42 protein-coding genes and 1 other RNA gene (2 of these 43 cut by a window edge) are annotated in these 57,671 nt (G+C 71.9%); 14 read left to right on the top strand and 29 right to left on the bottom strand.

Features of this window, described 5'->3' with window-relative positions; all coding sequences use genetic code 11:
- Positions 1–114: the end of a lamin tail domain-containing protein gene (locus OG440_RS22860; RefSeq protein ID WP_406011428.1), read on the top strand. It extends 2,277 nt beyond the left edge of the window; 114 of the gene's 2,391 nt are visible here — the last part of the coding sequence; its start codon lies off the left edge, out of view; its stop codon occupies positions 112–114.
- Positions 115–147: 33 nt separating this feature from the next.
- On the opposite strand, the gene OG440_RS22855 is transcribed toward OG440_RS22860, so the two are convergent.
- The 8 genes from OG440_RS22855 to OG440_RS22820 all read right to left on the bottom strand — a co-directional run bounded on the left by OG440_RS22855 (position 148) and on the right by OG440_RS22820 (position 10,459).
- On the bottom strand, positions 148–1,368 hold the full coding sequence (locus tag OG440_RS22855; protein WP_406008648.1) for an SUKH-4 family immunity protein: 1,221 nt from the start codon (positions 1,366–1,368) through the stop codon (positions 148–150).
- Between the two features lie 180 nt (positions 1,369–1,548).
- Complete coding sequence (locus tag OG440_RS22850) at positions 1,549–1,761, bottom strand: hypothetical protein (RefSeq protein WP_406008647.1); 213 nt, start codon at positions 1,759–1,761, stop codon at positions 1,549–1,551.
- Positions 1,758–4,067 carry a xanthine dehydrogenase family protein molybdopterin-binding subunit gene (locus OG440_RS22845; protein WP_406008646.1) on the bottom strand — a complete coding sequence of 770 codons (2,310 nt, stop codon included), beginning with the start codon at positions 4,065–4,067 and terminating at the stop codon, positions 1,758–1,760. Before OG440_RS22845 ends, OG440_RS22850 begins: the two co-directional genes overlap by 4 nt.
- Positions 4,064–5,860, bottom strand: coding sequence for a 2Fe-2S iron-sulfur cluster-binding protein (locus tag OG440_RS22840; RefSeq protein ID WP_406008645.1), 1,797 nt, complete (start codon positions 5,858–5,860; stop codon positions 4,064–4,066). The genes OG440_RS22845 and OG440_RS22840 overlap by 4 nt, the downstream gene beginning before the upstream one ends.
- Positions 5,857–6,750: an FAD binding domain-containing protein gene (locus OG440_RS22835; RefSeq protein ID WP_406008644.1), complete on the bottom strand. Its 894-nt coding sequence runs from the start codon at positions 6,748–6,750 to the stop codon at positions 5,857–5,859. The genes OG440_RS22840 and OG440_RS22835 overlap by 4 nt, the downstream gene beginning before the upstream one ends.
- 237 nt (positions 6,751–6,987) lie before the next feature.
- A complete protein-coding gene (locus OG440_RS22830) occupies positions 6,988–8,655 on the bottom strand; it encodes a beta-N-acetylhexosaminidase (protein WP_406008643.1) in 1,668 nt (555 codons plus the stop codon).
- An 889-nt stretch (positions 8,656–9,544) separates the two neighbouring features.
- Positions 9,545–9,844: a DUF3039 domain-containing protein gene (locus tag OG440_RS22825; RefSeq protein ID WP_078616040.1), complete on the bottom strand. Its 300-nt coding sequence runs from the start codon at positions 9,842–9,844 to the stop codon at positions 9,545–9,547.
- Between the two features lie 42 nt (positions 9,845–9,886).
- Complete coding sequence (locus OG440_RS22820) at positions 9,887–10,459, bottom strand: YqgE/AlgH family protein (RefSeq protein WP_057600444.1); 573 nt, start codon at positions 10,457–10,459, stop codon at positions 9,887–9,889.
- 278 nt (positions 10,460–10,737) lie between these two features.
- On the opposite strand from OG440_RS22820, the gene murA reads away from it, so the two are divergent.
- A complete protein-coding gene (murA, locus tag OG440_RS22815) occupies positions 10,738–12,084 on the top strand; it encodes a UDP-N-acetylglucosamine 1-carboxyvinyltransferase (protein ID WP_406008642.1) in 1,347 nt (448 codons plus the stop codon).
- 175 nt (positions 12,085–12,259) lie between these two features.
- On the opposite strand, the gene OG440_RS22810 is transcribed toward murA, so the two are convergent.
- The 11 genes from OG440_RS22810 to OG440_RS22760 form a co-directional block, all read right to left on the bottom strand.
- Positions 12,260–12,541: an HU family DNA-binding protein gene (locus tag OG440_RS22810; protein WP_004000874.1), complete on the bottom strand. Its 282-nt coding sequence runs from the start codon at positions 12,539–12,541 to the stop codon at positions 12,260–12,262.
- A 315-nt stretch (positions 12,542–12,856) separates the two neighbouring features.
- Positions 12,857–14,275, bottom strand: coding sequence for an NAD-dependent malic enzyme (locus OG440_RS22805; protein WP_355701662.1), 1,419 nt, complete (start codon positions 14,273–14,275; stop codon positions 12,857–12,859).
- Positions 14,276–14,616: 341 nt separating this feature from the next.
- On the bottom strand, positions 14,617–16,983 hold the full coding sequence (locus OG440_RS22800) for a HelD family protein (protein WP_406008641.1): 2,367 nt from the start codon (positions 16,981–16,983) through the stop codon (positions 14,617–14,619).
- 64 nt (positions 16,984–17,047) lie between these two features.
- The gene (locus tag OG440_RS22795; RefSeq protein ID WP_406008640.1) at positions 17,048–17,842 is read right to left on the bottom strand and encodes an anti-sigma factor family protein; all 795 of its coding nucleotides are present in this window, start codon (positions 17,840–17,842) and stop codon (positions 17,048–17,050) included.
- Positions 17,843–17,880: 38 nt separating this feature from the next.
- Complete coding sequence (locus OG440_RS22790; RefSeq protein ID WP_010039908.1) at positions 17,881–18,402, bottom strand: sigma-70 family RNA polymerase sigma factor; 522 nt, start codon at positions 18,400–18,402, stop codon at positions 17,881–17,883.
- A gap of 375 nt (positions 18,403–18,777) precedes the next feature.
- Positions 18,778–19,353: a CGNR zinc finger domain-containing protein gene (locus tag OG440_RS22785; RefSeq protein ID WP_406008639.1), complete on the bottom strand. Its 576-nt coding sequence runs from the start codon at positions 19,351–19,353 to the stop codon at positions 18,778–18,780.
- Between the two features lie 235 nt (positions 19,354–19,588).
- Positions 19,589–20,764, bottom strand: coding sequence for a uroporphyrinogen-III synthase (locus tag OG440_RS22780; protein WP_406008638.1), 1,176 nt, complete (start codon positions 20,762–20,764; stop codon positions 19,589–19,591).
- Between the two features lie 99 nt (positions 20,765–20,863).
- Complete coding sequence (locus OG440_RS22775; protein WP_406008637.1) at positions 20,864–22,258, bottom strand: nitrate/nitrite transporter; 1,395 nt, start codon at positions 22,256–22,258, stop codon at positions 20,864–20,866.
- A gap of 330 nt (positions 22,259–22,588) precedes the next feature.
- Positions 22,589–23,893, bottom strand: a complete 1,305-nt coding sequence (locus OG440_RS22770) for an acyltransferase (RefSeq protein WP_406008636.1) — start codon at positions 23,891–23,893, stop codon at positions 22,589–22,591.
- Complete coding sequence (locus OG440_RS22765) at positions 23,893–25,971, bottom strand: bifunctional polysaccharide deacetylase/glycosyltransferase family 2 protein (protein ID WP_406011427.1); 2,079 nt, start codon at positions 25,969–25,971, stop codon at positions 23,893–23,895. Before OG440_RS22765 ends, OG440_RS22770 begins: the two co-directional genes overlap by 1 nt.
- Positions 25,972–26,899: 928 nt before the next feature.
- Entirely contained in the window at positions 26,900–27,718 is an 819-nt protein-coding gene (locus OG440_RS22760) for a hypothetical protein (RefSeq protein WP_406008635.1), read from the bottom strand.
- Positions 27,719–28,420: 702 nt separating this feature from the next.
- Here OG440_RS22760 and OG440_RS22755 point away from each other — a divergent pair.
- Genes OG440_RS22755 through OG440_RS22735 form a run of 5 tightly spaced genes read left to right on the top strand, consistent with a single transcriptional unit; the run spans position 28,421 to position 34,843 of the window.
- A complete protein-coding gene (locus tag OG440_RS22755) occupies positions 28,421–29,734 on the top strand; it encodes an ABC transporter substrate-binding protein (RefSeq protein ID WP_406008634.1) in 1,314 nt (437 codons plus the stop codon).
- Positions 29,731–30,696 carry a carbohydrate ABC transporter permease gene (locus tag OG440_RS22750; protein WP_406008633.1) on the top strand — a complete coding sequence of 322 codons (966 nt, stop codon included), beginning with the start codon at positions 29,731–29,733 and terminating at the stop codon, positions 30,694–30,696. Before OG440_RS22755 ends, OG440_RS22750 begins: the two co-directional genes overlap by 4 nt.
- Entirely contained in the window at positions 30,693–31,523 is an 831-nt protein-coding gene (locus tag OG440_RS22745; RefSeq protein WP_406008632.1) for a carbohydrate ABC transporter permease, read from the top strand. Before OG440_RS22750 ends, OG440_RS22745 begins: the two co-directional genes overlap by 4 nt.
- Before the next feature lie 30 nt (positions 31,524–31,553).
- The gene (gene yicI / locus OG440_RS22740; RefSeq protein WP_406008631.1) at positions 31,554–33,830 is read left to right on the top strand and encodes an alpha-xylosidase; all 2,277 of its coding nucleotides are present in this window, start codon (positions 31,554–31,556) and stop codon (positions 33,828–33,830) included.
- A complete protein-coding gene (locus tag OG440_RS22735) occupies positions 33,824–34,843 on the top strand; it encodes a LacI family DNA-binding transcriptional regulator (protein WP_406008630.1) in 1,020 nt (339 codons plus the stop codon). The genes yicI and OG440_RS22735 overlap by 7 nt, the downstream gene beginning before the upstream one ends.
- On the opposite strand, the gene OG440_RS22730 is transcribed toward OG440_RS22735, so the two are convergent.
- The 6 genes from OG440_RS22730 to ftsE form a co-directional block, all read right to left on the bottom strand.
- Positions 34,830–35,192 carry a hypothetical protein gene (locus OG440_RS22730; RefSeq protein ID WP_406008629.1) on the bottom strand — a complete coding sequence of 121 codons (363 nt, stop codon included), beginning with the start codon at positions 35,190–35,192 and terminating at the stop codon, positions 34,830–34,832. The genes OG440_RS22735 and OG440_RS22730 overlap by 14 nt on opposite strands.
- 87 nt (positions 35,193–35,279) lie before the next feature.
- Positions 35,280–35,665, bottom strand: a transfer-messenger RNA (tmRNA) gene (ssrA, locus tag OG440_RS22725).
- A 105-nt stretch (positions 35,666–35,770) separates the two neighbouring features.
- On the bottom strand, positions 35,771–36,307 hold the full coding sequence (smpB, locus tag OG440_RS22720; RefSeq protein ID WP_406011426.1) for an SsrA-binding protein SmpB: 537 nt from the start codon (positions 36,305–36,307) through the stop codon (positions 35,771–35,773).
- Between the two features lie 94 nt (positions 36,308–36,401).
- Entirely contained in the window at positions 36,402–37,580 is a 1,179-nt protein-coding gene (locus OG440_RS22715) for a S41 family peptidase (RefSeq protein ID WP_406008628.1), read from the bottom strand.
- A 67-nt stretch (positions 37,581–37,647) separates the two neighbouring features.
- On the bottom strand, positions 37,648–38,565 hold the full coding sequence (gene ftsX, locus OG440_RS22710; RefSeq protein ID WP_406008627.1) for a permease-like cell division protein FtsX: 918 nt from the start codon (positions 38,563–38,565) through the stop codon (positions 37,648–37,650).
- 60 nt (positions 38,566–38,625) lie between these two features.
- Positions 38,626–39,315: a cell division ATP-binding protein FtsE gene (gene ftsE, locus OG440_RS22705; protein ID WP_020132390.1), complete on the bottom strand. Its 690-nt coding sequence runs from the start codon at positions 39,313–39,315 to the stop codon at positions 38,626–38,628.
- Between the two features lie 236 nt (positions 39,316–39,551).
- Between ftsE and OG440_RS22700 the strand changes: the two genes are divergently transcribed.
- A complete protein-coding gene (locus tag OG440_RS22700) occupies positions 39,552–39,746 on the top strand; it encodes a hypothetical protein (RefSeq protein WP_062647958.1) in 195 nt (64 codons plus the stop codon).
- A gap of 87 nt (positions 39,747–39,833) precedes the next feature.
- Here OG440_RS22700 and OG440_RS22695 read toward each other — a convergent pair whose 3' ends face one another.
- The 4 genes from OG440_RS22695 to OG440_RS22680 form a co-directional block, all read right to left on the bottom strand.
- Positions 39,834–40,679 carry a hypothetical protein gene (locus tag OG440_RS22695; RefSeq protein ID WP_406008626.1) on the bottom strand — a complete coding sequence of 282 codons (846 nt, stop codon included), beginning with the start codon at positions 40,677–40,679 and terminating at the stop codon, positions 39,834–39,836.
- 271 nt (positions 40,680–40,950) lie between these two features.
- Positions 40,951–42,057, bottom strand: coding sequence for a peptide chain release factor 2 (gene prfB, locus OG440_RS22690; RefSeq protein ID WP_406008625.1), 1,107 nt, complete (start codon positions 42,055–42,057; stop codon positions 40,951–40,953).
- Between the two features lie 57 nt (positions 42,058–42,114).
- The gene (locus OG440_RS22685; RefSeq protein WP_406008624.1) at positions 42,115–43,368 is read right to left on the bottom strand and encodes a serine/threonine-protein kinase; all 1,254 of its coding nucleotides are present in this window, start codon (positions 43,366–43,368) and stop codon (positions 42,115–42,117) included.
- Between the two features lie 134 nt (positions 43,369–43,502).
- Entirely contained in the window at positions 43,503–45,206 is a 1,704-nt protein-coding gene (locus OG440_RS22680; protein ID WP_406008623.1) for a serine/threonine-protein kinase, read from the bottom strand.
- A 335-nt stretch (positions 45,207–45,541) separates the two neighbouring features.
- Between OG440_RS22680 and OG440_RS22675 the strand changes: the two genes are divergently transcribed.
- From OG440_RS22675 to OG440_RS22650, 6 genes are all read left to right on the top strand, one after another.
- Positions 45,542–49,207 carry an FHA domain-containing protein gene (locus OG440_RS22675; RefSeq protein ID WP_406011425.1) on the top strand — a complete coding sequence of 1,222 codons (3,666 nt, stop codon included), beginning with the start codon at positions 45,542–45,544 and terminating at the stop codon, positions 49,205–49,207.
- 264 nt (positions 49,208–49,471) lie between these two features.
- Positions 49,472–50,851, top strand: a complete 1,380-nt coding sequence (locus OG440_RS22670; protein ID WP_406008622.1) for an ABC transporter substrate-binding protein — start codon at positions 49,472–49,474, stop codon at positions 50,849–50,851.
- Between the two features lie 7 nt (positions 50,852–50,858).
- Positions 50,859–52,202: a carbohydrate ABC transporter permease gene (locus OG440_RS22665; RefSeq protein ID WP_406008621.1), complete on the top strand. Its 1,344-nt coding sequence runs from the start codon at positions 50,859–50,861 to the stop codon at positions 52,200–52,202.
- Positions 52,199–53,050: a carbohydrate ABC transporter permease gene (locus tag OG440_RS22660; protein WP_406008620.1), complete on the top strand. Its 852-nt coding sequence runs from the start codon at positions 52,199–52,201 to the stop codon at positions 53,048–53,050. Before OG440_RS22665 ends, OG440_RS22660 begins: the two co-directional genes overlap by 4 nt.
- A gap of 163 nt (positions 53,051–53,213) precedes the next feature.
- Positions 53,214–55,490, top strand: a complete 2,277-nt coding sequence (locus OG440_RS22655; protein ID WP_406008619.1) for a CDP-glycerol glycerophosphotransferase family protein — start codon at positions 53,214–53,216, stop codon at positions 55,488–55,490.
- Between the two features lie 154 nt (positions 55,491–55,644).
- On the top strand, positions 55,645–57,671 hold the 5' portion of the coding sequence (locus OG440_RS22650) for a CDP-glycerol glycerophosphotransferase family protein (RefSeq protein ID WP_406008618.1). It continues 178 nt past the right edge of the window; only the first 2,027 of its 2,205 coding nucleotides appear in the window; the start codon lies at positions 55,645–55,647; the stop codon falls past the right edge of the window.

Here is a 57,671-nt window from a genome sequence, read left to right as displayed (position 1 = left end):
GTCACGCACTACGACTACGACGTGGTGCACATCAACGCCGAGTTCGCCGACCAGGCCAGCGACCACGACCCGCAGATCGTACGGATCGACGTCGGCCGCTGCCGCAGGAGCTGACCGCGGAGCGGGACGACCGCCGCGGGCGCGGGGCTACGCGTACAGGCCCCCGCCCGCCTCGTCCTCGAAGACGCCGGGCCAGTACCGTCGGCCGTCGTCCGTGGGGACGGCCGCGACCGGGGTCGGGTCGCAGGCGACCGGGTCGACCGCGGCCAGGGTGCGGGACATCGTCTCGGCGAGCTGGTCGTAGGCCTCGGTCAGCTGGTGCACCGCGTCCAGGGCCCGCTCACGGCGTATCAGCCAGAAGGTGAACGCCAGCGTGGAGATGTCGGCGTTGAGCGGGCGCAGGCCGAGGTCCGGCTCGCTCCAGCTCAGCACCGCGCCCGTGGCGCCGTCGACGACCAGGCTGGTGTCCTCCAGGAGGTTGCCCAGACGGATCAGGCGGTCGGCGTTCGCGGGGAGCCGCTCCTCGGTGAGGGCACCGCCGCGGTCGTCCGCGTAGTACTCGGCGAGGGTCTGGAGCGGCATGTCCGTCTCCAGCGAGAACCAGACGACCTCCTCCGGCAGACCCACCTCGCGCAGGAAGCGGCGGGTCGGGGCGTGCGTGAGCGCTCTCGGGCAGTCGACGTCCTCGAAGCGGACGACCTCGCCGGAGCCGAACTCCTCGTCCAGGAGACGGACCGGCAGATCCAGGGCCAGGCCCGACACCGTGCCGGGGCCCGCCACCAGGGCCAGCGGGCGGATCACCGCGGCCAGTTTCCAGAAGGGGCCCGACGCGCCGCCCGTGTCCTCGGCGCCCGCCTCGAAGAGCGCCAGCAGCTGCTGTGACGCCTCCGCCACCGCCTTCGGCCCGAGCCGGCTCGCGTAGCAGGCGAACTGGCCGCGCAGGGCCGCCAGTTCGTCCACCGCCGTCGCGAAGCGCACCAGCTTTTCCAGGGAGGGCGCGAGCGGGCGGGGGTCCATCAGGTCGGGGCGGTCGTGCAGGAAGTACGTGGTGGAGATCTCACCCGTGATGCCGTCGAGCAGGACGGACTCCGTCTCGCGGCCGTCGGCGCCCAGGAGCCCGCCGATCACCAGCCGGTCGCGCAGCTCCGCCGCCAGCCGACCGTCGGGGTCGCCCGTGGAGTCCCCGACCGTGCGCAGGCCGTCCGTGCGCAGCGCGTCGAACGTCAGCAGGCCGCCGTCGCCCGCGGTCGCGGGCAGACCGGGGCCGGTGAGCCAGCGCCGGGTCGGCGCGTGCGTGACGTACGGGTAGAGCTCGTCCTCGGTGAAGATGATCGTCGTCGTGGCCGTGGTGGTCCTGGTCGTGCCCATCGGGTCCCCCGTGCGGAAAGTTGCGTGCGCCGTCCCACTGCTCCGCAGCCTATGCGGCACCACTGACAACGGCCGGGAACGGCGACCGCGCCCAACACACACCCAGCGCACCCGTCACCGGTCCCGCACTGACAGACGTCGGCGCGGCCTCGCGAGTTCCCTCTCGGGCCCGCTCACCTCTCAGGTGAGGTACACGCCGCCGAGCACCACGACCACCGCGGCCACCACGAACAGCAGGATCCAGCCCAGCAGCTTGCCCACGCTCGGCGGAGGTTCGTACCGCTGGGGGTCCGGGCCCCCGCCCGATACCGGGTCGGAGTCCGAGACCCGGACCGAGTCCGGGTCCGGGGGTGTGTCCGCAGGTGTGTCCGGCGTCGGGTGCCGGTCGTTCACCGGTCCGTCACCACGGCCGCCTGGGGCCTTATCGGCAGCCGGTTCACGGGGCGGCCCGTCGCGGCCCGCACGGCGGAGGCGATCGCCGCGGGCGAGGTCACCACCGGGACCGCGCTGGCGGCCTTCGCGCCGAACGGGGCGACCACATCGCGTTCCTCGACCAGCTTGACGATCCGGATGTCCGGGGCGTCCAGGGCCGTGGGCAGCGCGTAGCCGGTGAGGTCCGGGTGGCGGAGCAGACCCCTCGGCGTGCGGAGGTTCTCGGTGAGCGCGATGCCGACGCCCTGGGTCACCCCGGCCTCGATGCGCGCGGTGAGCTGCGCCGGGTTGAGGATCCGGCCGACGTCCTGGGCGACCGCCAGTTCGACGACCCGGACCGAGCCGAGCTCGATGTCGACGTCCACGACCGCGCGGATCGCGCAGAAGGCGAGACCGACGAAGGCGTCGCCCTGGCCGGCGGCGTCCAGCGGTTCGGTCGGGTGCGGGCGGCACTGGGCCGTGGCCCACAGCTCCTTGCCGTGCATCTCCTCCGTGACGGTCGTCGACAGGACGCCGTCGTACGAGGTGATCTTGCCGTCCGTGATCTGGAGCAGTTCCGTGGACATGCCGAACTTGTGCGCCAGCGGCTGGAGCAACTGCGTGCGGACCATCTTCGCCGCGCGCTCCACCGCGCCGCCCGACACCCAGGTGTGGCGGCCGCGGCAGCCGGGGCCGGCGGGCGGCTGGTCGGTGTCGACGGGGGCCACGTGGACCTCGTCCACGCCCAGCGTCTCCTGGACGATCTGGCGGGCCAGCGTCGTGAAGCCCTGGCCCGTCTCCACCGCCGCGCACAGGACCGTCGCGATGCCGTCCTGGACCTTCACGGTCGCCGTGGAGACCTCGTCGGCGCCCTCGGCTCCCAGCATGTGCACCATGCCCAGGCCGTAGCCGACGCCCCGGCGCACCGCGCCCGGTTCGCCCGCGCCCTCGGGGCCGCCGGGCAGCAGCCAGTCCTCCTCGGGCGTGTCCTTGGGGAGTGCCGGGAGGGGGAACTCCTGGACGGCCTGGAGGAGTTCGGCCACGGGTGCCGGGCAGGTCACCGTCTGGCCGGTGGGCAGGACGTCCCCGGTCGCCATGGCGTTGCGCAGCCGCAGGTCGGCCGGGTCGATGCCGAGCTTCTTGGCCAGCTTGTCCATCTGCGCCTCGTAGGCGGCGCAGACCTGCATCGCGCCCTCGCCGCGCACATGGCCGGAGGGCGGGTTGTTCGTGCGGACCGCCCAGCCCTCGATGAAGGCGTTCGGGACGACGTAGGGGCCGCAGGCGAAGGAGACCGCGGCGGCCAGTGCCTCGGCGGAGGTGTCGGCGTAGGCGCCCGCGTCCAGCAGGATCTGCGCCTCGACCTTCACCAGCCGGCCGTCGGCGTCGGCGTGGTGGCGGTAGCGCAGCAGCGTCGGATGTCTGTGGGCGTGGCCGAGGAAGGACTCCTCGCGCGTGGCCGTGAGTTTCACCGGGCAGCCGGTCTTCAGCGCGAGCAGGCCGAGCGGGAGCTGGAAGCCCTGGTCCTCCCGGTCGGCGGTGGCGCCGGGCACCCCGGTGACGACGATCTTCACGCGCTCGGGTTCGAGGGCGTAGCAGGCGGCGGCGGTGTCCCGGTCGGTGTGCGGGTCGGTGGAGGCGAGGTAGAGCTCCACGCCGCCGTCGGGGCGGGGCACGGCGAGGCCGGCCTCGGCGCCGATCGGGGCGGGGTCGGCGCGGCCGATGCGGTACTGGCCCTCGACCACGATCTCGCCGGCCGCGGCGGGGTCGCCGTGATGCAGCGGGATGTGCCGGATCAGGTTGCCGTCGGGGTGCAGCGCCTCCGCCTCGAAGGCCTGCTCGGGGTCGATCACCGGGTCGAGCACCTCGTACTCGACGATGACGGCCGCGGCGGCCATCCGCGCGGTGTCCGGGTGGTCGGCGGCGACGGCCGCGATGGGCTCGCCGTGGTGGCGTACGACGTCGGAGGCGAACACCGGACGGTCGGCCTTGCCGCGGCCGTGCAGCGCGCGGCCGGGGACGTCCTCGTGGGTGACGACGGCCCGGACTCCGGGCATCTCACGCGCGTGTGACGTGTCGATGGACACGATGCGCGCGTGCGGGTGCGGCGAGCGCAGCACGGCCGCCCACAGCAGTCCCTCGGCCCACAGGTCGGCCGCGTACGGGAAGGTGCCCTCCGTCTTGGCGCGCGCGTCGGCGGGCTGCAGGGAGGCGCCGAGGCCGTGCGGGATCGGCTCGGGGGCCGGGGCGGGGTCCACGGGGGTCGTCGTGGTGACCGTCTCGTTGCTCACGCCTGGCCTCCGTCCTGGCCCTGTCCGTATGCCGGGTCATGCGGATGGGGCTGTGCAGGGTTCTCGAACGCCGACGGGTGGACGCCTCCGGCGCCCGGTCCCGCCTGGTGCGGAATACGTGCCTCGTCGCCGTCCGTCTCGGCTTCGGCGGCGGCGACGGCCTCGCGTTCGGCGACGACGTCCTGGACGGCCCGCAGGACGCCCCGGTAGCCGGAGCAGCGGCACAGGTTGCCGCACAGGGCCTGGCGGGCCTCGAGTTCGGTGGGGGCCGGGTTGCCCTCCAGCAGGTCGTGCACGGTCATCGCCATGCCGGGCACGCAGAAGCCGCACTGCACGGCACCGCACTTGGCGAGCGCACGCTGCACGTCCGAGGGACGGCCGTCGACGGCCAGGCCTTCGACGGTGCGGATCTCGCTGCCGGCGGTGGTGACGGCCGGGACCAGGCAGGAGGCGACGAGCCGCCCGTCGACCTGGACGTTGCAGGCTCCGCACTCGCCCTGCGAGCAGCCGTCCTTGGCGCCCGCGAGACCGAGTCGCTCGCGCAGGACGTAGAGCAGCGACTCGCCGATCCAGGCGTCGGTGACGGGCCGGTCGGAGCCGTTGACGCGCAGCACGTAGGCGGCGAGGGGGTGTTCCTCGTGGAACGGCGCCGGGGCGTCGTCCTCGTCCGTCTCCTCGGCGGACCCGTCGGGTTCGGCCGGTCCGGCGGCCTCGGCGGGCCGCGGGGAGGCGGTGCCGGGCGCCGCGTCCGCCTCGGGCTCGTGCGGGGCGTCCGTGCCGGCGGACCGGTCCTCGGGTGCCTCGGCCGGGCCGCGCGCGGTTCCGTGCGGGGCGGCGGGTTCGGCGGGCGGCTCCGCGGGGCCGTGGGCGGCCTCGGCGGGCTCGTGGGCGGCCTCGTGGGCGTGCTCGGCGCTCCCGGGCGCCTCGGCGTCCTCCTCGGCCTCAGCGGCCCGCTGAGCGTCTCGCCCGGCGGTCTCCGGGGGGCCGCTCGGGGCCACCGTGTACGCCTCGGCGGAGATCTCCGGGGCGAACGTCCCGGCCGGATGCCGGTGCTGCCCGGTGTGGTCGGCGGCGGGGTGGTGCCGGCCGGGGTCCACGGCCGCCGGGCCGTGCTCCGGGCCGTGCTCCGGCGCGTGCCCGAATCCGGGCAGGTCGGCCGCCGGCCGCGCGGTCGTGTCGGTGTGCCGCGCCCACGCCTGGTCCTGCACCCCGTGGTCCGGGCCCGCCGGTTCCGTCGCCCAGGGCGCGGACGCGCCGCCGGGCAGGGTGGCCGGGGGCGTGCCGCCCCACTGCTCGACCAGGGACGAAGTGGTGAACTCGCCCGACTCGTCGGGCAGGTCGCCGCCCGCGACGGGGATCGACCACTGGCCCGTCACGTCGTGGCCGGGCGCGGACGGCGGTCCGGCCGACGTCCCGGAGGTGTCCTCGAAGGCCCACTGGCCGGTCGCGCCGGGGTGGTACGTGAACCGGTCGTCGCCCACCGTCTGGGGGGTGTCCTGCGGGACGGGCCAGTCGGAGCCGCCGGCCGGGGCCGCCCAGGCCCCGTCCGTGGGGGGTGCCACCGCTATCTGCGGCGGCACGTACCCGTGGCCGGGCGCGGCGAGCGGGCTGTCGCCGCGGGCGGCCAGGAAGGCGTCGATGCCGCCCTCGGGGAGCTTCACGAAGGCGGTCGCGCCGTCGTCGTAGTCCCCTTGGGGCAGCGGGTCCCAGCGGCCGCCGCCCTGCGGCGCGCCCTGGCCCTGCCCGTCTTCCTGTCCGTGTCCGTGTCCGGGTGCGTGCCGGTCGTCGCTCACGACAGCGCCCTCCCCAGTGCTCGTCGGGCCAGTGCGGCGACGGTGCGCCGCAGGTGCAGTACGGCGGGCGGAAGTTCCGGTACGGAGCCGTCCACGTCCGGCACCGGGTCGGGGATGCAGGCGGCGGCGACGTACTCCCCGAAGGCGGTCAGCGCCTCGGGGACGATGGTGCGGCCGTTGTCCCAGTCGATGAGCCGGGCGACCCACTGCTCGGCCTCCAGCGGCCGCAGCGGCATCGGCGCTATGGCCCCGACGGCGCACCTGACGCCCCGCCGGGCGGGGTCGAGGACCAGCGCCACGGAGGCCACCGCGCGGCCAGGGCCGGTGCGGCCGGTCGCCTTCAGGAAGATCTGCGGGGCGTGCAGCAGCGGCACGCGCACGTACCCGATGAGTTCGCCGCCGCGCAGCATCTCCATGCCGGCCAGCAGGTGCGACACCGGCATCTCACGGCGGGCCCCGCCCGGGCCCGCGATGATCAGGGTCGCCTCCAGGGCGGCCAGCACGGGCAGCGCGTCGCCCGTGGGAGCGGCCGAGGCGATGTTGCCGCCGAGGGTGCCCGCGTTGCGGATCTGCGGCGGGCCCGCGGCGCGCGCGGCCGCGGCGAGCGCCGGGATCAGGGCGGCGAAGTCGGGGCGGCCCATCCGCGCGTGGGTGAGTCCGGCGCCGAGCAGCGCGTGGCCGTCCTGGTACTGCCAGCCGCGGATCTCGCTGATGCGGCCGAGGCCGACCAGCGCGGTGGGCCTGAGCTGCCCCGAGTTGACGGCGGCCATGAGGTCGGTGCCGCCGGCGACGGGCACGGCGGCGGGCATGGCGGCAAGCGCCGCCACGGCTTCGTCCAGCGTCGTGGGCAGCGTGACGGCCTGCCCCGCCTGCGGTGCGTGCGTGGTCAAAACCGGCTACCCCTTCCCGCTGCCCCACCTGGTCCCACCTGTGCTGCCGTACGGTACGTGCTGACAGGGCGGACGTGGCAACTCTGGCACATCTTCGCAACACCCGAACGCGGGGGTCCGCTAGGAGGCATTCGCCCACCTCATCGGGTAGATGGTCCGTTTTCGTACGACATGACCGGCGCACACCGATTGCCACTCTTCGGTGGCTGTGCCGGGGTTTATCCGGGTCGTGCGGTATCACCGTTTCGGCGGCGGGCCGTCGATCGGGCGCCCCAGGACACCCGGCCGCCGCTGCCACGGCCTCGGACCGCCCGGCGGGCGGTAGCCGACACCCAGCGCGTCGAGCCGCTCGTAGTGGGCCCGCATCCGTCGTTCGAAGCCGGCGAAGTCCCGCTCCTCGGGGGCGGGCAGGCCGCTCCAGGCGACCTCGGCGAAGGCGGCGAGCCGGGGGAAGGCCTGGTAGTCCACGCGCGTGTGGTCCTCCATCACCTCGGTCCACAGGTTGGCCTGCGTGCCGAGCACGTGGTCCGCCTCCTCGGGTGTCAGCTCCGAGGGAACGGGTTCGAACCGGTAGACGTCCTCCAGGGTGCGTACGAACCCGATCGGCACGGGCTCGTCCGCGCCGTCGTCCTGCCGGTGGTCCAGGTACACCTGCTGCTCGGGGCACATCACGACGTCGTGCCCGGCCCGCGCGGCGGCGATCCCGCCCGCGTAGCCACGCCAGGACGACACGGTCGCGCCGTCCGCGAGCCCGCCCTCGAGGATCTCGTCCCAGCCGACGAGCCGGCGCCCGCGCGCGGAGAGCCAGGTGTCGAAGTGCCGGATGAACCAGGACTGGAGCTGGTCCTCGTCGGCGAGTCCGAGTTCCCGGATGCGGGCCTGGGCGGCCGGCGAGCGCCGCCATTCGTCCTTGGGGCATTCGTCTCCCCCGACGTGGATGAACTCCGAGGGAAACAGCTCCAGTACCTCCTCGAAGACCCCCTCGTAGAAGCGCAGGGTGTGGTCGGTGGGGGCGAGTACGTGGGGGCTGATCCCCCAGCTGTCCCACACGGAGAGGGCGGTACGGGTGCTACCCCCGTCGCCGGACGCGGAGTTGTCGCCCGACGCGGTGTCGACGTCGGTGTTGCCGAGTTCCGGATACGCGGCGATCGCGGCCTGCGAGTGGCCGGGGACGTCGATTTCGGGGACCACGGTGATATGCCGCTCGGCGGCGTAGGCGACGATCTCCCGGATGTCGTCCCGCGTGTAGTAGCCGCCGTGCGGCTTCTCGTCCCACAGCGGGGATGCCCGGTGACCGAATTTCGTGCGGGCCCGCCAGGAACCGACCTCGGTCAGCCGGGGGTACCGCTCGATCTCGATCCGCCAGCCCTGGTCGTCCGTCAGATGGAGGTGGAAGACGTTGAGTTTGTGCGCCGCCATCAGGTCCAGGTAGCGCAGGACACCGTCCTTGGGCATGAAGTGCCGGGCGACGTCGAGCATGAGGCCGCGCCAGCGGAATCGGGGGCCGTCCTCGATCGTGACGTGCGGCACGGTCCAGACGCGGTTGCGGTCGAGCGGGGCCTTGCGGTACGCGTCCGGGCCGAGGAGTTGCCGCAGGGTCTGGGCGCCGTGGAAGACCCCGGCCGCGCCGCCGCCCTCGACGAGGACCCCGGTCCCGTCGCTGACGAGGCGGTACTCCTCGCAGCCGAGCCCGGGGTCCAGCCGGAGCCCGATGCCGTCGGCGTCGGTGTCGTCGGGCTCCCGCCCCTCGTGCAGCGGCAGGCCGGTCGCCTGCCACAGGACGGCACGCAGCCACCGGCCGACGCCCTCCGTGCCGGTCCCCGCGTGGAGCCGGGAGCGCCCGGTCAGCCGTACCTCGCCGGAGCCCGCGACGACACGGCGCGGCACGGGGATCAGTGAAGTCATGAAGGTCCTTTACCGCTTCGCCCGGCCCGGAGACCGGGCGTCGCTGTACGAGTACGGGGAACACCGGATCCGGGGCCGCCGCCGATGAAGGACTTCGCGAAGAGGAAACCGTTCGCACGGAGACGGGGGAAATCCCGCTCGGGGCCACCGGACCCGGCGGGACGAGCGGGAAAGGGGTCCGCCGCGGAAAGCGCGTACGGCTCGCCCCGTCGAGGTACGCGGCTTCCCTCCGGCGCCTCCGGAAACGCTTTCCCGAACCCTCTCCTCATCCGGATCGCGAAGTCCCGCACGGGAAGGAACAAGAGGCTCGCGAGTGCCTCCCGAGGCACCATCCGGGCCCTCGGGAACATGGTCGGCAGGGTGGTGCGGAAGGGAAGCCGGAATCGGGTCACGGCGGTCCCGGCGGGAAACGCGATCACCGCGGAGGCGACGACTGCGGAGGCGATGGCTGCGGAGGCGATCGCCACCGCGCCCGCCACGACAAGGCCGTCGAGGAAGTGGCGGCCGAATTCCGGCTGCCCGAGGGCGCGCCGGAAGGAATCCGCGGATGTCACGCGCACCCCTCCCACCGCTCGTCGCCCCGCCGGCGCGGCAGCCGCGGACACGGCGGCGCCGCCGCGGACAGGATCAGCCGCAGGGCGCGACCCTCCGAGTCTCGTTGCATCATCCGCAATGACCGTTTCGCTCCGCACAACACGCCGGGGGCCGAGGGTAGGGACCACCTCGACGCGCCGACAAGAGGTCTCCACCACTTCGTGACCACCGGACGCACCCCGTGCAACGACAATCGCGACACGACAGGGCGGGACGCCCTCGGACGGCCGGAGACGCGCAGAGGCCCCCGGGGCGCGTCACAACGCGCCCCGGGGGCCTCGGAAAGTCCCTGCGGCTACTTCTTGTCGCCGCCCTTGCCCTTGTCGTCGCCGCCGCCGGCCATGGACTCGAAGATCTCCTTGCACATGGGGCAGACGGGGTACTTCTTCGGGTCGCGGCCGGGCACCCAGACCTTGCCGCACAGCGCCACGACGGGCGTCCCGTCGAGGGCGCTCGCCATGATCTTGTCCTTCTGGACGTAGTGGGCGTAGCGCTCGTGGTCCCCGTCGCCGTGCGACACCTGCGGCGTCGGCTCTACGAGGGTTCCCGTCCCAGTGCCTCGCTGGGGCTGGGTCTCAGGCTCAAGAGTGCTCATGGCGCCAAGGGTACTGAAGCCGGGTCCCGAAGCTCACACCCGTCAGTTGAGCGAAGCGTCGTCCGGATAGGTCGCCACCATCGCGAGTTCGCTGCGCTGCCGGCGCAGCACCTCGCGCCAGAGCCTCTCGGGGGACGGCGAGGAGACATCGCCGGGTTCGGACTCCACGACGTACCAGGCGCCCTCGCCCAGCTCGTCCTCCAGCTGGCCCGGGCCCCAGCCGGCGTATCCGGCGAAGATCCTGAGGGAGCCGAGGGCCGAGGCCAGGAGTTCCGGCGGGGCCTCCAGGTCGACGAGGCCGATCGCGCCGTGCACCCGGCGCCAGCCGAGCGGGGTGCCGTCGACGGCCGCGCCACCCGGGATGACGGCGATCCCGAGGGCCGAGTCGAGGGAGACCGGGCCTCCCTGGAAGACGACGCCGGGTTCCCCGGTGAGATCCGCCCAGCCCTCCAGGATGTCGCTCACGCCCACCGGTGTGGGCCGGTTGAGGACGACGCCGAGGGAGCCCTCCTCGTCGTGGTCGAGAAGGAGCACCACCGCGCGGTCGAAGTTCGGGTCCGCCAGGGCGGGCGTTGCCACGAGCAGCCGCCCCGTGAGCGAGGACACCTCGGTCATGCCAGACATGATCCCGCATCTTCCCGTGAAGTGGGGAGGCAATGCGGGCACACGGGACGCGCACGGGCGCGGGGCGGGCGCGCGGGGCCGCGGGGCGGGCGGCGGTGACCCCATGTGCCCGGCGGGGAACGGTTCGTGTTGTGACACAGCTATGACGTACCTGGGTGGTCCCTGGGCTTACGGGACAGGGGCGTGCGGCGATTACTCTGTCTCATCTGGCCCTGCCCCCGACACCAACGGCCCTTGCCCCAATCCACCATCCATGGAACGCGAGATACATGACCGTCAACGGCTCTGACGACGTACTGCTTGTCCACGGCGGCACCCCGCTCGAGGGCGAGATCCGTGTCCGCGGTGCGAAGAACCTCGTACCCAAGGCCATGGTCGCCGCCCTGCTGGGCAGTGAGCCGAGTCGGCTGCGCAATGTTCCGGACATCCGTGACGTGCGGGTCGTACGCGGCCTGCTGCAGCTGCACGGTGTGACGGTCCGACCGGGTGAGGAGCCGGGTGAGCTCGTGCTCGACCCGACCTACGTGGAGAGCGCCAACGTCGCCGACATCGACGCCCACGCGGGTTCGAGCCGGATCCCGATCCTGTTCTGCGGCCCGCTCCTGCACCGCCTCGGCCACGCGTTCATCCCGGGCCTGGGCGGCTGCGACATCGGCGGCCGGCCCATCGACTTCCACTTCGACGTGCTGCGCCAGTTCGGCGCGAAGATCGAGAAGCGGGAGGACGGCCAGTACCTGGAGGCCCCGCAGCGGCTGCGCGGCACGAAGATCCGGCTGCCGTACCCGTCCGTCGGCGCGACCGAGCAGGTGCTGCTGACGGCCGTCCTGGCCGAGGGCACCACCGAGCTCTCGAACGCGGCCGTGGAGCCGGAGATCGAGGATCTCATCTGCGTGCTCCAGAAGATGGGCGCCATCATCGCGATGGACACCGACCGCACGATCCGCATCACCGGTGTCGACAAGCTCGGCGGCTACAACCACGCCGCCCTGTCGGACCGGCTGGAGGCCGCCTCCTGGGCGTCCGCGGCACTGGCGACCGAGGGCAACATCTACGTGCGCGGCGCCCAGCAGCGCTCGATGATGACGTTCCTGAACACCTACCGCAAGGTGGGCGGTGCCTTCGAGATCGACGACGAGGGCATCCGCTTCTGGCACCCGGGCGGCCAGCTGAAGTCCATCGCGCTGGAGACGGACGTCCACCCCGGTTTCCAGACCGACTGGCAGCAGCCGCTGGTCGTCGCCCTGACGCAGGCCACGGGCCTGTCGATCATCCACGAGACGGTCTACGAGTCCCGCCTGGGCTTCACCTCCGCGCTCAACCAGATGGGCGCCCACATCCAGCTGTACCGCGAGTGCCTCGGCGGCTCCGACTGCCGCTTCGGGCAGCGCAACTTCCTGCACTCCGCGGTCGTGTCGGGCCCCACGAAGCTCCAGGGCGCCGACCTGGTCATCCCCGACCTGCGCGGCGGCTTCTCGTACCTGATCGCCGCCCTCGCGGCCCAGGGCACCTCCCGGGTCCACGGCATCGACCTCATCAACCGCGGCTACGAGAACTTCATGGAGAAGCTCGTGGAGCTGGGCGCGAAGGTCGAGCTGCCGGGCAAGGCGCTCGGCTAGCACCCCTCGACGCCGGCCGGGAGAACCTGCTCCGGCCGGCGATCGAGTCCCCGCGGACGGGGACGACCACGGGCACGACGACGGCACAACGATGGGGCGGCACCCGGAATCCGGGTGCCGCCCCATCACGTTGCCTACGCCCCGTACACCGTCGGGTGCGGCGTAGACGGCAAGGTCACTTGCCCTTGGCCGCTTCCTTGAGCTTCGAGCCCGCGGAGACCTTGACGCTGTAGCCGGCCGGGATCTGGATCGGGTCGCCGGTCTGCGGGTTGCGGGCGGTGCGAGCGGCACGGTGGGTGCGCTCGAAGGTCAGGAAGCCGGGGATCGTGACCTTCTCGTCGCCCTTGGAGACGATGTCGCCGACGACCTCGGCGAACGCGGCCAGCACTGCGTCGGCGTCCTTGCGGGTCACCTCGGCGCGGTCGGCCAGCGCGGCCACCAGCTCACTGCGGTTCATGTTGTTACTCCCGTGTTCTTCTTGCCGTTGCGGCGTGCCACGCGGCGGAGCCGCATGTTGGGCACAGCGAAGTCGTTGTGCACGCGCCCAGAGACGCATCCTGCCCCTACCAGCGGCGCGAAAGCCAATCCGGCACCCGCCTGGAGCCGTGAGACAACCCTTGGGAGTCACACGAAGGGCGGTTGGGTCGGGCGCAACCCTAGAGGGCCGTCCACGGCGCGAGGTTCCACGACGCGCCGTCGTGAGGGCCGCCGTGGCGATCCTCACAGCCCCGCATACCCGGTACCGCGGAAACCATGGGGGCCGATGCGGAGCCTACGAGGCCGAAGCGCCCGCCGCCTTCGCGGCCTCCCGCACCGCACCCGCCACCGCGCCGGCGACCTTGTCGTTGAAGACGCTCGGGATGATGTAGTTCGGGTTGAGCTCGTCGTCGCTCACGACGTCCGCGAGGGCCTTCGCGGCCGCGAGCATCATCTCGGTGTTGACGGTGCGGGACTGGGCGTCCAGCAGGCCGCGGAAGACGCCCGGGAAGACCAGCACGTTGTTGATCTGGTTGGGGAAGTCGGAGCGGCCGGTGGCCACCACGGCGGCCGTCTGACGGGCGATCGCCGGGTCGACCTCGGGGTCCGGATTCGCGAGCGCGAACACAATCGCGTCGTCGGCCATGGCGGCCACGTCGTCGCCGTCGAGGACGTTCGGGGCGGAGACGCCGATGAAGACGTCCGCTCCGCGCACGGCCTCCTTGAGGGTGCCGGTGAGGCCCTCGGGATTGGTGTTGTCGGCGATCCAGCACAGGGCCGAGTCCGGGGCCGCGTCGACCAGGTCGGCGCGGTCCGCGTGGACGACACCGTGGATGTCGGCGACGACCGCGTTCTTCACGCCGGCCGCGAGCAGCAGCTTGAGGATGGCGGTCCCGGCCGCGCCGGCGCCGGACATGACGACCCGCACGTCACCGATGCCCTTGTTCACGACACGCAGGGCGTTCGTGAGGGAGGCGAGGACGACGATCGCGGTGCCGTGCTGGTCGTCGTGGAAGACGGGGATGTCGAGGGCCTCGCGCAGCCGGGCCTCGATCTCGAAGCAGCGGGGGGCGGAGATGTCCTCGAGGTTGATGCCCGCGAAGCCGGGGGCGATGGCCTTCACGATCTCGACGATCGCGTCGGTGTCCTGGGTGTCCAGGCACAGCGGCCAGGCGTCGATGCCGGCGAACCGCTTGAAGAGGGCGGCCTTGCCCTCCATGACGGGCAGCGCGGCCTTCGGGCCGATGTTGCCGAGGCCCAGCACGGCGGAGCCGTCCGTCACGACCGCAACGGAGTTGCGCTTGATGGTGAGGCGACGCGCGTCCTCGGGGTTCTCGGCGATCGCCATGCACACGCGGGCCACGCCCGGCGTGTAGATCATCGAGAGGTCGTCGCGGTTGCGGATGGGGTGCTTGGACGCCATCTCGATCTTGCCGCCGAGGTGCATCAGGAACGTACGGTCGGAGACCTTGCCGAGGGTGACGCCCTCGATGCCGCGCAGCTGCACGACGATCTCGTCGGCGTGGGCGGTGGAGGTGGCGGCGATGGTGACGTCGATGCGGAGCTTCTCGTGGCCGGACGCGGTGACGTCGAGGCCGGTCACCGAGCCTCCGTGGGACTCCACGGCCGTGGTGATCTGGGAGACCGCCGTTCCGCTCGCGGGCACCTCCAGACGGACCGTGATCGAGTAGGAGACGCTGGGCGCCGTTGCCATGGCCGACTTCCTCTGCACTGCTGGGTCGCGGGTTTGCCGTCCGATCGTCGCACCTACCGACGAGTACATGAAAGCCGCCCCGGATTGCGATCGTTTTGTTCTCAATCAAGTCGGCGAGGGTGCCAGGAGCAGACGACGAGAGAGGCCCACGTCACGTGTGACGTGGGCCTCTCTCGCGTTCATGACACCGACCCGCCATGCTCGCCTCGCGGCAAGTGGTCGCTCGTAGCGACGAAGGTTGGGCCCGGGGGCTTGGATCGAGCCGGTGTCACGACCAGGCTAACAAACGGATGCCCGAAGACCATTCCCGTCCGGCGACTTCACAGGAAACCGTCAGCTGTTCAGTCCCTCAGAAGGTCCGGGACGCCGTTCGCGTCCGGCTCGTCGCGGTCCCCGGAGACGACCGTGAGCTGCTGCGTCGCCCGGGTGAGGGCCACGTAGAGCACCCGCAGACCGGCCGGGCTCTCGTCCGCGATCTCCGCCGGCGAGACGACGACCGTGGCGTCGTACTCCAGGCCCTTGGCCTCGAGGCTGCCCAGGGCCACCACGCGGTCCCCGAGCCCGGCGAGCCAGCGTCTCGCCTCCTCGCGGCGGTTCATCGCGACCACGACGCCGACGGTCCCGTCGACCCGGTCCAGCAGCCGCCCGGCCTCCGCGCGGACGGTGGCGCCCAGGCTGTCGGTGACGGCCTCGAAGCGGGGCACGACCCCCGTCGACCTGACCGCCGACGGGGATTCGGCGCCGGGCATGGCCAGCGCCAGCACCTTCGCGGCCAGCTCGGCGATCTCGGCCGGGTTGCGGTAGTTGACGGTCAGCTGGAAGCGGCGGCGCGGGCGGGTGCCGAGGGCCTCGTCACGGGCCTCGGCGGCCTCGTCGGGGTCGGACCAGGAGGACTGGGCCGGGTCGCCGACGACCGTCCAGGTGGCGTGCCGGCCCCGGCGGCCGACCATGCGCCACTGCATCGGGGTGAGGTCCTGCGCCTCGTCCACGATGACGTGCGCGTACTCGACGCGCTCCTGGGCGAGCCGCTCGGCCCGCTCGCGCTGGGTCTCCTCGCGCACCGGCATCAGCTCGTCCAGCCCGGTGAGCTGGTCCAGCGGGTCGTACTCGCGCCGCTTCTTCGGGCGGAGGGGGGCGCCGAGGATCGCCTGGAGCTCGTCGAGCATGGCGATGTCGTGCACCGAGCGGCCGTCCCGCTTGAGTGCCCGGGCGACCTTGCGGACCTCGCCCGGGTTGAGGATCCGCCGGGCCCAGCGGCCGAGCCGCCGTTCGTCGGCCATGGCGGTGAGGACCGCCTCCGGGGTCAGCTCCGGCCACCAGGCGTCGAGGAACGCGATGAAGGAGTCCTCGGTGGTCACGTCCTCGTCGAAGGAGGAGCGCAGCTCGGCGGCGAGCTCGGGGTCGCTGTGCCGGCCGGCCGCGCCGGAGCGCTCCCACAGGGCGTCCAGGAGCAGCTTGCGGGCGCGAGGGCGCAGCAGGTTCACCGGGGCGGTGCCGCTGAGGGCGCTCTGCCGGACGCGGTCCAGGTCGGCGGCCTCCAGTTCCAGCCGACGGCCGAAGGCGACGACCCGCAGCCGGGTCGGGGTCTGCGTGGGCGCGGCTGCCTCGTCGGGCTCGCCGAGGGTCGGCTGCGCCGCGACCCGGCCGCCGCTCTCCAGCGCGCCGCGCGCCGCCTTCCGCAGCACCCTCAGCATCCGGTGGGACCCCTTGGCCCGGGCCACCGCCGGGGAGTCGTACAGGGTGGCCTCGGCGCCGTCCACGAGGGAGCCGATGGCGCGGATGGCGACCTGGCCCTCCTCGCCGAGCGAGGGCAGCACGCCCTCGGTGTACGCCACGAGCAGCGGCGTGGGCGAGACGATCAGGATGCCGCCCGCGTACCGGCGGCGGTCCTGGTAGAGCAGGTAGGCGGCCCGGTGCAGCGCGACGGCGGTCTTGCCGGTGCCCGGCCCGCCCTCGACGTAGGTCACGGAGGCGGCGGGGGCGCGGATGACCAGGTCCTGCTCGGCCTGGATGGAGGCGACGATGTCGCGCATGGTGTGGCTGCGGGCCTGTCCGAGGGCGGCCATGAGGGCGCCGTCGCCGATGACGGGCAGCTCCTCGCCGTCCAGGGTCGCCGTCAGCTCGGGACGCATCAGATCGTCCTCGACACCGAGGACGCGGCGCCCCTTGGAGCGGATCACCCGGCGCCGTACCACGCGCCCCGGGTCGACCGGGGTGGACCGGTAGAACGGCGCCGCGGCCGGTGCCCGCCAGTCGATGACCAGCGGGGCGTAGTCGGAGTCGAGGACGCCGATACGCCCGATGTGCAGCGTCTCGGCGATGTCGGCCGTGTTGTCGGGGCGGACGGCCCCCTCGGCGGGTTCCACGGCGGTGTACGCGCCGTCCGGACCCTTCTTGCCGTCCTTCCCGGCGAGCAGATCGATCCGCCCGAACAGGAAGTCCTCGAACTCGTTGTTGAGCCGGTTGAGGTGGACGCCCGCGCGGAACACCTGGGCGTCCCGCTCCGCGAGGGCGCCGGGCGTGCCGACCTGCCCCCGCTTGGCCGCGTCGTGCATCAGGAACTCCGCCTCGTGGATCTTCTCCTCGAGGCGCCGGTACACCCGGTCGAGGTGTTCCTGTTCGATGCCGATCTCTCGGTCCCGCACCGAATCCGGCGCGGTGTGCCGAACCGATCCGACCGCGGTTTCCTGCTGTGCCTGAACGGCCACCGGGCCCCCTTCTGACGTGCTGGGCAGCCGTCAACCGTACGCGAAGGGGACCCCGTGTAGGAAGTTACGCGTCGATCTGGACGAGCTTCTTGCCGTCGAAGGTCATGACCTCGAAGTGGTCGATCTCGTTGGTCTTGAAGGCGGCGCCGCCCACGACGTAGAGCGGGTTCTTGGCCTGCTCGGTCTTGGCGTTCGCGATGCCGTAGCCCCACTCGGGGACCGACCAGGAGGAGACCGTCTCGCGCTCGCCGTTCTTGCCGACGGCGATGAGCGAGCACTTCTCCGGGCCCGTCACGTTCTTCAGCTCGACGCCGATCTCGGTGCCCCACGCCTTCTCGCCCATGGCGACGGTCGCGGAGACCTTGCTGGCGGAGTCGGTCGCGGAGACGCGGTCGGTGAGCGTCGAGAAGGTGTCCTTGGCGGCGTTGGCCGACTTGGTGGAGCTCGCCTCCGTGCCCTTGGTCCCGCTGTCGCCGCCGGTCGCCGCCAGCACGGTGAGCGGGCCGCCGATGATCAGCGCGGCCGCGGCCGCCACCAGGAAGAACGAGCGGCGGCGCTTGACCGCGCGGCGCTCGGACACCTCGTCGACCAGCCGTTCCGCGAGCCGCGGGCTGGGACGGGCGGACAGGGACTCGCCGATCGCGGGGGTGCCGGTGCCCGGCAGGTCCGCGAGGGCGGCCAGCATGGGTTCCATGCCGGCGAGTTCGTCGAGCTGCTGGGCGCACCACTCGCAGCCGGCGAGATGCATCTCGAAAGCGGTTGCTTCGGCGTCGTCGAGAATCCCGAGGGCGTAGGCGCCGACGGTCTCGTGTTCGCTCGGGCTCGGAGATCCCGTAGATCCCTGCATGGGTCCAGACATACCCGAACCACCTGCTCCGAATCCCCCGTAAACGCTCATCACGCCGTCACCCCCCGCTCCTCCAGAGCCAGCTTCATCGACCGCAGGGCATAGAAGACCCGTGAGCGCACGGTGCCGCTGGGTATACCCAGCGTCTCGGCCGCCTCGTTGACGGTACGCCCCTTGAAGTACGTCTCGACGAGCACCTCCCGGTGGGCCGGGGTCAGGTCGTCGAGCGCGTCGGACAGCGTCATCAGCCACAGCGCCTTGTCGATCTCGTCCTCCGCAGGAATGACCTCCAGCGGCGACGGGTCGACCTCCTGCGGCCGGGCCTGCCGGCTGCGGTGGCCGTCGATGACGATGCGACGTGCGACCGTCACCAGCCAGGGGCGTACAGATCCGGTCGCACGATTGAGCTGACCGGCGTTCTTCCAGGCACGGATGAGCGTCTCCTGCACGACGTCCTCGGCGCGCTGCCGGTCTCCGGCAACCAGGCGCAGGACATACGCAAGCAGGGGTCCGGCATGCTCCCGATACAGAGCACGCATCAGCTCCTCGTCAGGTTCCGAGGGCTGGGACATGCGATGTCGGGCCCTCGATCCACGTTCATTGGCCACGGCCGCATCCTTGCGCACGCCCACCTCCGGTGTCCGGGGGTTCCCCCAGTCAGTCGCTCGACGACGGGTACGCAAGCGGGGTGTTGAGCGTTCAAACCGAGCAGACACTTTTCTTCCGGGTGTCATGACGAGCGGGGACATGGCGGCACATTCCCACCGCTTCTTCTTTACATTTCCGCCACATCGACAAGATCGCGCCGACTGCCCGGCGAGCGGCTCGGGTAAACGGCGTGTAATCGAAATCACTTCGACAGGGGGCCGGTGACGCCTCCACGAAAGCCGCATATGAGACAGGGGAGTTGGTGGAGGCCTCAGGAGCAAGGTCTCAGGAGCAACGCGTCAGGAGCGCGGGGCGAGCGCCGCCCGTCGGCGGTGCCGCGCCACCCGCTCCCGGTTCCCACAGACCTCACTGGAACACCAGCGGCGCCGGCGCCCCCGGGACATGTCGACATACACGATCGGGCAGTTGTCCCCCGCGCACTGCCGCAGCCCCGCCCGGGCGACCGGATCGGTGAGCAGCTCCACCGCGTCCCGGGCCACGGCGGCCAGCAACGCGACACACGCCGGCGGCCCGGCCAACTCACGCACGAAGCCCCCGTCTTCGCCGCGTACGGCACGGGGGGCCGGGGGAACGGCCCGCGCGGCGTCGTTGACTCGGGCCAGGGCGGGGTCGTACGACCCGGGTTCGTGACGGGTGAGCCATCCGTGCACCAACTGTCCCGTGTTCCGTCGCAGTTCGCGGAAGGCGGGCGGCCAGGAGGCGTCGGCGTGGGTGAGCGGGGTGCCCTGCGGGACGAGTCCGGAGCCGCGGATCCACGCGCACAACGGCGCGACGGCGTCGAGCCGTTCGACGGGATGCGCGGTCGCGAGCAGGTCGAGACAGATCCGCCCGGCGTCGAACCGGAGCTCGTCCATGCGCGTTTCACCGCCTGCCGCGAGGCACTGCCCGAGGAAATCCGTCCCCTCACAGTGCCAGCGCGGGGTGCCGACCACCAGCCCGCCCGGGCCCCCTTCTCGGGAGATCGAGGACGAGACCGTCCGGCCCGCGGCCCGGGTCCGGCGGCGCCACCCCCCCCGGAAGAAGCCGGGGGCCACCCCGGCAGAGCCGGGCCGGACCCGCGGAAGGAGCCGGGCCGGACCCGTAACCCGCCTAGTCGTCCGCGTACTTCGCGTCGGCGGCCGGGTCCAGGGCCAGCCGGTACCCCCGCTTCACCACCGTCTGGATCAGCTTCGGCGCCCCGAGGGCCGTCCGCAGCCGGGCCATCGCCGTCTCGACGGCGTGCTCGTCCTTCCCCGCCCCGGGCAGCGCCCGCAGCAGCTCGGAGCGCGGCACGACCCACCCCGGTCGCCGGGACAGCGCCCGCAGCAACGACATCCCGGCCGGAGGCACCGGCTTCAGACCCCCGTCCACCAGCACCGCGTGCCCCCGGATCTCCACCCGGTACCCGGCGATCGGCAGTGCCCGGGACCGCGCCGGCAGCTCCTGGCACAGCAACTGCACGAGCGGCCCGAGCCGGAACCGCTCCGGCTGGACGGTGTCCACGCCCCGCGCCTGGAGCGGCAGGGCGGTGACCGGTCCGACGCAGGCGGGCAGTACGTCGTGGGCGAGGGCGGCGAGCAGCTCGGGCAGCAGCCCCCGCTCCTCCGCACGCGACAGCAGGGACGCGGCGGCGGGCGCGCTGGTGAACGTGATCGCGTCCAGTCCGCGGGAGACGGCGCCGTCGAGCAGCCGGTCGAGCGGCGAGACGTCCTCCGGCGGCATCCACCGGTAGACGGGCACCCCCACCACTTCCGCGCCCGCGACCCGCAGCGACTCCACGAACCCGGGCAGCGGCTCGCCGTGCAGCTGGACGGCGACCCGGCGTCCGTCGACGCCTTCCTCCAGGAGCCGGTCGAGCACCTCGGCCATGGACTCGCTGGACGGCGACCAGTCCTCCGTCAGTCCGGCGGCCCGCACGGCGCCCTTGACCTTGGGGCCGCGGGCCAGCAGCTCGACGCCGCCGAGCCGGTCGAGCAGTTGCTCGCCGAGCCCCCAGCCGTCGGCCGCCTCGATCCAGCCGCGGAAGCCGATCGCCGTGGTGGCGACCACGACGTCCGGCACCTGGTCGATGAGGTCCTTCGTGGCGGCGAGCAGCTCTCCGTCGTCGGCGAGCGGCACGATGCGCAGAGCGGGCGCGTGCAGCACCGCCGCCCCCCGCCGCTGGAGCAGCGCGCCGAGCTCCTCGGCCCGGCGCGCGGCCGTCACGCCCACGGTGAAGCCCGCGAGGGGCCCGTGTTCTACGGCACCTTGAGGGCCGGCGTCGGATCGCTGCTGTTGCTCGTACATCACTCTCGTCCCGCTCGAGTCCCGTTTACACCTACATGCCGACGAGCCTGTCAATGGTGCGTGACAGGCTCGGTTCGGCCACGTGTCGCCGGTGTTACGTCACACCTCGGCGTAGCTGAGCTGCTGCTTCGCCTCGGAAGCGGTGCTTCCTGCGGTGATCCTGGCGGACGGACGGCGAAGGTATACGGCCCAGGTGACCCCGAAGCACGCCGCGTAGAAGACGAGGAAGGCGACGAAGGCCCCGGTTCCCGAACCGTAGGACAGGAAGGACTGACGGAAGGCCAGGTTGATCCCGACCCCGCCGAGCGCGCCGACCGCGCCGATCAGTCCCATGGAGGCGCCGGACAGGCGCCGTCCGTAGGCGGCCGCCTCCTCGCCCGCCAGCCCCTTGGCCACGGCCTTCGCCTGGAAGATGCCGGGGATCATCTTGTACGTGGACCCGTTGCCGAGGCCGCTGAGCACGAACAGCACCACGAAGACGGAGACGAAGAGCGGCAGCGACTTCTGCATGCTGGCGAAGACCAGGACGGCGGTGGCGGTGGCCATGCCGACGTAGTTGTACAGGGTGATGCGGGCACCGCCGTAGCGGTCGGCGAGCCAGCCGCCGACGGGACGGATGAGGGAGCCGAGCAGCGGGCCGATGAAGGTGAGGTAGGCCGCCTGGAGGGGCGTCCGGCCGAACTGGTTCGTCAGGACCTGCCCGAAGGCGAAGCTGTAGCCGATGAACGACCCGAAGGTGCCGACGTAGAGGAAGGACATGATCCAGGTGTGCGCGTCCTTCGCGGAGTCGATCGCGGCACCGGTGTCGTTCTTCACGGAGGCCAGGTTGTCCATGAACAGCGCGGCGAAGGTGGCGGCGACGAAGATGAGCGGGATGTAGATCCCCAGCAGCACGCGCGGCCCGCCGCTCGCGCCGATGACGGCGAGGGCGATCAGCTGGATGACCGGAACGCCGATGTTGCCGCCGCCCGCGTTGAGTCCGAGCGCCCACCCCTTCTTACGGAGCGGGAAGAAGGCGTTGATGTTGGTCATCGAGGAGGCGAAGTTGCCGCCGCCGATGCCCGCGAGCAGGCCGACCAGCAGGAACGTGTTGAAGGAGGTCCCCGGTTCCATCACCGTGAACGCGGCGATCGTGGGGATCAGCAGCAGGCCGGCCGAGATGATCGTCCAGTTCCGGCCGCCGAAGATGGCGACGGCGAAGGTGTAGGGCACCCGTACGACCGCCCCGACCAGCGTCACCATCGACGTCAGCAGGAACTTGTCGGCCGGGGTGAGTCCGTACTCCGGGCCCATGAAGAGCACCAGCACGGACCACATCGTCCAGATCGAGAACCCGATGTGCTCGGAGAGGACCGAGAAGAGGAGGTTACGGCGGGCGATCTTCTCGCCCTTCTCGTTCCAGAAGGCCTCGTTCTCCGGGTCCCACTCCTCGATCCAGTGGCTCCCCTTCTTCGTGGGGGGCGGGGATGCGGGGGCTGTACTCGGGGCTGTCATGACGCCTCCACGGTGCTCCGGGCTGGGGTGGTTCGCGGGGATGAGCGGTGCTGAGTCCCGAAGGTAGGGAGGGCGCGTTTCCGCGCTGTGGCTGTGGGTGACCGGAAAGGAACGTTGCTCTCACGTTGCGGGGAGGGCCGGTGAGAGGACTCCGAGCGCGGGGGGCGGGGGGCGCCCCGGGCCGGGGCCGGCGCGTGGGCCCGAGGCCGGGTCCGGGGCCGAAGGGCATCCATGTACGCGAACCGCCCCCGCCTCCGGCGGGTGAACCGGGGGCGGGGGCGGTCACCGCAGAGCCCAGGGCGCCCTTCAGGCGCGGACGGAGGGTGGTGTTCAGGCGCGGTGCGTGCCGGCGCCGACCCGTCCGTCCGGCCACAGGCGGGGCCTGCGGCGGGCCGCCAGGTCCTCCACCCAGCCGAAGCAGAGCACGCAGACCGCGGTGAGCAGCCAGACGGCCGGCAGCTGCGGCCACGGGCTCTCCAGGACCCAGCGGGCGTTCGCCTCCAGCCAGGAGATGCCCCACAGCCGGTCCCACAGGGCCTCCACGACCCCGATGCAGACGTTGTGCCACAGATAGATCGTCACGGCGCGGGAGTTGAGCAGCGTGATCAACCGGTCCCAGCGGCGCAACCGGGCCGGCCACTCGGACCAGGACGGGCTGATGTGCAGGAGCAGCAGCACCGCGGCGAAGGACCACAGGGACTGGGCGAACGGCATGTCGTCCAGGTCGTGGCCCTCCCGGAGGTCGTGGGCCAGGGCGTACCAGAGGCCGATTCCCGCCACGGCGGGGGCCAGGGACGGCACCACGTAACGGGGCAGGCGACGCAGGACGCCCTCCTGGTGTGCCATGCCCAGCAGCCAGCACGCACCGAACGCGCCGAAGTCGCTGAGCTGGGCCTCCAGCCGCCAGCCCGGCACCGACAGCGCGCCGAACTCCAGGGCGGCGGACAGCACGACGGGCGCGACGATCGTCGGCCAGGGCAGCCGGCGCAGGGCACGCAGCAGGAACGGGGAGAGCAGCACGAACCAGAGGTAGGCGCGGATGTACCAGAGGGGTACGCCCAGGTCGGCGGCCCAGCCGTCGCTGATCAGCCCGTGCACGCCGGGCAGTCCGTCGCCGTACGGCGGGTCGCTCAGCGGCAGGATCCAGTAGGCGAGGTGGAGCCACCACCAGCCGGGGTGCCCCTCGTCGTCCGGACGCCAGCCCGCCACCAGCATGCCTGACACGCCGACCACGCCCAGCAGCCACAGCGGGGGCAGCAGCCTGCGCAGCCGGCCACGTACGACGCCCGGCGCGGGGCGTCTGGCCAGCGAGCGGGCCATCAGGTTGCCGGCGAGCGCGAACATCACGCCCATGGAGGGGAAGACGACGGGCAGCCAGGCCCAGCCCAACAGGTGGTAGAAGACGACCCGGAAGAGGGCGACGGCCCGGAGCAGGTCGAAGTAGCGGTCCCGTCCTCCCCCCTTCTTCCCGGCGTCCTCCTGCTCGGAGCTCTGCTGCTCGGGGCCGTGCTGTTCGGCATCGTGCTGCTCCGGACCCCGCGACTCCGGACTCTGCGGCTCCGGCACGGTGTGCCGGGGCGGCCGGTGAGGCAGTTCCGGCAACTCGGCGGTGGTATCCGTCGGGTGGGTGCTCATCAGGCCGCTCCTCCGTCCGCGGTCGCCGCGGTCACGCCGGGCGGCGCCGCCACCTGGCCCTTGCGGCGGAGTTTCTGCCAGCGCAGCCGGCCGCCGGTGAGGGCGGTGATCCAGGACTGGAGCAGGACGATGTACATCAGCTGGCGGTAGAGCAGTTGTTGGAGCGGCAGGGAGATGAGCGGGGTGAGGCGTTCGCGGTCCAGGACGAAGGCGTACGCGGCGCAGCCCGCCTGGACGGCGAGGACACCGAACCAGGCCGCGATCGTCTTGCCGGTCGGGCCGAAGAGCAGGCCATAGACCAGGAACAGGTCGATGAGCGGGGCGAGGAGCGGGGCGACCACCATGAAGAGGGAGACGAGCGGGAGGCCGACGCGGCCGAAACGGCCCGAAGGCCCGCTCTCGACGAGGGCGCGGCGGTGCTTCCAGATCGCCTGCATGGTGCCGTAGCACCAGCGGTACCGCTGCGACCACAGCTGCTGGACGGACTCGGGCGCCTCGGTCCACGCGCGCGCCTTCTCCGCGTACACGACGTGCCAGCCGTCCCGGTGGATGGCCATGGTGATGTCGGTGTCCTCGGCGAGGGTGTCGTCGCTCATGCCGCCGACCCGGTCGAGCGCGCTGCGGCGGAACGCCCCGACGGCCCCCGGGATGGTGGGCATGCAGCGCAGGACGTCGTACATGCGGCGGTCGAGGTTGAAGCCCATCACGTACTCGATGTGCTGCCAGGCGCCGATGAGGGTGTCCTTGTTGCCGACCTTGGCGTTGCCCGCGACCGCGCCGACCTTCGGATCGGCGAAGGGCTGGACGAGTTCACGGACGGTGGACGGCTCGAAGACGGTGTCGCCGTCCATCATCACGATGAGGTCGTGCCGGGCGTTGGCGATGCCCCGGTTGAGGGCGGCGGGCTTGCCCGCGTTGAGCTGCCGGACGACGCGGACACCGGGCAGGTGCAGGTCCTCGACGATCCGGGCGGTGCCGTCACTGGAGCCGTCGTCGATGACGAGGATCTCGATCGGGTGCTCGCTCTTCATCAGCGAACGCACCGTGCTCTCGATGCACTTGGCCTCGTTGTAGGCCGGCACGAGCACCGACGCCGGTTCGGTGACGGGCGCGTCCGGCCCCCAGACGAAGCCCTTGCGGCGGGTACGGCGGGTGTGGATCGCGGAGAGCAGGAGCATCAGCCCGAAGCGGGCGAAGACCAGGACGCCGATGACGGCGAGGCCCACGACCAGGACGGCGGTGATGTCGTCCGAGGCCTCGACCAGGAAGACCCAGGATTTGCCCTTCCACAGGTCGAGCCCGGTGACCGGGGTGTGCGCGCTCGGGGCCGCCAGGGCCTCGGTGAGGTTCTCGAACGTGTAGCCCTTGCCCTGGAGTTCGGGGAGGTAGGTGTCGAGGGCCTGCACCGTCTGGTGACGGTCGCCGCCGGAGTCGTGCATGAGGACGATCGCGCCCTTGCCGCCCTGTGGCGTGGAGTTGCGGATGATCTCCCGGATCCCGGGTTTGCGCCAGTCCTCGCTGTCGGCGGTGGTGAAGACGGTGAGGTAGCCCCGGGTGCCGACGAATTGGGTGACCGGCCAGGAGGCGTTGTCGAGGGCGTCCGTGCTGGAGGAGTAGGGCGGCCGGAAGAGCGACGTCCGGATACCCGCTGCGCCGGCCAGGGCCAGCTGGTTCTGGGTGAGCTCCCAGTCGATGCGCTTCTTCGACTGGTAGGAGAGGTCGGGGTGGTTGAAGGTGTGCAGCCCGATCTCGTGGCCCTCGGCCACCATCCGCCGGACCAGTTCGGGGTAGCGGGAGGCCATGGTGCCGGTGATGAAGAAGACGGCGTGCGTGTGGTGCTTCTTCAGGATGTCGAGGACCTGGGGGGTCCACTTCGGGTCGGGTCCGTCGTCGAAGGTGAGCACGATCCGGTGATCCGGCACCTGGAGGGTGGTCTGCTGCCCGTTCCGGGTGTCGACGACCGGCCCGCCGTCGAGCACCTTCTGCGGCACCTTGTCGGCGGCGGCCTCGGGGCGGATGCGGTAGTCGGCGAGGATCTCGCTGTGCACGTAGCCGCGCAGCATCAGCATGGCCATCATCGCGAAGAGCACGACGAGCGGCAGCAGATGGCGCAGCCGGAGCGACACCAGACGCCGGCGTTCGGGGGACGGCGGCGCGGCGTGCGCGGAGCCGCCGGCGGCACGCCCCGGGGGGCGGCCCCGCCCCTGCCTCGGGCCGGAGCGCCGACCGGAGGACCGTCGCCCGCCGCCGTGCGGCCCGCCGGCCGGGTCACCTCCTGGCGCGTCCCCCGTCGACGGTGAAGCGGACGCGGCGTGGCCGCCGGACGAGTGCGCGGGCTGCCCGGCAGCTGACCGTCGGGTCGAGCGGCGGCTGGTACGTGGTGCCATGAGAGGTGGTTCTCCGGGGACGAGGTCGGGCGAAGGTACGCGCCGCGAGCTGTGGCGGCGGGGAGCGAGTATCGGGACATCGCTGACAGGTGCGGACTTCATGTGGTGCCGGGCCCCGTCACGTCGGACTTCCCGTGCCGGCCCCGTCACGTCGACGCGGTCGTGCCGGGGCGGTCGTGCCGGGGCGGGTGGGCGGAGGCCGTCGAGCCGGGGTGGGTGTGCGGGGGCCGTTGGGGCGGGACGCCGCGTCGGGACCCCTTGCGGCGGAGTCCGTGACGCGAGCCCGGGGCGGACCGGCGGGCGCTGCTCCCGGGAGCCCGGCCCACGGCCTACGAGCCGTGGGGACCCGGCGCGACGGTGGCGCCGTGGAGCCGTGACGCCGTGGTGGAACGAGGGGGAGGCTTTCGCCGCCCGGTGACCGGCTGTCCCGGCCTGCCCGGCGGTCGAGGACGGCGACCCCGTCTTCGCGGACGCCGCCGCCGAAACCGGACCGAGTGCCGAAGCCGGACGCCGCGCCGAAGCCGGTCGCCGTCGACCCCGTCACCGCCGGCGAAGTCCACCGCGCACCAGGGCCGGTGACGCTCGTGGGGCCCGTCGGCCGGCGATTCCCATGGGCTGTTCAGGCTGCCGGGCTCGATGCCGCCGGGACCGGTTCCGGCGGGCCGTCGGCGACGGTGGTGGAGGCTCCGCCGGCCGGGGACGGCGAGGAGACGGCGGAGGGAGAGGCGGGGGGTGAGGACGCCGGCGGTGGCGTGGACGGCGGCGGTGCGACCACCGGGCCGCTCGGGCCGGGCGCCGAGGAGGCCGTGGCCGTGGGGCCCGTACTGGGCCGGGTGGTCGCGCTCGCCGAGGGCTTCGCCGCCGTGGACGCCCGGCCGGACGGGGCGGCGCTCCCCGAAGCGCCCGGCGCCTTGCTCGCGCCCGGCTTGCCCGACACGGCGCCGGAGACGGCGGCGGTGGCACCCGAGCCGCCCGGCACCGTGCCGCCGGGGACCCCGTGGCGCGGACTCGCGGACTTGTCGGGCGTCGACGTGCCGTCCACCTTGCCCGCCGCCGGCTTCTCGTCGGCCTGGCCCGGCACCGGGACCGGCAGCCAGGGCGCGCCCGCGTTGCCGGAGAGCAGCGCGGCCACGATGACGACGGCGTACGCCCCGCACGCGGTACCGACGACGATGCCGATACGGCGGAACGTGCGGCTGCGCCGGCCCGACTCGTCGACGAACACCGGGACGTCGGAGGCGGCCTCCGGGCCGTCGGGCCGCCCCTTCTTCAGGGGGTCCAGCTGGACGGTGACCTCGCCCGGGTCGGTCCCCTTCCCGGCCGCGCCGGCGGGTTCCTCCCCCCAGGGATCCCGGAGATCGCTCGACCGTTCGTTTTCGGAAAGACCGTTCGAGGTGTTCGAGGCCGAGAGGAGACCGCTTTCACGCGGTACATCCATCAGCGACCGATATCTGGCGCTTTCTCCCGCCATGGACGTCAGGGACTGCCCGCCGATCCCGGCCGAGCCCTGGGTTCCCGCCCCCACGGCCGGCATGTCACGGGCCGGCGATGCCGCCTGCGGCCACTCCGGTTGGGCGTCTTCCCGCCAATTCTTCATGTGCGTACTTCCCCCCACGGAACTGTTCCGGGTGCGCCGACGACCCTGAGCACACGTCGAGGAACCCGGGCCCCCACCCGGCTCCAGCGCCCCATTTATCCCGTTGCGCTCAGATCCACGAATCTAGCGCAGGCTTGGGCCCTGCGTTCGCGATGCGTCATTTATGGACAGAAGTCATGCGCATGTCTATGGCCGGAAATCTCCCCCACCGATGCCTCGACGGTCGCACTTCGATCACCCCGATCACGAAAGTGACACCTCGCTGCACATCGCGGATCGAGCTGATCGGCCACTATGCCCACATCTGCGACAAACCCGGGCAAAGAGCGCACGCCGAAGACGAGGCGGAGAGCCGCCTCAGGCATGGCCGGAAAGTTCACCAGGGACTTCACCGGTATGCCTGCCTCCCCACCCGCCCCATTGACGTGACCACAGCAGCCACATACCTTCCCCCGTCGAAGCGCTTCGACGTCACCCATCGAATCGATTCGATGGACGCACCGTGACGCCCCCAGCACCATCCGACTCCCCTGGAGGCACAGGATGTTGACGGCACGAAGGCGTGCGAGGGCACGACGGAGAGCGGCGAGCGCGGCGGCGGTCCTCGCCGGATCGCTGCTCCTGGCCTCCTGCGGCGGCTCGGACGGGGGCGGCAGCTCCGACGCCAAGACCTTGCGGCTGTGGCACTACGAGGCATCGAACAGCGCGATGGGCGCGGCCTGGACGGCGGCGATCAAGGACTTCGAGGCCCAGCACCCGGGCGTGAAGGTGGAGTTCGAGGAGAAGAGCTTCGACCAGATCCAGAAGACCGCCCCGATGGTCCTCAACTCCTCCGACGCGCCCGACCTCATGGAGTACAACAAGGGCAACGCGACGGCGGGCCTGCTATCCAGACAGGGGCTCCTCACCGATCTGTCCGCCGAGGCGACCAGACGCGGCTGGGACAAGCTGCTCAGCCCGGGGGTACGCACCACCAGCCGGTACGACACGAACGGTGTGATGGGGTCGGGCAAGTGGTACGGGGTGCCCAACTACGCCGAGTACACGATGGTGTACTTCAACAAGGACCTGTTCGCGAAGTACCGGCTGGCCGAGCCGAAGACGTTCGACGACCTGGTCGCGGCGATGAACACCTTCGCCGCACACGAGATCACCCCGCTCGCCAACTCCGGCGCCGAGTACCTCGCGCAGCAGTACGTCTACCAGCTGGCCCTGTCGAAGGCGGACCGCTCCTGGGTCGACTCGTACGAGCTGTACCAGGGGAAGACCGACTTCCACGACGCGGCCTGGACGTACGCCGCCGAGACCTTCGCCGACTGGGTGGAGAAGGGGTACATCGGCAAGAGTTCGACCAGCGCCAAGGTCGAGGACGCCGGTGTCTCCTTCCTCCGGGGCAAGGCGCCGATCCTGTTCTCCGGCAGCTGGTGGTACGGCCGCTTCCAGGACGAGGCGACGTTCGACTGGGGCACCACCCTGTGGCCCGGCTCGGACCTCGCCCCGGGCTCCGGCGGAAACCTGTGGGTGGTCCCGGAGAGCGCCCACCACAAGGAGCTCGCCTACGACTTCATCGACATCACCATGTCGAAGAAGATCCAGAACCTGCTCGGCAACAAGGGCGGCGTCCCGGTCGCGGCGGACCCCGCCGCCATCACCGACCCGAAGTCCAAGGAGCTCATCGCCCAGTTCAACACCCTGTCCGGCCGCGACGGCCTGGCCTTCTACCCGGACTGGCCGGTCCCCGGCTTCTACGACGTCCTCGTCTCCGAGACCCAGAAGCTGCTGACCGGCGGCGAGAAGCCCGACGGCTATCTGGACGCGTTGCAGGAGGCGTACGACAAGGGCGTACCGAAGACATGACGGTGACCGTCGAACGCGGCGGGCGGGTGGACGGCAAGATGCACCGGGCCGTCCGCCCGCGTCCCGCCCGCGATTCCTACGCCCTGTTCCTGCTCCCCGGCGTTCTCGCCTTCCTCGCCGTCGTCGTCGTCCCGTTCCTGATGAACACCTGGGTGGGCTTCACCGACTGGCAGGGCGTGGGCAGCCCCGAGTGGTCCGGACTCGCCAACTACCGCGAGCTGATGGACGACGCCCGGTTCTGGGAGAGCTTCCGGCACAGCCTCTTCATGGTCGTCGCGATGGCGGCGCTCCCCACGGCCGTCGGACTGGTCCTGGCCGCCGCCCTGTTCGACTACGTCGGCAAGCACTTCGGCAGCCGGACGGCGGCCGTGCTGCGCGCCTGCTTCTATCTCCCGCAGGTGCTGCCGATCGCGGTCGCCGGCATCGTGTGGAGCTGGATCCTCGCGCCCGACAACGGCTCGCTCGACGAGCTGCTCCGGGCCGTCGGTCTCGGCTCGTGGCGGCAGGACTGGCTCGGCGATCCCGACCTCGCGCTCTACAGCGTCATGGGCGTGATGGTGTGGGTGCAGCTGGGCTTCCCGCTGGTCGTCTTCATGGCAGGGCTGGAACGCGTCGACCCGCAGCTGTACGAGGCGGCCGAACTGGACGGCGCCGGCTGGTGGCGTCGCTTCCTGCACATCACGCTGCCGCAGATCCGCCCGGAGGTCTACGTCGTCCTGACCTGGTGCACGATCGCCGCGCTGAAGGTGTTCGGCGCGGTGTACGTCCTGACCAAGGGCGGCCCGGGCGGCGCGACGGACGTCCCCTCCTACTTCTCCTTCACCATGTTCTTCGAGAAGACGCAGGTCGGCTACGGCGCCGCGATCTCCACCGTGCTCACCGTGATCATTCTCGCCCTCTCCCTGGTCGGCCTGAGGCTGCAGACCCGGGCGGAGGACGCGGAGGAAGGAGTGCGGACATGAAGGCCGTGCGAGCCCTGCGCCGCTATCCGGTCCTCCTGGCCCTCTGCCTGGCCGCCCTGTTCATGATCGTCCCGTTTCTGATCGTCGCCGTGAACGCGGTCAAGTCCCCGGCGGAGTACTCGCGCAACGGGCCGTTGAGTCTCCCCGACGGCCTGTACCTGGACGGGCTGAAGGACTTCTGGGAGCGCGTCGACTACAGCCGAAAGCTGCTGAACTCGGTCCTGATCAGCGGCTCGGTGGCGGTCGGGGCGGTGGTCCTGTCGGTGCTGAACGCCTACGCGATCGGCATCGGGCGGATCAGGGGCCGCACCTGGATCCTGGCCTTCTTCGTGCTGGCCAACATGCTTCCGCAGGAGGCGCTGGTGTACCCGGTGTACTACCTGAGCAAGCAGGCCGGCCTGTACGACACCCGGCTCAGCGTGATCATCGTCTTCACGGTGATCCAGGCGGCCTTCGGCACCTATCTGCTCTCCTCCGTGCTGAGCCGGTTCCCGCGCGAGATCATCGAGGCGGCCCGGATCGACGGCGCCGGAAAGTGGCAGGTGCTGTGGCGGATCGTCGTCCCCGTCAGCCGCCCCACCCTCGGTGTACTGCTGGTCTTCTTCTTCGTCTGGACCTGGAACGAGTTCCTGCTCCCGCTGGTCATGCTGATCTCCAACGACAACCAGACCGTGTCGGTGGCCCTCGGCGTCCTCCAGGGGCAGCGCCTGATGGACGCCACGATGACCAACTCGGCCGCCCTCCTCGGTGTGCTCCCGGCCCTCGTCTTCTTCCTCGTCTTCCAGCGGACCCTCACCCGCGGCATCGCCGTGGGCGCCGTGAAGTAGTGAGGACCGAGCAGTAAGGACCCCCCACCCATGAAGTTCACCGACGGTTACTGGCTGCTGCGCGAGGGCGTCACGGCCGCCCACCCGGCCGAGGTCCTCGACGTGACCGAGTCGCACGGCGTCCTGGAGATCCACGCGCCGACCCGGCCGATCCGCAGCCGCGGCGACCTGATGACGGGACCGGTCATGACGATCACCGCCCACACCCCGATGCCCGACGTCGTCGGCCTCACCCTCACCCACTTCACCGGCGAGCGGCCCCGCGAGCCCGCCTTCGAGCTCACCGAGGCGGAGCCCGCCCCCCAGCTCTCCTACGACGACGCCTACGCGACCCTGACCTCCGGCGCGCTCTCCGTGAAGGTCGCCCGCTCGGGCCCCTGGCACGTGGAGTTCCTCGCCCACGGCCGCACCCTCACCTCCAGCGGCCCCCAGGGCATGGGCATCATGCGGGACGCGGCCACCGGCGGTCACTACCTGCGCGAACAACTCGGCCTGGGCGTGGGGACGTCCGTCTACGGCCTCGGCGAACGCTTCGGGCCGCTGGTCAAGAACGGCCAGGTCGTCGACATCTGGAACGCCGACGGCGGCACGGCGACCGAACAGGCCTACAAGAACGTGCCGTTCTACCTCACGGACGCGGGCTACGGCGTGTTCGTCGACCACCCGGGCAAGGTGTCCTTCGAGGTCGGTTCGGAGGCGGTGTCGAGGGTCCAGTTCAGCGCCGAGACACAGGAGTTGACGTACTACGTCATCCACGGCCCCACCCCGAAGGACATCCTCCGCAAGTACACCGCCCTCACCGGCCGCCCCGCCCTCCCGCCCGCCTGGTCGTTCGGCCTGTGGCTCTCCACGTCGTTCACCACGTCCTACGACGAGGAGACGGTGACCTCGTTCATCGAGGGCATGCGCGAGCGCGAACTCCCGCTCTCCGTCTTCCACTTCGACTGCTTCTGGATGCGCGAGTTCCACTGGTGCGACTTCCGCTGGGACCCACGGGTGTTCCCCGACCCGGAAGGCATGCTGACCCGGCTCAAGGCGAAGGGCCTGCACGTCAGCGTGTGGATCAACCCGTACATCGCCCAGCGGTCGCCGCTCTTCGCGGAGGGCAGGGCCCTCGGTCATCTGCTGAAGCGGCCGGACGGGAGCGTCTGGCAGTGGGACCTGTGGCAGCCCGGCATGGCCCTCGTCGACTTCACCAGCCCCGCCGCCCGCGACTGGTACGCGGCCAAGCTGGAGGCGCTGCTCGCGCAGGGCGTCGACTGCTTCAAGACCGACTTCGGCGAACGCGTCCCGGTCGACGTGACCTGGTCCGACGGCTCGGACCCGGAGCGGATGCACAACTACTACACGTACCTCTACAACCGCACCGTCTTCGACGTGCTGCGCAAACACCGGGGCGAGGGGGAGGCGGTCGTCTTCGCGCGGTCGGCGACGACCGGCGGCCAGCAGTTCCCGGTGCACTGGGGCGGCGACTGCGAGGCGACGTACGAGTCGATGGCGGAGTCGCTGCGCGGCGGCCTGTCCCTGGGCCTGTCCGGGTTCGGCTTCTGGAGCCACGACATCGGCGGCTTCGAGGGCACCCCGTCGCCGGCGCTGTTCAAGCGCTGGCTGGCGTTCGGCCTGCTGTCCTCGCACAGCAGACTGCACGGCAGTTCCTCGTACCGGGTGCCCTGGCTGTTCGACGAGGAGTCGGTGGACGTGGCCCGCCACTTCACCCGGCTGAAGCTGCGGCTCATGCCCTACCTGTACGAGGCCGCCCGCGTCGCCCACGAGGAGGGCACCCCCGTGATGCGGGCGATGGTGCTGGAGTTCCCGGCCGATCCCGGCTGCGCCCACCTGGAACGGCAGTACATGCTCGGCCCGGACCTGCTGGTCGCGCCGGTGTTCGACGACGCGGGCGACGTGACGTACTACGTCCCCGAGGGCGTCTGGACCCACTACCTCACCGGACGGACGGTGACCGGCCCGCGCTGGGTGCGCGAACGCCACGGGTTCCTCGGCCTGCCGCTGCTGGTGCGACCGGGCGCGGTGCTCCCGGTGGGCGCCCACGCCGACCGGCCGGACTACCCGCACGCCGACGGGGTCACCCTGCGCACCTACGGCCTGGAACGCGGCGCCCAGGTGACGGTCCGGGTCGGGGACGTCACCTTCACGGTCGTCCGGGAGGGGGACACCCTGCGGGCATCCGCGAGCGACCCCTCGGCGCCCTGGGCGCTGGCGGCCGGCGACCGGGTCGCGCGGGCGGAGACCGGCAGCGGGTTCCTGACCCTGGAGACGCCGGACGACGGGGAGCCGGTCCGATGGTGAAGATCACCGATGTGGCGCGGCACGCCGGGGTCTCCCCCAGCACGGTGTCGTACGCGCTGAGCGGCAAGCGCCCGATCTCCGAGGAGACCCGGCGGCGCGTCGAGGAGGCCGCCCGCACGCTGGGCTACCGCCCGCACGCCGGCGCCCGCGCGCTGGCCAGCAGCCGCTCGAACGTACTGGCGCTGGTGGTGCCGCTGCGGGCCGGTATCCATGTCCCGGTCGTCATGCAGTTCGCGGTGTCGGTGGTGACGGCGGCCCGCGACCACGACCACGACGTGCTGCTGCTGACCCAGGAGGAGGGCGGCGAGGAGGGACTGCGCCGGGTCGCGGACACCGCCCTGGTCGACGCGCTGATGCTGATGGACGTCCAACTCCACGACCCCCGGATGCCGTTGCTGCGCTCTCTGGACCGGCCGTCCGTGATGATCGGTTTCCCGCTCGAGGCCGACGGGCTGACCTGCATCGACCTCGACTTCCGGGCGGCCGGCGAGCGGTGCGTGGAGCATCTGGCACAGCTCGGGCACCGGGTGGTCGCTCTGGTCGGGTCACCACCGGAGGTGTACGTGCGCGGCACGGCCTTCGCCCAGCGTGTCGTCCAGGGGTTCACCGCGGCCGCCGACCGGGCGGGGCTCGCCTCCGCCGTCCACCCCTGCGAGGCGACCCCCGCCGCGGCCCGCCGGGTGGCGGAGCGGCTCCTGCGCGAACAACCCGCGCTGACGGGAGTGGTGGTGCACAACGAGGCGGTGCTGGAGCCTCTCGTCGCCGCGTTCGAGCAGCTGGGGTTGCGGGTCCCGGGCGATCTGTCGGTCACGGCGATCTGTCCGGACGAGCTCGCCGCGGGGCTGCGGGTGCCCGTCACCTCCGTCGCGCTGCCGTCGGCGGAGATCGGCGAGCGGGCGGTGGAACTGCTGATGCGCAAGCTCGACGGCGAGACCGTGCCCGCGGCGACCCTGCTGCCGCCGGCGCTGACCCGGCGGGAGAGCACGGCCCCCCGCACGGTCAGTCCACGCTGACCGGGTTGCCGAGGCGGGTCCCCAGCAGCGCGCAGGACACCCCCTGGACGCCTTCGTAGCTCACCGTCCGGCCGGGGGCGAGTTCGCGGGCGAGGCGTTCGGCGAGCGTCTCGCCCTCCTCGTGCAGACGCAGGAACGCGGCGTCCCAGCGGAAGTCGTCGCGGTCGGCCAGCCAGGTGTTCATGGCCGCGTCGATGCCGGTCGCCCATGCGGCCAGGTCAGCGACCAGGGCGGCGGACAGACCGAGGGCGGCCCGGGGGTCGTCCGGGGCGAAATCGTCGTGGAGACCCCTGCGGAGGGGGCGCGCACGGTATTCGCCCAGGAGCGTGATGTGCGGCGGGTCTTCCACCGGGCCCTCCCTCTTCGCTGCCTCGTACGTCCTGCACGACAAGAACCCCGCCGCTGGGGAGCGACGGGGTTCCTGTTCACATGGGATGAGTGGAGATGGCGGGAATCGAACCCGCGTCCAACGGTGCAGAATCAGGGCTTCTCCGTGTGCAGTTCGCTGTGATTTTCTCGGCCCCGGCGATCCCGCGAACAAGTCGCCGACGGGCCCAGTCACTGTTTGATTTCCCTCTTCACCCCGTGACCGGGATCAAGGTTTAGTTCCCTAGATTATGCCAGGATCCGGGCCGGGAACACTCCCGGGCTGACACCCTTTAGGGTCCTACCTCACTGCTTATCAGGCAGCGAGAGCGTAGGACTGGGAATCGCTCTTGGTATTGGCGATTATTTTTTGCGACATATGGTTTACGAGATCATTGCCGCTTCCTCGACACGCTTCCCCTGCTTCAACAGTCGCTGTCGAAACCGATCATCCCCATGTTGATTTTTCAAACCGCGTGCCCGCTGTGGAGCACGAGTGCCATCGTACGTGACCAACGCACGTCGATGCCACTGTATTCCCCGCGGCCGCGTGCGCGACGGCTACGCGTGCCGCTGCCTGCGCTTCGCCGCGGCGATCACCCGGTCCGTCTCCCGGCGGTCCTGCTGCTCGCGCAGCGTCTGCCGCTTGTCGTACTCCTTCTTGCCGCGCGCCAGCGCGATCTCGGCCTTCGCCCGGCCGTCCTTGAAGTAGATGGCGAGGGGCACGATCGTGTGACCCGTCTCCTCGGACTTCACCGACAGCTTGTCGATCTCCTCACGGTGCAGCAGCAGCTTGCGCTTGCGGCGCGCCGAGTGGTTGGTCCAGCTGCCCTGGAAGTACTCGGGGATGTGGGCGGCGTGCAGCCACGCCTCGTTCCCCTCGATCTGGACGAAGCCGTCGGTCAGCGAGGCGCGGCCCTCGCGCAGCGACTTCACCTCGGTGCCGGTGAGCACGAGGCCGGCCTCGTAGACGTCGATGATCGCGTAGTCGTGCCGGGCCTTCTTGTTCTGCGCGACGATCTTGCGCTTGCCGTCCTTGACCTTGCCGGACGGGGCCGCCCCGCCCTGCTTCGGCTGGGACTCCTTCGGTACGTACATTCCCTTGCTCATAGTGCAGCCAGTTTCGCACCCGCGGGCCCGCGGAGGGAAAGCCGATTACGGATCCGGTCGCCGCACCCGGTCGCCGGATCGCTCAGGACACGTCCCCGAGGCCGCTCAGGACGGTCTCGGCCCGCTCCAGCGCCCCGTCGTCCGCCTCCAGGTCGGGGGTGATGCCCCGGCCGTCGACGCCGTGCCCGGAGGGGGTGCGGTAGTGCCCGACGGTCAGCTCGGCGACGGAGCCGTCGGGCAGCCGGCTCGGCATCTGGACCGAGCCCTTGCCGAAGGTGCGCGACCCCACGACGACCGCGCGGCCACGGTCCTGGAGGGCGCCGGTGAGCAGTTCGGCGGCGCTCATGGTGCCGCCGTCGACGAGTGCGACCAGGGGGCTGGTGGTGTCGCCGCCGCCCTCGGCGTGCAGGGCGCGCTGGTCGCCGTCGACGTCGTAGGTGGCGACCAGGCCGCCGTCGAGGAAGGCGGAGGCGGTGGAGACGGCCTCGGTGACCAGGCCGCCGGAGTTGCCGCGCAGATCGAGGACGATCCCGGCGCCGGCCGGAGCCCGGCGGACGGCGCTGCGCACGCTCTCGCCGACCCCCTTGGTGAACGCGGCGACGGTGATGACGGTGGTCTCGTCGGAGAGCCGGTGGACGGTGACGGAGTCCGTGGAGAGAAGCGCCCGGCGCAGGGTCTCGGTCCACGCGCGTGTGCCGCGCTCCAGGCCGAGACGGACGGTGCTGCCGGCGGTCGCGCTGGTGGCGTCACCGCGCAGTAAGGAGACGACGTCGGTGACCGGGAGACCTTCGACGGACCGTCCGTCGACGCTGCGCAGCCGGTCGCCCGCGTGGATCCCGGCGGCGGCCGCGGGCGACCCCGACTGCACCTTGGTCACCTCGATCCGGCCGTCCCGGTCGCCCCGCGCCTCCAGGCCGACGCCGGTGTACCGGCCGTCGAGGGACGCCTCGAACTCCTCGTACTCGCCCTCGGAGTAGACGGCCGCCCAGCGGTCCCCGCTGCGGCTGACAGCGCGCTCGGCGGCCTCCATCGGGGACTTGCCGTCCGCGGCCGCCTCCTCGGCGGCCCGCGTCACGTCCTCGGAGTGGCCGGCGGAGGCCGGGGAGGGGGCGGCGCCCGAGGCACTCCGCCCGCCCTCTCCGGGGTCACCCGGCAGGGATCCGGTGGCGGCGCCGGCGACGAGCACGCTCGCGAACACCAATGTCAGGGCGGCCCCGCGGCCGAAACGGCGGGGCTGACAGAACAGGTCACGGCCTGACATGGCGGTGAGTCTAGGGGAACGCGAAGGGCCGCACGGTCGCTTGACCGTACGACCCTCGGGGCGTGCGTCACACCTTCAGGTACTTGCGCAACGCGAAGAACGCGGCCAGCGCGGGCATCAGCAGACTCGTGGCGAGGATGAGCGGAAGCTTCGTCAACACCGCGTCCCAGCCGATGAAGTTGATCAGGTTCAGCTTCTCGGACAGGGCCAGGCCGTTGTCGATGATGAAGTACCGGGCGATCACCAGGAATCCGCAGGCGACCGTGCCGCCGATCAGTCCGGCGACCGCGGCCTCGGCGATGAACGGCGCCTGGATGTAGAAGCCGGAGGCGCCCACCAGCCGCATGATCCCCGTCTCACGCCGTCGGCTGAAGGCCGAGACGCGCACGGTGTTGACGATCAGCATCAGCGCCACGACGAGCATCAGCGCCATGACCGCCCGCGCCGCCCAGTTCATGCCGTTGAGCAGCCCGAAGAGGTTGTCCAGGATGCCCTTCTGGTCCTGCACGGACTGCACGCCGTCCCGCCCGTCGAAGGCGGTCGCGATGACCTGGTACTTCTCCGGGTCCTTCAGCTTGATGCGGTACGACTCCTGCATCTGGTCCGGCGTGAGGGAGCTGGCCAGCGGGGAGTCGCCGAACTGCTCCTTGTAGTGCTTGTACGCGTCGTCCTGCGACTCGTACGTCACCTTCTCGACGACCCCCATCTTGTCGAGGTCGGACTTGATCTGCTTCTTCTGGTCCGTGGTGACCGCGCCCTTGGCGCAGTTCGGGTCGGACTCGGCGTCGCTCTTGTTGCAGAGGAACACCGAGACGTTGACCTTGTCGTACCAGTAGCCCTTCATCGTGCTGACCTGGTCGCTCATCAGGAGCGACCCGCCGAAGAGCGCCAGGGACAGGGCGACGGAGACGACGACGGCGAAGGTCATCGTCAGGTTGCGGCGGAGACCGACACCGATCTCCGACAGTACGAACTGGGCGCGCATGGCGAGTTGTTCAGGCCTTTCCGGGGACGTCCGCGAGAACGGGGGCGATGGCGGGAACGGTCAGTGCTGGTAGCCGTAGACGCCGCGCGCCTGGTCACGGACGAGACGGCCCTGCTCCAGCTCGATGACGCGCTTGCGCATCTGGTCCACGATGTTCTGGTCGTGCGTGGCCATCAGCACGGTCGTGCCCGTCCGGTTGATCCGGTCGAGCAGCTTCATGATGCCGACGGAGGTCTGCGGGTCGAGGTTGCCGGTGGGCTCGTCCGCGATCAGCAGTTTGGGCCGGTTCACGAAGGCCCGCGCGATGGCGACGCGCTGCTGCTCACCGCCGGACAGCTCACCGGGCATCCGGTCCTCCTTGCCGCCGAGCCCGACGAGGTCGAGCACCTGCGGCACGGACTTGCGGATCTCGCCCTTCGACTTGCCGATGACCTCCTGTGCGAAGGCGACGTTCTCCGCCACCGTCTTGTTGGGCAGCAGCCGGAAGTCCTGGAAGACCGTCCCCAGCTGGCGGCGCATCTGCGGCACCTTCCAGTTGGAGAGGCGCGCGAGGTCCTTGCCCAGGACGTGCACCTGACCGTGGCTGGTGCGCTCCTCGCGAAGGACCAGCCGCAGGAAGGTGGACTTGCCGGAACCGGAGGATCCCACGAGGAACACGAACTCGCCCTTCTCCACCTCGAGGGAGACATCCCTGAGTGCGGGGCGGGTCTGCTTGGGGTAGACCTTGGAGACGTTGTCGAATCGGATCACGGATGCACCACGGGTCGCCGGGGGTAGATGAGCGTGACCATACGCGAACCGGGGACGGCGGCGCAGGCGTCGGGAGGGGTTGATTGGGGCTTGTGCGTTTTTGTACGGGACTTTGTACGCCCCCCGCTCTCCGGGTGGGCCGCGCGGCCCACGGAGGAACCTGGCACAGTGGAGGGGGAACGTTCCCGTTCCCCGGAGCGTTGTGTACGTGGAACCGGTGCTAGGAGGGCGAGCGCATGACGTACGACCGGCTGGTGTGCGCTAACTGCGCCGCGCCCGTGAGCGAGGGCCGGTGCCCGGTGTGCCGCGCGAACCGCGAGCGGATGCAGCAACAGGACAACTTCTTCGCGGGTCTGAACCCGATGGCGCTGATCGCGCTGCTCGCGGTGCTGGTGGCGGCGCTGGCGCTGCTGGCCCACCAGACCGCGTAACCCCCACACACGCACGGGAAGGGGCCCGGAGCTGATCGCTCCGGGCCCCTTCGCGCGTACGTCACGTACGGAGGCGACTACCCGACGTCAGGCAGCGGCTCCGCCGCGGCCGGCCACGAGGCGCGGGAGCACCCGGAAGCCGACGCCGCCGGCGATCATCGTGGCCGCGCCGATGACCAGGAACGTGGTCTGGCCGGCACCCGTCTCGGCGAGCTCCTTGCCGCCACCCTGCGCGGTGGTGTCGGCGGCGGAGTCCGAGGTGTCGGTCAGCGCGGAGCTGCCCTCCTCCTGGGTGGAGGTGCCGTCGGTGTCGGTGCCGCCGGTGGCCGAGCCGCCGGTGGAGGAGCTCGAACCGCCGGTGCTGCCGGAGCCACCGGTGGAGTCGTCGCCGCCGGACGTGCTGGAACCGCCGGTGGTCGAGCCGCCGCCGGACGTGCTGGAGCCACCCGTGGTGGAACCGCCGGTGGTCGAGCTGCCACCGGTCGTGCTGGAGCCACCCGTGGTGGTGCTGCCACCGGTCGTGGTGGAGCCGCCCGAGGTGGAGTCGCCGCCGGTGCTGGACGTTCCTCCGATGGTGACCGTGCCGCCGATGGAGACCGCCCCACCGGTGGTGGTGTCGCCGGTGGTGCCGGTCGTGCCGGTGGTGCCGGTCTCACCGGTCGTGCCGGTGGTGCCCGTCTCGCCGGTCGTACCGGTGGTGCCCGTCTCGCCGGTCGTACCGGTGGTGCCCGTCTCGCCGGTCGTACCGCCCGGGTCACAGTCGGGCGTGGTCACGATGTCGCACGGGTCGCCATCCATGGGCACGATGGTGCTCGTGTCGACCAGAGCGTCGTCGTCGGCCGAGGCGACGCCCGCGACCGTCAGCGAGGCGCCCGCGGCGATCACGGCGCCGGCGGCTATGCGCGCGAACCGGATCCGCGTCTTCTTGGTCATATAGCTGCTACCCCCAGTAGCTGAATCGTCGATGAGGCCGCGCCCGGGGCCGTGATCGACGGAGGTAGCTGAGATGCCGCTGAAGCCCCCGGTTCACATGCGCCCCGGAGATACGCATGCCACACTGCACCCTCCCCACTTTTCAAAGCATCGTCAAGGTCGTTGCGTACGCAATGTCCAAGTCGGGGCGCTTTGCGAGGCGTTGGTGCTGTGAATGTGACATAAAAAGGCAACCGCCCCTGATTCAGGGGCGGTTGCCTTGTCGACAAAGTTACTTCTCTTGCTGCTTGCGCCAGCGAATTCCGGCTTCCAGGAACCCCTCGATCTCACCGTTGAACACGGCTTCGGGGTTGCCGACCTCGTAGTCGGTGCGCAGGTCCTTGACCATCTGGTACGGATGCAGGACGTACGAACGCATCTGGTTGCCCCAGGAGTTGCCGCCGTCGCCCTTGAGGGCGTCCATCGCGGCCTGCTCCTCCTGGCGGCGCCGCTCGAGCAGCTTGGCCTGGAGCACGTTCATCGCGCTCGCCTTGTTCTGGATCTGCGAGCGCTCGTTCTGGCAGGAGACGACGATGCCGGTCGGGAGGTGGGTGAGTCGCACCGCGGAGTCGGTGGTGTTCACGCCCTGGCCGCCGGGACCGGAGGACCGGTACACGTCCACCCGCAGCTCGGACTCGTCGATCTCGATGTGGTCGGTCTGCTCGACCACGGGAAGGATCTCGACGCCCGCGAAGGAGGTCTGTCGGCGTCCCTGGTTGTCGAAGGGGGAGATCCGCACCAGCCGGTGCGTGCCCTGCTCCACGGAGAGAGTGCCGTAGGCGTACGGGACCTGGACGGCGAAGGTGGTCGACTTGATGCCGGCCTCTTCGGCGTACGAGGTCTCGTAGATCTCGGTCTTGTAGCCCTTCTGCTCCGCCCACCGCAGGTACATCCGCTGAAGCTTCTCGGCGAAGTCGGCGGCGTCGACGCCACCGGCCTCGGCGCGGATGTTCACGAGGGCCTCGCGGGAGTCGTACTCACCGCTGAGCAGCGTACGGACCTCCATCTCGTCCAGCGCCTTCTTGACGGCGGTGAGTTCGGACTCGGCCTCCGCGAGGGTGTCCGAGTCGTCCTCCTCCTGGGCCATCTCGAACAGCACGGCGAGATCGTCGATCCGGCCGCGCAGCGTGTCCGCCTTCCTGACCTCGGCCTGGAGGTGGGACAGCTTGCTGGTGATCTTCTGCGCCTCGTCCGGGTTGTCCCACAGGGACGGCGCGGCCGCCTGCTCCTCGAGCACGGCGATGTCTGCCCTCAGCTTGTCGAGGTCCAGAACGGCCTCGATCGACTCCATGGTCGAGGAGAGGGACTTGAGCTCTTCGGATACATCGACGACTGCCACGCCTCCCAGCCTAACGGACCCGGCATCCGAGCCCGCCCGGCCTCGGCCGCCCCCAGGTCACGGGGAGGCCGGCGCCGAGTTCTTCGTGTCCTGCGGGGTCGCCCCCGCGTCGTCGCCGGAGGTGGCCGCCCAGGTTCCGATGCCCGCCGCGGCGATCAGCGCCACCGCCGCCACGCCCACCGTGATCCGGCGCCGCCGGGTGGCGGAACGGTTCCGTGCCGAGCCGGGGCGCGGTGCTCCGGCCGCCCTCGGCACCCGTGCCGTGCCGTGCGCCCCGCCCGCCAGCTCGTCCGGCGCGGGCACCCGCATCGACGTGTGGGTGTCCCGGTTCGAGTCCGGCTTAGCCCCGGGCACCAGCGGGACCGACCCGCGCCGCACCCGCCCGGAGGGGGTCGCGGGAGCGGAGGCGGAGGGCGCGGCCTCGGCCGGCTCGCCCTCCCCGTCCTCCTGCTCCGGGTCCGGCTCGTCGACGTCCAGCGGCGGCATCCCGGTCAGCGACGGGAGCTGCTCGCGCAGCCGGGCCGCCAGCTCGGACGCCCGCAGCCGGGACGCCGGCGCCTTCGCCAGGCACTGCACGATGAGCTGCCAGAGCTCGTCCGTGATGCCGGGCAGGGGGGCGACGGACTCGGTGACATGGCGGCGCAGCACCGCGCCCGGGTGGCCGCCGCCGAACGGCGTGAAGCCCGCGAGGAGCTCGTACAGCACGGTCGCCAGGGCGTAGATGTCCACCGAGGCGCGCGGCGGCAGGCCCTCCACGATCTCCGGCGCCAGATAGTCCGGCGTGCCGATGATCTTCGTGGCGCGGGTCCGTTTGGGGGTGTCGATCAGTTTCGCGACGCCGAAGTCCGTCAGCAGCGCGCGGTGCGAGCCGCCGGGGCCGAGCGGGCCCTGCATGTCGAGCAGGATGTTCTCCGGCTTCACGTCGCGGTGCACGATCCCGGCCGCGTGCGCGGCGGCGAGTCCCTCGGCGATGTCCGCGACGATCGCCACGGCGGCCTCGGGCGCGAGCCGCCGGTCGCGTTCCAGGCGGGTGCGCAGGTCGGTGCCGCGGACGAGGTCCATGACCAGGGCCAGGTCGTTGCCGTCCACGACCAGGTCCCGTACCGACACCACGTGCGGGTGCTCCAGGCCGAGCAGCGCCGTGCGCTCCTGCACGAAGCGGCCCACGAGCTCCTCGTCGGAGGCGAGGTCCTCGCGCAGCAGCTTGACGGCGACGGGCCCGTCCGGTCCCTCGCCCAGCCACACCGTGCCGGCGCTGCCCCGTCCCAGGATCTGGTGGGCGGTGTACCGGCTGCCGATCTTCCGTGCCAAGGCTGCTCCTACAGACGCGTGTTGCCCATCAAAGTACGCGTCCGAGGAGCCAACCTTCACCGCGGAGACGGAAATCACCCGCCGGATGTCGACAAGTACACAAACTCACGGTCGAAACCGGAGCCCGCGGTGTCTCAGTTGCCGGTGCCGGCCGAGCCGCTGCCGCTCGATTCGGCCAGATCGCCGATCCAGCCGGTGACGTCGTGGAACCAGCCGCTGATCAGCTGCCAGTAGCTCTGGCCGGTGCCGATCCAGCTCTGGAGCGGGCTCAGCTCCCAGATCAGCCAGCCGGCCACGAACAGGATGACGATCGTGAACAGGCAGCCCTTCAGGCAGCCGAGTCCGGGGATCTTCATCGGGTTGGCGCTGCGCTGTCTCGGCTCGCGCGGCTGCCGGGGTTCCGGCTCGGGCCGCTGCCTCGGCTGCTGCTGAGGCTGCGGCGCGTACCGCTGGGGCTGCTGCCGGGGCTGCTGGTGCTGCGGCGGCGCGTACTGCTGTTGCTGCTGCCCCGGGTATCCGTAGCCGGGTTGCTGCTGCTGCGGCCGCTGTTGCTGCTGCTGGTTCGGCTGGTGTTGCGGCGGATACGGCTGCTGCTGCGGCTGCTGCTGCTGGCGGGAGACCTGCCGCTGGGGGCGGCGGCGCAGCGGGTCCTCGCCCGGGTCGAGGTACTGCTGGACCTGGGTCTGCTCGTTGCGGGCGCGGGCGCCCTGCATCTGGGACTGCCAGGGGTGCGGCTGCTCCGGCTGCCGGCCCTGCTGGTGCGGGGGCACCGGCGGCAGGACGGCCGTCGGATCGGCGGCGCCCGCCGGACCGCTGGTGTGCGGGAGCACGGCGGTGGGGTCGGCGGCGCCCGCGGGACCCGACGTGTGCGGCAGGACGCTGGTCGCGGCGTTCGGGTCGTAGTCGCCGCCCGGCACGGCCGTGGGCGTCGGGTCGGGCGCGAGCAGATGGCCGACGCCGTCGGCGGCGGCGATCTGCATCGAGTTCGCGTGCACCCCGATGCCCTCGGCGACGATGCGCAGCCCGCGCGCGAGGTTCTCGGCGCTCGGCCGGTCGTCGGGGTTCTTGCGCAGGCAGCGCTCGATGACCGTCCACAGCGGGTCGGGGACCGTGGAGGGACGGCGCGGCTCGGCGTTCAGGTGCTGGTGGAGGACCTCGAGGGCGGAGCCGCCGGAGAACGGCGGGCGTCCGGTGATCAGCTCGTACAGCAGGATGCCGGCGCCGTAGATGTCCACGGCCGAGGTCTGCGGGCGGCCCTCGGCGGACTCCGGCGCGACGTACGCGGGCGTCCCGACGAACTCGCTGGTCCGGGTCAGGCCCGGCGAGTCGGCGAGTCGCGCGATGCCGAAGTCGGTGAGCAGCGGGTGCATCTGGCCGCCGTTCTGCATGAGCAGGACGTTGGCCGGCTTCAGGTCGCGGTGCACCACGCCGTCGGCGTGGCTGGCGGCGAGCGCGTCGGCGACCTGCGCGGTGAGCAGGGCGGCGGCGACGGGCGTGAAGGGCCCGTTCTCGCGCAGGTAGCGGTGCAGGTCGGGGCCGTCGACGAGGTCCATGACCAGCGCCAGCAGATCGCCCTCGACGACGAGGTCGCGGACCCGCACGATGTTCGGGTGGGTCAGGCGCAGCAGGACGGACCGCTCGCGCAGGAAGCGCATCACGACGTCGGGGTCGTTCGCGAGCTCCTCCTTGAGGACCTTGATCGCGACGGTCTCCCCGGGCTGGCCGGCCACGGCCGCCTCGGCGCCCGCGGTCTCGCGCTGGCGGGCTCGCCAGACGGTGCCCGTGGCGCCGCGTCCGAGCGGCTCCTCGAGCAGGTACTTGCTGCCGACTGGCCGCACGTCACGCGCTCCCTGCTGCTTGCTTGCCCTGCCTGTCCGTGTTCCGACCCACTGTAGTGCCGAGGTACGGACACCGGGCTGTCGTCCTGTGCGAAGGAAAGACGCTCGGTCCGGTCCTCCTGGTTGCCGCGGCCGTACGTGACCGATCTCAACTGATCGTCGGTGACGCACTTGTCCGGCACTTTTGCGGGCAGAGCCGACCAATCAAGATCACTTGTTCCCGGGTATGGGGCGCGTTGTCAGTGACAGGTGCGAGGATGCCTTCAGTACTGGCCGCTGTGCTCGTGTGGGGTGGGGGGAAGTCCGCGCCCGTGCAGAAGGGACCGCTGACGGCGATGCAGATCCGGCTGACCGTCGTAGACCCGACGGGCCCGCCCTTCCCCGCGCAGGGCTCCGCTCGCGCGGGAGGACCTCAGGCGCGGGCCCGCACCACGAGCTGCGACGTGCTGGTCACGGCGCCCGCCGGCACGGCCCTGGCGGCGGTGGCGTCCGCGCTGGCCGCGGCGGTCTCCGGGGAGGGCGCCCCGGCGGCCTCCTCCGCGGCCGCGGTCGTGCTCTACGCGGGCGTGGAGCGTCTCGACACCCAGCGCTGCACGCTCGGCGAGCCGCCGCTGGTCGACGGCGCCGTGCTGTCCCTGGGCGCGCCGGCCGACCCCGAACCGCATCCCGAGGTCGACGACGCCCCGGCCCGCCTGCACGTGGTGGCCGGGCCCGACGCGGGCGGCGTCCACCTGCTGCACGGCGGCCAAGTACGCGTGGGCCGCTCCGCCGACGCCGACGTGCCCCTCGACGACCCGGACGTCTCGCGCCTGCACTGCGCGGTGACGCTCTCCCCCGAGGGCCGGGTCACGGTGGCCGACCTCGGCTCCACCAACGGCACCACCCTGGACGGCGCCCCGGTGCAGGCCCGTCCCGTGCGCCTTGCCCCCGGTGCCCTGCTGCGAGTCGGCGAGTCGGCCCTGCGGCTGGCCCCGCCCGGCGGCCCGGGCCCACGCGCGGCGACCACGCCGGACGGCGAGGGGCACGTGCGCGTGCCCTGCGCGGCCACGGACCCGGCGGCGGCCGACGACCCGTCCGGCGACCGCCCCGTCCCGGGCACGGCACGCGCGCGTGCGGCGGGCGACGCCGCGGGCCACCGGGACGGCCCTTCCGGCCCGACCGGCCACGCCTACGGCACCGTGGACTGGAACGGCGCGTCCGAGGGTCGGGGCGCGGGGACACGCGGTGCCGCGGAGACCCGCCCGGCGCCTCCGGTGGTGCCCGGCCAGGGCGCGGCGCCGCGCATCGAGAGCCGGCGCGGCGACGAGGCACGCACGCCGGACGCCGTGCGCCGGACCCCGAACGGCGCGGTTCCCTCCGGCGGTGTGTCCGGAGCTGGTGAAGGCTCCTCGGCCACCCACGCCGGCCGCTCGGGCCTCGGCTCCTTCGCGGGGACGCACGACGCCGTGCGGGGACCGCACGGCGCGCCCGAGGACGCGGGCGCCCCGCACCGCCCCGCCGCCTCCGCTCCCGACTCCGCCGCCCCGTCCACCCCTGCGGCCGCCCCATCCGGCGCCCCTTCGGCCGGATCCCCGGGTGCGCCGCCCTACGACGACGCACCCGAAACCGATCCGCGCGTGGCGGCCCGCCGAAAGGGCACCCCGCTGCGCGGCACCGACGTCCCCCCGGGCGTACGCAAACGCGGAGGCCTCTCCGCGTGGGCGCGCCGACTGGCCGGCGGTCGCGGCGACACCCAGGACACGGACCTCCCCGCGGCCTACGAGGAGGAGGAGTCCGCGGGGCGGTCGTACCCCTCGGCCGCCGCACCGCCCGCACCCGAGACCTGGCCGGACCCGGCCGCCCTGCTGCTGACGGCGCTGGGCCCGGGCCCCCGGCTGTGGGAACGCGGGCCGGGGCACCCGGAGGCGCTCACCGTGCGGCTCGGCACCGGCGACCGGCCGGCCCCCGACGGCTCGGGTCTGCTGCCGGCCGTACCGGTGACGACGGGGCTGCGCGAGGTCGGCGCGCTCGGTCTGGCCGGGCCCCGCCCGCGGCTGTCCGGACTGGCGCGCGCGGTGCTGGCCCAGCTCGCCGCGCTGCACTCCCCCGACACCCTGGAAATCGTCCTGATCAGCACGGACCGCGCGCGTTCCGAGGAGGAGCGCGTCGCCGAGTGGTCCTGGCTGGGCTGGCTGCCGCAGCTGCGCCCGGGGCACGGCCAGGACTGCCGTCTCCTGCTCGCCTACGACCGCGACCAGGCCACGGCCCGCGCCGACGAGCTGCTGCGCCGGCTCGAGGACCACCTCGCCGACAGCGCGGGCGGGCCGAGCGGCACGGGAGCGGTCCAGGTACCCGCGCCCCGCGGCGCGGCCGGCCGCCGCCCCTCCTGGGCCCTGCCGGACGAGACGGGTGACGGCGGCTTCCCCGGCCCGTACACGGTGGTCGTCGTGGACGGCGATCCCGGCGGCGCCGACCTGCGCGAGGCGGTGGCCCGGCTGGCGGTGTCCGGGCCGCGGGCGGGGATACACGTCGTCTGTCTGGCCGAGACGCCCGCCGCCTCCCCTTCCTCCCCGGTGACCGAGACCTACGAGGCGGCCTGTGCGACGGCGCCGACCTTCCGCGCGTGCGGAGCCGTCGCGCTGCTCAGCGGGGACGTGGCGACGGCGCTGCGGCTGCTGCGGGTCGCGCCGGCCGGGGCGGAGACGGAGCGGCCCGGCCCGGTGGGGCCGGGCACGGTCGGCGCGGTGGACGCGGTCTCCCTCGCCTGGGCCGAACGCTTCGCGCGCGCCCTCGCCCCACTGCGCCCGGAGGGCGCGGGCGGCGGCGGTGAGCGGCACACGCGGGTGTCGGCGCCGCTGCCCCAGTCGGCCCGGCTGCTGGACAAGCTCGGGCTCGCCCGGGCCACGCCCGCCTCGCTGATGGCCCGCTGGGCGGACGCGGCCGACGACGCCGAGTCGCTCGGCGGACGGGCCTGGGCCGTGCTCGGGGCGGGGCCGCGCGGACCGGTCGGTGTGGACCTGGTCGCCGAGGGCCCGCACCTGCTGATCGAGGGCCCGACCGGCAGCGGGCGCACGGAGCTGCTGCGGGCGGTCGTGGCCTCGCTGGCCGCCGCCGAGCGGCCGGACCGGCTGGGCATCATCCTGCTGGACGGCCGCGACACCGTCGGCAAGGGCGCCGGCGGTCACGGCGACGGCCTGCGGATCTGCACGGACGTACCGCACGTCACCACCCACCTCACCGCCAACGACCCGGTCCGTATGCGGGAGTTCGCGCAGTCGCTGAGCGCCGAGCTGAAGCGCCGGTCCGAACTGCTGGGCCTCTCCGGGTTCGCGGAGTGGCACACCCAGCGCGCGGTGTCCGGCCGTATCGTCCCGCAGCGCACCCCGAACGCCCCTGCCCCTGGGGCCGGCTCCGGCGGCGCCGCCGACATCGAGGCCCCGCCGAGCACCACGCTGCGGCTGCGCCCGGGAGCGGCCGCCCGGCAACGGGCCGAGGCGGCGCCCCCGCTGCCCCGTCTGGTGGTGGTCGTCGACGACCTGGACGCGCTCGTCTCCCCGGCCCTCGGCTCCCCGGGCCGCCCGGCCGCCGGTTCGGTCATGCGCGCGCTGGAGGCGGTGGCCCGCGAGGGCGAGCGGCTCGGCGTGCACCTGGTGGTCGCGGCGAGCCCCGGCGGTCGCACGGCGGAGTCGGAGCCGGTCCGGCTGTCCACCGTACGGATCACCTTGGACCCGCCGGGTTCGGGCACGGACGAACCGGCGCCGGGGCGCGGCCGCCTCAAGGGCGCGGACGGCCGCCTCACCGCCTTCCAGGGCGGCCGCGTCACGGGTCGCATCCCCCGTACGGCGACACTGCGCCCCACGGTGGTCCCCCTGGAGTGGCAGCGCATGGGCGATCCCCCGGCCCGCCGGCCCGTCCGGGAACTGGGCAACGGCCCGACGGACCTGGCGCTGCTGGCCAGTGCCCTGGAGCGCGCCGCGAAGCAACTCAGCCCGTCCGGGGGCGCACCCGCCGGGGGCGCCTGAGGCCGAGGATCTCCAGGGCCGGAAGCCGCCCGGGCGGTCCGGAGCGGACGACCGGGGGCGGCGGCTCCCGGTCACCGCCCGCGTCGGGCAGCGCGCACCGGCCTCGCGTCGGCGATCGCGCGCGTTGCGATCACGACGCGGTCACGATCTCCCGCTTGACAGCACAGGCGCCCTTGCCGAGCCCAGACACCCGGCGTAGACCAGTGCTCAACGGGACAGCGCTCGAACGTTCACGAGTCGACGAGGACGAAGAACGGGGCAGTGATGCACAGCACGAGCAACATGCGGACACGCAGGACCGGGAAGGCGGCCGCCGCGCTGCTGGCGGGAGCGCTCGCGCTCTCGCTGACGGCGTGCGGCAGCGACGACGACAAGAGCGACGGAAGCGACGCAAGCACCGGAAGCAAGGAATCCGGCGGCACCCTCACCCTCCCCAAGCTCGACGGCACCACCCTCGAAGTGGCCGCCGTATGGACCGGAACCGAACAGGCGAACTTCAAGAAGGTCCTCGCCGAGTTCGAGAAACGCACCGGCGCGAAGATCACCTTCGTGCCCGCGCAGGACCCGATCATCAACTTCCTCGGTTCGAAGATCGCGGGCGGCTCACCGCCGGACGTGGCGATGCTGCCGCAGCCGGGCGCCATCAAGCAGGCCGCCGACAAGGGCTGGGCCAAGCCGCTGGGCGCCGAGGCCCAGGCGGAGCTCGCGAAGAACTACTCGCAGGGCTGGCAGGACATCGGCAAGGTGGGCGACAAGCAGTACGGCGTCTACTACAAGGCCGCCAACAAGTCGCTGATCTGGTACAACGCCAAGGTCTTCGAGAACGCGGGCGCCGCCGACCCCGCGACGTGGAAGGACCTGCTGACCACCGCGCAGACGGTGTACGACTCCGGTGTCACCCCGTTCTCCATCGGCGGCGCCGACGGCTGGACCCTCACCGACTGGTTCGAGAACGTCTACCTCTCCCAGGCGGGTCCGGAGAAGTACGACCAGCTCGCCCAGCACAAGATCAAGTGGACGGATCCCTCCGTGAAGGAGGCCCTGACCACCCTGGCCCAGGTGTGGGGCAAGAAGGACTGGGTGGCGGGCGGCGCGAGCGGCGCGCTCCAGACGGAGTTCCCCGCCTCGGTGACCCAGACCTTCACCGGCGGCGAGCAGCCGAAGGCGGCCATGGTCTACGAGGGCGACTTCGTGCAGGTCAACATCGCCGACACCAAGTCGAAGGTCGGTACGGACGCCAAGGTCTTCCCGTTCCCGAAGGTGGGCGACACCGCGCCGGTGGTCTCCGGTGGTGACGCGGCGGTCATCCTGAAGGACTCCAAGGGCGCGCAGGCGCTGGCGACCTTCCTGGCCTCGCCGGACGCGGCGGAGATCCAGGCGAAGCTCGGCGGCTACCTCTCGCCGAACAAGAACGTCGACGTCTCCGTGTACCCGAACGAGGTCCAGCAGACGATCGCCAAGGCGCTGGTCGCGGCCGGCGACGACTTCCGCTTCGACATGTCCGACCAGGCCCCGCAGGCCTTCGGCGGCACGCCCGGCAAGGGCGAGTGGAAGGATCTCCAGGACTTCCTGAAGAACCCGACGGACGTGGCCGGCATCCAGGCGAAACTGGAGTCGGACGCGGCAGCGGCGTACGGGAACTGACGCGACGATGGCGACGCCCGCGGCGGCGGGGGCTCCCGAGGCCCCCGCCCGTCCTCGCTCGCGCAAGAGTGTGACCGGCACCCGAAGGACCGTGGCCGCGCTGTTCCTGCTGCCCGCCCTCGTGCTGCTCGGCGCACTCGTGGTCTACCCGATCGGGTACTCGGTCGTGCGCAGTTTCTACGACCAGTCCGGCGACGGCTTCGCCGGCGTCGACAACTACAAGGCCCTCTTCACGGACGACGGCATCCGCACCGCCCTGAAGAACAACGTGATCTGGGTGGTGTTCGCGCCGACGGTCGCGACCGCGCTCGGTCTGATCTTCGCGGTGCTGACCGAACGGGTGCGCTGGGGCACCGCGTTCAAGCTGGTCGTCTTCATGCCGATGGCGATCTCGATGCTCGCCGCCGGCATCATCTTCCGGCTGGTCTACGACCAGGACCCGGACAAGGGGGTCGCCAACGCGGTGTGGGTGGGCGTCCACGACACGTTCGCCGAGTCGTCGGCGTTCCCCAAGGCCCACCCCGGTCGTGACTCGCCGCTGCGACCGGAGAACGGCGGCTTCCTCACCAAGGCCGCGGTCCACACCGGCGTCCCGGTCACCCTGCCCCTGGTCGGCGTCGCCCCCGACCAGATGCCCGGCGGCGCGGAGAAGGCCGTGAAGGCACGGCCCGAACAGGGCAGCGTCACCGGGACCGCCTGGCAGGACTTCACCCGCGGCAAGGGCGTCGGCACCCTCGGCGCGCCCGACCCGTCCGAGCTGGGCTACGCCGGAATGAAGATCGAGGCGGTGAAGGACGGCAAGGTGGTGGCCTCGACGAAGGCCGCCGACGACGGCACCTTCACCCTCCCGGCCGAGGCCGACGGAGCGCTGCTCCGGCTGCCGGCGAGCAATTTCAAGGAGGCGTACAACGGTGTGGACTGGCTCGGTCCGTCGCTGGTCACACCGGCCATCATCGGCTCGTACATCTGGATGTGGGCGGGTTTCGCGATGGTGCTGATCGCGGCCGGCCTGGCGGGGATCCCGCGAGAACTGCTCGAAGCGGCCCGGGTGGACGGCGCCAACGAGTGGCAGGTGTTCCGCAGGGTCACCGTCCCGCTCCTCGCCCCGGTCCTCGCGGTCGTCGCCGTCACCCTGATGATCAACGTGCTGAAGGTCTTCGACCTGGTCTTCATCATCGCCCCCGGTTCCTCGCAGGACGACGCGAACGTGCTCGCCCTGGAGCTGTACCGCAAGGGCTTCTCCGAGGACCAGCCGGGTGTCGCCAGCGCCATCGCGGTGTTCCTGCTGCTGCTGGTGATCCCGGTGATGTGGTTCAACGTGCGTCGACTCAGGCGGGAGGTCAGGCGATGAGCGGGCGACTCGAATGGATCATGGAGAAGCTCAACGGCGGGCTGGTGCGCGCCTTCCTGATCGTCGTCGGCCTGTTCTGGCTGGTGCCGACCGTCGGCCTGCTCATCTCCTCGCTGCGTTCCCCCGAGGACATGAGCGCCGACGGCTGGTGGAAGGTGTTCAGCGAGCCCTCCCAACTCACCTTCGACAGCTACCAGAAGCTGCTGGAGAACGGTGACATCACCAGCTCCCTGGTCAACACCGCGCTGATCACGGTGCCGGCGACCGTCCTGGTCGTCGTCATCGGCGCGCTCGCGGGCTACGCGTTCGCGTGGATGGAGTTCCCGGGCCGGGACTGGTGGTTCCTCGGCGTCGTGGGCCTGCTGGTCGTGCCGGTGCAGGTGGCGCTCATCCCGATCGCCGAACTGTTCGGCAAGATCGGCCTGTTCGGGAACATCCTGGGAGTGATCCTGTTCCACGTCGGGTTCGGGCTGCCCTTCGCGGTGTTCCTGCTGCGGAACTTCTTCGCGGAGATCCCCCGCGAGCTGCTGGAGGCGGCCCGCCTCGACGGAGCCGGTGAACTGCGGCTGTTCGCCCGCGTCGTGATGCCGCTGGGCGGCCCCGCGATCGCGTCCCTGGGCATCTTCCAGTTCCTGTGGGTGTGGAACGACATGCTGGTCGCGCTGGTGTTCACCAACGCCGACAGCCAGCCGATCACGGTCGCCCTCCAGACCCAGGTACGGCAGTTCGGCAACAACATCGACGTGCTCGCGCCCGGCGCGTTCATCTCGATGGTGATCCCGCTGGCGGTGTTCTTCGCGTTCCAGCGGCAGTTCGTGTCCGGCGTGATGGCGGGCGCGGTCAAGTAGCCCGGAAAACCGGGCGGAAAGCCAGGGCGGGCCGGGTCACCGGCCCGCCCCTTTCCGTTCACCCGGCGTCCCCCGTATGCCGCACGAACCGTAACCAATTCACTCCATCGGCCGTTCCCGGGCAAGGCCCTGTCCTTTGCCCGCGCCGACCCATGGATGTCCCTTGCCCAGGTTCAGTGTCATCGTCCCCGCGTACAAGGTTCAGGCGTACCTGCACGAGTGCCTGGAATCGGTGCTGTCCCAGTCGTTCACCGATCTCGAACTGATCGTCGTCGACGACCGTTCACCGGACGCCTGCGGCGAGATCATCGACGAGTTCGCGGCCCGCGACGAGCGCGTGCGCGCCGTGCACCTGCCGGAGAACGTGGGCCTGGGGCAGGCGCGCAACGCGGGCCTGGAGCGGGCGACCGGTGACTACCTGCTGTTTCTGGACTCCGACGACACGTTCACCCCGGACGCGCTGCGCGCGATCGCCGACCGGGTGCGGGAGACCGGCGAGCCGGACGTCCTGGTCTACGACTACGCGAGCACCTACTGGTCGGGCGAGGCCGTACGCAACAAGTTCGCGGCGCAGCTCACCGAGGAGGGCACCGCGCCCTTCCGGCTCAAGGACCGTCCGGGGCTGCTCAGGGTGCTGATGGTGGCCTGGAACAAGGCCTACCGGCGGAAGTTCGTCGAGGACGTGGGCCTGTCCTTCCCGTCCGGCTACTACGAGGACACCCCGTGGACGTACCCGGCGCTGATGGCGGCGGAGTCGCTCGCGACGCTGGACCGGGTCTGTGTGCACTACCGGCAGCGCCGCCGGGGCAACATCCTGTCCACCACCAGCCGGGGCCACTTCGACGTCTTCGAGCAGTACGACCGGGTCTTCGCGTTCATCGAACAGCGGCCCGAACTCGACTTCTGGAGACCGGTGTTGTTCCGCCGCATGGTCGACCACCTGTCGACGGTGTTCACCAAGAGGGACCGGCTCCCGCGCGGTTCGCGCGCCGAGTTCCTGCGCAGGGCCCGGGCCCACTACCGGCGTTACCGCACCCCGGGCGTCCGGGTCCCGCTGCGCTCCCGGCTGCGCCACACCATGGTCCACTTCGGCGTGCACCGCACCTACCGGGTGCTCCAGACGGTCATGACCGTACGCCGGCGCACACACAAGGCCGTCGCCAAGCTCGCCCGCGCGCTGCGGGCCGCCGTCCTCCAGGCCCACTACCGCGTCCAGTTGAAGCTGCCGCTGCGCGCCGACCGGGCCGTGTTCGCCGCGTACTGGGGCCGCGGGCACAGCTGCAACCCGGGCGCGCTGGAGGCCGCCTTCCGCACCTTCGCACCGCAGGTGCGCACGGCGTGGATCGCCCGCCCCGAGCACGGCTCGGCCGTCCCGCCGGGACCCCGGCAGGTGCGTCCCGGGACGGCCGCCTACTGGACGGCGCTGGCCCGTTCCAAGTACCTGGTGAACAACGTCAACTTCGACCGGCGGCTGGTCAAGCGCCCCGGTCAGGTCTTCGTGCAGACCCAGCACGGCACACCCCTCAAGCACATGGGCCTCGACCTCCAGGAGCGCCCGGCGGCCGCCCGCGACATGGACTTCGCCGAACTGCTGAGGGGCGTCGACAAGTGGGACTACGTCCTGTCGGCGAACCGCCACACCACCCTCACCTGGGAGCGCGTCTACCCCGGGCGCTACGAGACCCTCGAGTACGGCTACCCCCGCAACGACGTGTTCCAGCGGGCGACCTCGGCGGACGTGACCCGGCTGCGCGAGTCCCTCGGCATCCCCCGCGACGTGATCGCCCTGCTCTACGCGCCGACGCACCGCGACTACCGCCGCGTCCAGCGCTCCCATGTCGACCTGGAGCGGGTCATGCGCCGCCTGGGGCCCCGCTTCGTGATCCTGGCCCGCTCCCACTACTGGCAGGAGGCGCCGGCGGGCCGGCCGGTGCCCGGCGTCATCGACGTCACCGACCACCCGAGCGTCGAGTCGCTCTGTCTGGCCTCGGACGCCCTGGTCACCGACTACTCGTCCCTCATGTTCGACTACGCCGGCCTGGACCGCCCGATCGTGATCCACGCCGACGACTGGGAGGCGTACGAGGCGGCCCGCGGCACCTACTTCGACCTGCGCGCCTGCCCGCCGGGCGCGGTCGCGCGCAGCGAGGACGAACTGATCGACATCTTCGCGACCGGTCACTGGCGCGGCTCGCGCTCGGCCCAGCTGCGGGCCGCGTTCCGCGAGCGGTTCTGCCCGCACGACGACGGCCGCGCCGCCGAGCGCGTCGTACGGCGGGTCGTGCTGGGCGAGACACGGCTGCCCCCGGTGGTGCCGCTCGCCGAGCGCCGTCCGGTGCCGTCGGCCGCCGCCTCGGCGGCGATGCCCGCGGGACGCCCGGCGCTCGCCCATGTGCCGCCGCCCGCCGGTCCCGTCCTCCCCGTCACCGACCGACGCTGAACCCCGTTCCCTTCCGGGAGGTGCCATGCCCTTCGGCTCGTCGCGGCCCACCCCGGCCCGGCCGCCCACCTGGCGGCCGGCCGGACGGCCACCCGGCCGTACCGCCTGAAGACACCGCCACGGACCCGCCACAGACCGACAGAGAAAGAGCAGAATGCCCCGCTTCAGCATCATCGTCCCGTCCCATGGGGTCGCGGGCCGGCTGTCCCTGGCGCTGGACTCCGTCCTGGCCCAGTCCTTCGGCGACTTCGAGCTGATCCCGGTCAGCGACGCGCCCGGTACCCCGGCCGCCGCCCTGGCCGCCGGGTACGCGCGGCGGGACTCCAGGGTGGCGCCGGTGCACTCGCCACCGTCCGCCGGACTGAGCGGGGCGCGCAACACCGGGACGCGGGCGGCGACCGGCGCGTATCTGCTGTTCCTCGACGGCGACGACGTCCTCGTGCCGGGCGCCCTGGCGGCGCTGGACGCCCGGCTGGCCCAGACCGGCGACGTCGACGTGCTGTACACCGAGCACGAGCGCACCCCGTGGTGGGACGGCGAGCCGGCCAACCCGGCCGCCCCGCTGCTGGCGAACACCCCGCAGGGCGCCTTCTCCCCCGCCGAGGCCCCGCACGTCACCGGCGTGCGGCTGCCCGCGTGGGGCACGGCCTACCGGCGCTCCTTCGTCACCGGGCACCGGCTCGCCTTCCCCGACGGGCACTTCACGGACGTCGGCTTCGGCGGCCTGGTCACCGTGCACGCCGAGCGGATCGCCGTGCTGCGCTCGGTCGTCGTGCGGCATCTGCTGCGGCGGCAGGGCAACCGGCTGAACCTGCCGGGCGCACACCATGCGGAGCTCCTGGACCACACCGACGCGGTGCTGGCCCGGGCGGCCGAACGCGGACTGTCGCAGGACCGGTCGGGCCCGCTGTTCGAGCAGCTCTTCGCGGCCGTCCTGAAGACGGCCGCGCATCCGGCCCGGCTGACCGGGCGCCACCGTCGGGCGTTCTTCCGCCGGGCCGGCCGACTGTACCGGCGCCACCGCCCGGCCGGGTACCGCGGACCGGGCGGCAGCCTGGGGGTGCAGCACCGGCTGCTGGCGGCCGGGGCGTACACGGCGTTCCGCGCGCTGCGCGGCGCCAACCGGAAGGCGGCGGGCGCCGTCGAGCGCCTCCCGCGCCCCCAGGGTCTGCGCACCCGCCTGTTCTACCGGCGCCAACTGCGCCGCCGTATCGACCCGGACCTGGCGGTGTACTGCGCCTACTGGGGGCGCGGCTACGCGTGCAGCCCGGCCGCGATCCACGCCAAGGCGGCCGAACTCGCCCCGCACATCCGCTCGGTGTTCCTTGTCGAGGCCGACCAGGCGCACGCGATGCCCGAGGGCGTCGACCACGCCGTCATCGGCAGCCGCCGCTACTGGCAGGTCCTGGCCCGCGCCAAGTACCTGGTCAACAACGCCAACTTCGCGGAGGGCGTGGTCAAGCGCGAGGGCAGTGTGCACGTGCAGACCCAGCACGGCACCCCGCTCAAGAAGATGGGCGTCGACCAGTCGACGTACCCGGTGGTCGCCGCCGCGACCGGCTCCTTCACCAAGCTGCTGGGCCGCGTGGACCGCTGGGACTACAACCTGTCCTCCAACACCCACTCCACCCAGATGTGGGAGCGCGCCTTCCCGGGCGGCTACGAGCAGTTGGAGTACGGCTATCCGCGCAACGACGTCTTCTACACGGCGACCGCCGCCGACGTGGCCCGGGTCCGGCGGGAACTGGGCGTGCCGGAGGGCAGCACGGCCGTCCTGTACGCGCCCACCCACCGCGACCACCGGAGCGGTTTCGAGCCGGGACTGGACCTGGAGGCCTTCTGCGAGGCGGCTGGCGAGGACGTCGTCGTGCTGCTGCGGGCGCACTACTTCTACGACGGCGGCGGCCGGCGCGGTACCGGCCGGATCATCGACGTCACCGCTCACCGCTCCTCCGAGGAGGTCTGTCTGGCCGCCGACGCGCTGGTGACCGACTACTCGTCGATCATGTTCGACTACGCCAACCTGGACCGTCCGATCGTCGTGTACGCCGACGACTGGGACGTCTACCGGGAGACCCGGGGCGTCTACTTCGACCTGTTGGCCGCCCCGCCGGGACCGGTCGCCCGCACGCCCGAGGAGCTGGCGCGGGTGTTCCGCGACGGCTCGTACGCGGGCACCGA

Source organism: Streptomyces sp. NBC_00637, assembly GCF_045161545.1.
Taxonomy (GTDB): Bacteria; Actinomycetota; Actinomycetes; order Streptomycetales; family Streptomycetaceae; genus Streptomyces.
This window is presented reverse-complemented; position numbering and strand designations above follow the sequence as displayed.

Bases quoted from the DNA above. Each gene is read 5' to 3' on its own strand.
- OG440_RS22825 (WP_078616040.1), bottom strand. From the start codon at position 9,844: ATGAGCACTCTTGAGCCTGAGACCCAGCCCCAGCGAGGCACTGGGACG.
- OG440_RS22770 (WP_406008636.1), bottom strand. From the start codon at position 23,893: ATGAGCACCCACCCGACGGATACCACCGCCGAGTTGCCGGAACTGCCT.
- OG440_RS22805 (WP_355701662.1), bottom strand. From the start codon at position 14,275: ATGGCAACGGCGCCCAGCGTCTCCTACTCGATCACGGTCCGTCTGGAG.
- OG440_RS22735 (WP_406008630.1), top strand. From the start codon at position 33,824: ATGGTGAAGATCACCGATGTGGCGCGGCACGCCGGGGTCTCCCCCAGC.
- OG440_RS22760 (WP_406008635.1), bottom strand. From the start codon at position 27,718: ATGGATGTACCGCGTGAAAGCGGTCTCCTCTCGGCCTCGAACACCTCG.
- OG440_RS22670 (WP_406008622.1), top strand. From the start codon at position 49,472: ATGCACAGCACGAGCAACATGCGGACACGCAGGACCGGGAAGGCGGCC.
- OG440_RS22715 (WP_406008628.1), bottom strand. From the start codon at position 37,580: ATGTCAGGCCGTGACCTGTTCTGTCAGCCCCGCCGTTTCGGCCGCGGG.
- OG440_RS22855 (WP_406008648.1), bottom strand. From the start codon at position 1,368: ATGGGCACGACCAGGACCACCACGGCCACGACGACGATCATCTTCACC.
- OG440_RS22750 (WP_406008633.1), top strand. From the start codon at position 29,731: ATGACGGTGACCGTCGAACGCGGCGGGCGGGTGGACGGCAAGATGCAC.
- OG440_RS22700 (WP_062647958.1), top strand. From the start codon at position 39,552: ATGACGTACGACCGGCTGGTGTGCGCTAACTGCGCCGCGCCCGTGAGC.
- OG440_RS22790 (WP_010039908.1), bottom strand. From the start codon at position 18,402: ATGTCCCAGCCCTCGGAACCTGACGAGGAGCTGATGCGTGCTCTGTAT.
- yicI (WP_406008631.1), top strand. From the start codon at position 31,554: ATGAAGTTCACCGACGGTTACTGGCTGCTGCGCGAGGGCGTCACGGCC.
- OG440_RS22775 (WP_406008637.1), bottom strand. From the start codon at position 22,258: ATGACAGCCCCGAGTACAGCCCCCGCATCCCCGCCCCCCACGAAGAAG.
- OG440_RS22795 (WP_406008640.1), bottom strand. From the start codon at position 17,842: ATGTCTGGACCCATGCAGGGATCTACGGGATCTCCGAGCCCGAGCGAA.
- murA (WP_406008642.1), top strand. From the start codon at position 10,738: ATGACCGTCAACGGCTCTGACGACGTACTGCTTGTCCACGGCGGCACC.
- OG440_RS22675 (WP_406011425.1), top strand. From the start codon at position 45,542: ATGCAGATCCGGCTGACCGTCGTAGACCCGACGGGCCCGCCCTTCCCC.
- OG440_RS22745 (WP_406008632.1), top strand. From the start codon at position 30,693: ATGAAGGCCGTGCGAGCCCTGCGCCGCTATCCGGTCCTCCTGGCCCTC.
- OG440_RS22830 (WP_406008643.1), bottom strand. From the start codon at position 8,655: ATGACTTCACTGATCCCCGTGCCGCGCCGTGTCGTCGCGGGCTCCGGC.
- OG440_RS22780 (WP_406008638.1), bottom strand. From the start codon at position 20,764: ATGTACGAGCAACAGCAGCGATCCGACGCCGGCCCTCAAGGTGCCGTA.
- smpB (WP_406011426.1), bottom strand. From the start codon at position 36,307: ATGTACGTACCGAAGGAGTCCCAGCCGAAGCAGGGCGGGGCGGCCCCG.
- OG440_RS22665 (WP_406008621.1), top strand. From the start codon at position 50,859: ATGGCGACGCCCGCGGCGGCGGGGGCTCCCGAGGCCCCCGCCCGTCCT.
- OG440_RS22765 (WP_406011427.1), bottom strand. From the start codon at position 25,971: ATGATGGCCATGCTGATGCTGCGCGGCTACGTGCACAGCGAGATCCTC.
- ftsX (WP_406008627.1), bottom strand. From the start codon at position 38,565: ATGCGCGCCCAGTTCGTACTGTCGGAGATCGGTGTCGGTCTCCGCCGC.
- OG440_RS22820 (WP_057600444.1), bottom strand. From the start codon at position 10,459: ATGACCGAGGTGTCCTCGCTCACGGGGCGGCTGCTCGTGGCAACGCCC.
- OG440_RS22695 (WP_406008626.1), bottom strand. From the start codon at position 40,679: ATGACCAAGAAGACGCGGATCCGGTTCGCGCGCATAGCCGCCGGCGCC.
- OG440_RS22810 (WP_004000874.1), bottom strand. From the start codon at position 12,541: ATGAACCGCAGTGAGCTGGTGGCCGCGCTGGCCGACCGCGCCGAGGTG.
- OG440_RS22785 (WP_406008639.1), bottom strand. From the start codon at position 19,353: ATGGACGAGCTCCGGTTCGACGCCGGGCGGATCTGTCTCGACCTGCTC.
- OG440_RS22755 (WP_406008634.1), top strand. From the start codon at position 28,421: ATGTTGACGGCACGAAGGCGTGCGAGGGCACGACGGAGAGCGGCGAGC.
- OG440_RS22660 (WP_406008620.1), top strand. From the start codon at position 52,199: ATGAGCGGGCGACTCGAATGGATCATGGAGAAGCTCAACGGCGGGCTG.